This is a genomic window from Bacillus sp. FSL K6-0042 (assembly GCF_038006685.1).
Lineage (GTDB): Bacteria > Bacillota > Bacilli > Bacillales > Bacillaceae_G > Bacillus_A > Bacillus_A pseudomycoides.
The window spans coordinates 2,768,230-2,825,900 of record NZ_JBBOVS010000001.1; the positions used below are offsets into that span (position 1 = coordinate 2,768,230).

At 35.3% G+C, this 57,671-nt stretch carries 52 protein-coding genes, 3 pseudogenes, 3 riboswitches and 1 other annotated feature (2 of these 59 only partly in view); of the genes and pseudogenes, 12 read left to right on the forward strand and 43 right to left on the reverse strand.

Annotated elements, in window-relative coordinates:
- Window positions 1–366: the 5' portion of a lysoplasmalogenase gene (locus MHH45_RS14180; RefSeq protein ID WP_016112947.1), read on the reverse strand. 315 nt of this gene lie to the left of the window's left edge; the window shows 366 of its 681 coding nt (coding positions 1–366); its start codon is at window positions 364–366; the stop codon falls past the left edge of the window.
- A 143-nt stretch (window positions 367–509) separates the two neighbouring features.
- Window positions 510–1,460, reverse strand: coding sequence for a DMT family transporter (locus MHH45_RS14185; RefSeq protein WP_003194814.1), 951 nt, complete (start codon window positions 1,458–1,460; stop codon window positions 510–512).
- A gap of 269 nt (window positions 1,461–1,729) precedes the next feature.
- On the opposite strand from MHH45_RS14185, the gene MHH45_RS14190 reads away from it, so the two are divergent.
- Window positions 1,730–3,655 (forward strand): heavy metal translocating P-type ATPase, encoded by a 1,926-nt coding sequence (locus MHH45_RS14190; protein ID WP_077295036.1) that lies wholly within the window; start codon window positions 1,730–1,732, stop codon window positions 3,653–3,655.
- Window positions 3,656–3,836: 181 nt separating this feature from the next.
- On the opposite strand, the gene MHH45_RS14195 is transcribed toward MHH45_RS14190, so the two are convergent.
- Genes MHH45_RS14195 through MHH45_RS14205 form a run of 3 tightly spaced genes read right to left on the reverse strand, consistent with a single transcriptional unit; the run spans window position 3,837 to window position 5,731 of the window.
- Window positions 3,837–4,706 (reverse strand): YihY/virulence factor BrkB family protein, encoded by an 870-nt coding sequence (locus tag MHH45_RS14195; protein WP_016112944.1) that lies wholly within the window; start codon window positions 4,704–4,706, stop codon window positions 3,837–3,839.
- Between the two features lie 6 nt (window positions 4,707–4,712).
- On the reverse strand, window positions 4,713–5,213 hold the full coding sequence (locus MHH45_RS14200; protein ID WP_016112943.1) for a DUF4075 domain-containing protein: 501 nt from the start codon (window positions 5,211–5,213) through the stop codon (window positions 4,713–4,715).
- Between the two features lie 53 nt (window positions 5,214–5,266).
- A complete protein-coding gene (locus MHH45_RS14205; protein WP_016112942.1) occupies window positions 5,267–5,731 on the reverse strand; it encodes a low molecular weight protein-tyrosine-phosphatase in 465 nt (154 codons plus the stop codon).
- A 171-nt stretch (window positions 5,732–5,902) separates the two neighbouring features.
- Here MHH45_RS14205 and MHH45_RS14210 point away from each other — a divergent pair, with 171 nt between their 5' ends.
- Both MHH45_RS14210 and MHH45_RS14215 read left to right on the forward strand, forming a co-directional pair.
- Window positions 5,903–6,127, forward strand: a complete 225-nt coding sequence (locus tag MHH45_RS14210; protein ID WP_003194805.1) for a DUF1128 domain-containing protein — start codon at window positions 5,903–5,905, stop codon at window positions 6,125–6,127.
- Between the two features lie 194 nt (window positions 6,128–6,321).
- Window positions 6,322–8,988 (forward strand): cation-translocating P-type ATPase, encoded by a 2,667-nt coding sequence (locus MHH45_RS14215; RefSeq protein ID WP_016112941.1) that lies wholly within the window; start codon window positions 6,322–6,324, stop codon window positions 8,986–8,988.
- Between the two features lie 35 nt (window positions 8,989–9,023).
- Here the strand turns inward: MHH45_RS14215 and MHH45_RS14220 are convergent, their stop codons facing one another.
- The 10 genes from MHH45_RS14220 to MHH45_RS14265 form a co-directional block, all read right to left on the reverse strand.
- Window positions 9,024–10,106, reverse strand: a complete 1,083-nt coding sequence (locus MHH45_RS14220; protein WP_016112940.1) for a toxic anion resistance protein — start codon at window positions 10,104–10,106, stop codon at window positions 9,024–9,026.
- Between the two features lie 18 nt (window positions 10,107–10,124).
- Window positions 10,125–11,756: a YceG family protein gene (locus MHH45_RS14225; RefSeq protein ID WP_077295034.1), complete on the reverse strand. Its 1,632-nt coding sequence runs from the start codon at window positions 11,754–11,756 to the stop codon at window positions 10,125–10,127.
- Window positions 11,757–11,873: 117 nt separating this feature from the next.
- Window positions 11,874–12,662, reverse strand: coding sequence for a TerC family protein (locus MHH45_RS14230; RefSeq protein ID WP_088093921.1), 789 nt, complete (start codon window positions 12,660–12,662; stop codon window positions 11,874–11,876).
- A gap of 72 nt (window positions 12,663–12,734) precedes the next feature.
- A complete protein-coding gene (locus MHH45_RS14235; protein ID WP_016112937.1) occupies window positions 12,735–13,313 on the reverse strand; it encodes a TerD family protein in 579 nt (192 codons plus the stop codon).
- Between the two features lie 257 nt (window positions 13,314–13,570).
- On the reverse strand, window positions 13,571–14,155 hold the full coding sequence (locus tag MHH45_RS14240; RefSeq protein ID WP_016112936.1) for a TerD family protein: 585 nt from the start codon (window positions 14,153–14,155) through the stop codon (window positions 13,571–13,573).
- Between the two features lie 23 nt (window positions 14,156–14,178).
- Window positions 14,179–14,775, reverse strand: coding sequence for a TerD family protein (locus MHH45_RS14245; RefSeq protein WP_016112935.1), 597 nt, complete (start codon window positions 14,773–14,775; stop codon window positions 14,179–14,181).
- 128 nt (window positions 14,776–14,903) lie between these two features.
- Window positions 14,904–15,782: an ROK family protein gene (locus tag MHH45_RS14250; protein WP_016112934.1), complete on the reverse strand. Its 879-nt coding sequence runs from the start codon at window positions 15,780–15,782 to the stop codon at window positions 14,904–14,906.
- A 472-nt stretch (window positions 15,783–16,254) separates the two neighbouring features.
- Window positions 16,255–17,685, reverse strand: a complete 1,431-nt coding sequence (gene proS / locus MHH45_RS14255) for a proline--tRNA ligase (RefSeq protein WP_016112933.1) — start codon at window positions 17,683–17,685, stop codon at window positions 16,255–16,257.
- A gap of 44 nt (window positions 17,686–17,729) precedes the next feature.
- Window positions 17,730–17,939: a binding site (T-box leader), on the reverse strand.
- A 104-nt stretch (window positions 17,940–18,043) separates the two neighbouring features.
- Window positions 18,044–18,328, reverse strand: coding sequence for a YesK-like family protein (locus MHH45_RS14260; RefSeq protein ID WP_016112932.1), 285 nt, complete (start codon window positions 18,326–18,328; stop codon window positions 18,044–18,046).
- A 165-nt stretch (window positions 18,329–18,493) separates the two neighbouring features.
- Window positions 18,494–18,772, reverse strand: coding sequence for a YesK-like family protein (locus MHH45_RS14265; RefSeq protein ID WP_016112931.1), 279 nt, complete (start codon window positions 18,770–18,772; stop codon window positions 18,494–18,496).
- A gap of 147 nt (window positions 18,773–18,919) precedes the next feature.
- On the opposite strand from MHH45_RS14265, the gene MHH45_RS14270 reads away from it, so the two are divergent.
- Together MHH45_RS14270 and MHH45_RS14275 are read left to right on the forward strand one after the other, a co-directional pair.
- Window positions 18,920–20,233 carry an alkaline phosphatase family protein gene (locus MHH45_RS14270; protein ID WP_016112930.1) on the forward strand — a complete coding sequence of 438 codons (1,314 nt, stop codon included), beginning with the start codon at window positions 18,920–18,922 and terminating at the stop codon, window positions 20,231–20,233.
- A 108-nt stretch (window positions 20,234–20,341) separates the two neighbouring features.
- The gene (locus MHH45_RS14275; RefSeq protein WP_016112929.1) at window positions 20,342–21,625 is read left to right on the forward strand and encodes an MFS transporter; all 1,284 of its coding nucleotides are present in this window, start codon (window positions 20,342–20,344) and stop codon (window positions 21,623–21,625) included.
- A 268-nt stretch (window positions 21,626–21,893) separates the two neighbouring features.
- Here the strand turns inward: MHH45_RS14275 and MHH45_RS14280 are convergent, their stop codons facing one another.
- The 9 genes and pseudogenes from MHH45_RS14280 to MHH45_RS14320 form a co-directional block, all read right to left on the reverse strand.
- Window positions 21,894–22,145 (reverse strand): helix-turn-helix transcriptional regulator, encoded by a 252-nt coding sequence (locus MHH45_RS14280; RefSeq protein ID WP_077295032.1) that lies wholly within the window; start codon window positions 22,143–22,145, stop codon window positions 21,894–21,896.
- Between the two features lie 215 nt (window positions 22,146–22,360).
- The gene (locus MHH45_RS14285) at window positions 22,361–23,602 is read right to left on the reverse strand and encodes an MFS transporter (protein ID WP_016112927.1); all 1,242 of its coding nucleotides are present in this window, start codon (window positions 23,600–23,602) and stop codon (window positions 22,361–22,363) included.
- A 63-nt stretch (window positions 23,603–23,665) separates the two neighbouring features.
- Window positions 23,666–24,250: a TetR/AcrR family transcriptional regulator gene (locus MHH45_RS14290; RefSeq protein ID WP_016112926.1), complete on the reverse strand. Its 585-nt coding sequence runs from the start codon at window positions 24,248–24,250 to the stop codon at window positions 23,666–23,668.
- An 80-nt stretch (window positions 24,251–24,330) separates the two neighbouring features.
- On the reverse strand, window positions 24,331–24,474 hold the full coding sequence (locus MHH45_RS14295; protein WP_016112925.1) for a hypothetical protein: 144 nt from the start codon (window positions 24,472–24,474) through the stop codon (window positions 24,331–24,333).
- Window positions 24,475–24,621: 147 nt separating this feature from the next.
- Window positions 24,622–24,876 carry a hypothetical protein gene (locus MHH45_RS14300; protein WP_016112924.1) on the reverse strand — a complete coding sequence of 85 codons (255 nt, stop codon included), beginning with the start codon at window positions 24,874–24,876 and terminating at the stop codon, window positions 24,622–24,624.
- Window positions 24,877–24,889: 13 nt separating this feature from the next.
- Window positions 24,890–25,186 (reverse strand): annotated as a pseudogene (locus MHH45_RS14305) (thioredoxin family protein).
- Window positions 25,187–25,390: 204 nt separating this feature from the next.
- On the reverse strand, window positions 25,391–26,059 hold the full coding sequence (locus tag MHH45_RS14310) for a methionine ABC transporter permease (RefSeq protein WP_016112923.1): 669 nt from the start codon (window positions 26,057–26,059) through the stop codon (window positions 25,391–25,393).
- Window positions 26,034–27,074, reverse strand: a complete 1,041-nt coding sequence (locus MHH45_RS14315) for a methionine ABC transporter ATP-binding protein (RefSeq protein WP_088093920.1) — start codon at window positions 27,072–27,074, stop codon at window positions 26,034–26,036. Before MHH45_RS14315 ends, MHH45_RS14310 begins: the two co-directional genes overlap by 26 nt.
- Window positions 27,075–27,086: 12 nt before the next feature.
- A pseudogene (locus MHH45_RS14320) lies at window positions 27,087–27,899 on the reverse strand (MetQ/NlpA family ABC transporter substrate-binding protein).
- 84 nt (window positions 27,900–27,983) lie between these two features.
- A riboswitch (SAM riboswitch) is annotated at window positions 27,984–28,097 on the reverse strand.
- Window positions 28,098–28,336: 239 nt separating this feature from the next.
- On the opposite strand from MHH45_RS14320, the gene MHH45_RS14325 reads away from it, so the two are divergent.
- Complete coding sequence (locus MHH45_RS14325; protein ID WP_016112920.1) at window positions 28,337–28,654, forward strand: hypothetical protein; 318 nt, start codon at window positions 28,337–28,339, stop codon at window positions 28,652–28,654.
- A gap of 98 nt (window positions 28,655–28,752) precedes the next feature.
- Here MHH45_RS14325 and MHH45_RS14330 read toward each other — a convergent pair whose 3' ends face one another.
- The 5 genes from MHH45_RS14330 to MHH45_RS14350 all read right to left on the reverse strand — a co-directional run bounded on the left by MHH45_RS14330 (window position 28,753) and on the right by MHH45_RS14350 (window position 33,600).
- Complete coding sequence (locus tag MHH45_RS14330; protein WP_016112919.1) at window positions 28,753–30,294, reverse strand: ABC-F family ATP-binding cassette domain-containing protein; 1,542 nt, start codon at window positions 30,292–30,294, stop codon at window positions 28,753–28,755.
- A gap of 496 nt (window positions 30,295–30,790) precedes the next feature.
- The gene (locus MHH45_RS14335; RefSeq protein WP_016112918.1) at window positions 30,791–31,540 is read right to left on the reverse strand and encodes an ABC transporter ATP-binding protein; all 750 of its coding nucleotides are present in this window, start codon (window positions 31,538–31,540) and stop codon (window positions 30,791–30,793) included.
- The gene (locus tag MHH45_RS14340; RefSeq protein WP_088093919.1) at window positions 31,537–32,535 is read right to left on the reverse strand and encodes an ABC transporter substrate-binding protein; all 999 of its coding nucleotides are present in this window, start codon (window positions 32,533–32,535) and stop codon (window positions 31,537–31,539) included. Before MHH45_RS14340 ends, MHH45_RS14335 begins: the two co-directional genes overlap by 4 nt.
- Entirely contained in the window at window positions 32,532–33,308 is a 777-nt protein-coding gene (locus MHH45_RS14345) for an ABC transporter permease (RefSeq protein WP_140386002.1), read from the reverse strand. Before MHH45_RS14345 ends, MHH45_RS14340 begins: the two co-directional genes overlap by 4 nt.
- Entirely contained in the window at window positions 33,280–33,600 is a 321-nt protein-coding gene (locus tag MHH45_RS14350; RefSeq protein WP_006093425.1) for an MTH1187 family thiamine-binding protein, read from the reverse strand. The genes MHH45_RS14345 and MHH45_RS14350 overlap by 29 nt, the downstream gene beginning before the upstream one ends.
- Before the next feature lie 104 nt (window positions 33,601–33,704).
- A riboswitch (TPP riboswitch) is annotated at window positions 33,705–33,806 on the reverse strand.
- A 131-nt stretch (window positions 33,807–33,937) separates the two neighbouring features.
- Here MHH45_RS14350 and MHH45_RS14355 point away from each other — a divergent pair.
- Window positions 33,938–34,312 (forward strand): cytochrome-c oxidase, encoded by a 375-nt coding sequence (locus tag MHH45_RS14355; RefSeq protein WP_088093917.1) that lies wholly within the window; start codon window positions 33,938–33,940, stop codon window positions 34,310–34,312.
- Window positions 34,313–34,574: 262 nt separating this feature from the next.
- Complete coding sequence (locus tag MHH45_RS14360) at window positions 34,575–35,888, forward strand: anaerobic C4-dicarboxylate transporter family protein (protein ID WP_016112914.1); 1,314 nt, start codon at window positions 34,575–34,577, stop codon at window positions 35,886–35,888.
- A gap of 74 nt (window positions 35,889–35,962) precedes the next feature.
- Here the strand turns inward: MHH45_RS14360 and ilvA are convergent, their stop codons facing one another.
- The 3 genes from ilvA to thiM form a co-directional block, all read right to left on the reverse strand.
- Window positions 35,963–37,171 carry a threonine ammonia-lyase gene (ilvA, locus tag MHH45_RS14365; RefSeq protein WP_016112913.1) on the reverse strand — a complete coding sequence of 403 codons (1,209 nt, stop codon included), beginning with the start codon at window positions 37,169–37,171 and terminating at the stop codon, window positions 35,963–35,965.
- A 123-nt stretch (window positions 37,172–37,294) separates the two neighbouring features.
- Window positions 37,295–37,951, reverse strand: coding sequence for a thiamine phosphate synthase (thiE, locus tag MHH45_RS14370; protein WP_016112912.1), 657 nt, complete (start codon window positions 37,949–37,951; stop codon window positions 37,295–37,297).
- Window positions 37,952–37,966: 15 nt separating this feature from the next.
- Window positions 37,967–38,776, reverse strand: a complete 810-nt coding sequence (gene thiM / locus MHH45_RS14375; protein ID WP_088093916.1) for a hydroxyethylthiazole kinase — start codon at window positions 38,774–38,776, stop codon at window positions 37,967–37,969.
- A gap of 69 nt (window positions 38,777–38,845) precedes the next feature.
- Window positions 38,846–38,955: riboswitch (TPP riboswitch) on the reverse strand.
- Between the two features lie 535 nt (window positions 38,956–39,490).
- On the opposite strand from thiM, the gene MHH45_RS14380 reads away from it, so the two are divergent.
- Window positions 39,491–41,683, forward strand: coding sequence for a DNA topoisomerase III (locus MHH45_RS14380; protein ID WP_016132338.1), 2,193 nt, complete (start codon window positions 39,491–39,493; stop codon window positions 41,681–41,683).
- A gap of 34 nt (window positions 41,684–41,717) precedes the next feature.
- On the opposite strand, the gene MHH45_RS14385 is transcribed toward MHH45_RS14380, so the two are convergent.
- The 11 genes from MHH45_RS14385 to argR all read right to left on the reverse strand — a co-directional run bounded on the left by MHH45_RS14385 (window position 41,718) and on the right by argR (window position 56,823).
- A complete protein-coding gene (locus MHH45_RS14385; RefSeq protein WP_016132337.1) occupies window positions 41,718–44,576 on the reverse strand; it encodes a YhgE/Pip domain-containing protein in 2,859 nt (952 codons plus the stop codon).
- Between the two features lie 306 nt (window positions 44,577–44,882).
- On the reverse strand, window positions 44,883–45,674 hold the full coding sequence (locus tag MHH45_RS14390; RefSeq protein ID WP_016132518.1) for an endonuclease/exonuclease/phosphatase family protein: 792 nt from the start codon (window positions 45,672–45,674) through the stop codon (window positions 44,883–44,885).
- A 3-nt stretch (window positions 45,675–45,677) separates the two neighbouring features.
- Window positions 45,678–47,315 carry a PTS transporter subunit IIBC gene (locus tag MHH45_RS14395; RefSeq protein WP_016112907.1) on the reverse strand — a complete coding sequence of 546 codons (1,638 nt, stop codon included), beginning with the start codon at window positions 47,313–47,315 and terminating at the stop codon, window positions 45,678–45,680.
- A gap of 188 nt (window positions 47,316–47,503) precedes the next feature.
- The gene (locus tag MHH45_RS14400; RefSeq protein ID WP_016112906.1) at window positions 47,504–49,168 is read right to left on the reverse strand and encodes a glycoside hydrolase family 13 protein; all 1,665 of its coding nucleotides are present in this window, start codon (window positions 49,166–49,168) and stop codon (window positions 47,504–47,506) included.
- Between the two features lie 466 nt (window positions 49,169–49,634).
- Window positions 49,635–50,297 carry a hypothetical protein gene (locus MHH45_RS14405; RefSeq protein WP_016112905.1) on the reverse strand — a complete coding sequence of 221 codons (663 nt, stop codon included), beginning with the start codon at window positions 50,295–50,297 and terminating at the stop codon, window positions 49,635–49,637.
- A 138-nt stretch (window positions 50,298–50,435) separates the two neighbouring features.
- Window positions 50,436–51,125, reverse strand: coding sequence for a Crp/Fnr family transcriptional regulator (locus tag MHH45_RS14410; RefSeq protein ID WP_016112904.1), 690 nt, complete (start codon window positions 51,123–51,125; stop codon window positions 50,436–50,438).
- Window positions 51,126–51,323: 198 nt separating this feature from the next.
- Window positions 51,324–52,286: a carbamate kinase gene (gene arcC / locus MHH45_RS14415; protein ID WP_016132335.1), complete on the reverse strand. Its 963-nt coding sequence runs from the start codon at window positions 52,284–52,286 to the stop codon at window positions 51,324–51,326.
- A gap of 37 nt (window positions 52,287–52,323) precedes the next feature.
- The gene (arcD, locus tag MHH45_RS14420; RefSeq protein WP_088093915.1) at window positions 52,324–53,739 is read right to left on the reverse strand and encodes an arginine-ornithine antiporter; all 1,416 of its coding nucleotides are present in this window, start codon (window positions 53,737–53,739) and stop codon (window positions 52,324–52,326) included.
- 95 nt (window positions 53,740–53,834) lie between these two features.
- Entirely contained in the window at window positions 53,835–54,833 is a 999-nt protein-coding gene (gene argF, locus MHH45_RS14425) for an ornithine carbamoyltransferase (RefSeq protein ID WP_016112901.1), read from the reverse strand.
- Window positions 54,834–54,863: 30 nt separating this feature from the next.
- On the reverse strand, window positions 54,864–56,096 hold the full coding sequence (arcA, locus tag MHH45_RS14430; RefSeq protein WP_016112900.1) for an arginine deiminase: 1,233 nt from the start codon (window positions 56,094–56,096) through the stop codon (window positions 54,864–54,866).
- 277 nt (window positions 56,097–56,373) lie between these two features.
- Window positions 56,374–56,823: an arginine repressor gene (gene argR / locus MHH45_RS14435; protein WP_016112899.1), complete on the reverse strand. Its 450-nt coding sequence runs from the start codon at window positions 56,821–56,823 to the stop codon at window positions 56,374–56,376.
- Between the two features lie 396 nt (window positions 56,824–57,219).
- Between argR and MHH45_RS14440 the strand changes: the two are divergent.
- The 3 genes and pseudogenes from MHH45_RS14440 to MHH45_RS14450 all read left to right on the forward strand — a co-directional run.
- Window positions 57,220–57,342, forward strand: a pseudogene (locus MHH45_RS14440) (hypothetical protein); the annotation flags it as partial.
- Window positions 57,326–57,403, forward strand: a complete 78-nt coding sequence (locus tag MHH45_RS14445; protein WP_077295055.1) for a BBE domain-containing protein — start codon at window positions 57,326–57,328, stop codon at window positions 57,401–57,403. The pseudogene MHH45_RS14440 and the gene MHH45_RS14445, both read left to right, overlap by 17 nt.
- Before the next feature lie 193 nt (window positions 57,404–57,596).
- Window positions 57,597–57,671, forward strand: partial view of an amino acid ABC transporter ATP-binding protein gene (locus MHH45_RS14450; RefSeq protein ID WP_016112896.1) — the 5' portion only. The gene runs 648 nt beyond the window's last position; the window shows 75 of its 723 coding nt (coding positions 1–75); its start codon is at window positions 57,597–57,599; the stop codon falls past the right edge of the window.

Here is a 57,671-nt window from a genome sequence, read left to right on the forward strand (position 1 = left end):
CCCAATCCAGAACCCATTCCATGAGATACCTGTTTGCAAAAATGCTGTTACATAAAAACAATGCGCAATTGCAAAGGTAACCATACCGCCGATTAACCGATGTCCAAATGGAATGATTCCTGCCATAAATAAATCACCAAGCGTAGATAAAGTCATACCAATTGCAGCCCACTGACGATACTCTACAGATGGATCTTGTAACCAAATCCAGATCGCACCACCAGTTAAAGAAAAACTAAGAATAAGACGAATCAATAATGGTAAAGGCTCATTTTCTCCCGTTTGCTTTGTCTGTGCTATTGCATAAACCGCACCTACAACAAATACAATGACCTGTCCAATTAATAATATATAAATTTCATTCATAACATGTTCTCCTCAATAAATGGATATTAATATTTCTTCGTGATATAACCTATTTTCTCCTGTTTTTATCATATAAAATTTCAAAAGAAGAGGAACACTCCTATCCTTTTTTCTAAAACTAAAAGAAATTAATCCTACTCTTTTTATGCCGCTTGTTTCTCTTGCTCCGTTTTTTGCATATTTGGTGTCCGATTTACTACGATAATACCCGCTGCTACACATGCTAATCCAAATAAAACAAATGAATGAATTGCTTCCCCTAAAATCATGCTGGATAATAAGACTCCAAATACTGGTATAAAGAACATATACATCGATACTTTTCCGACCTTGTTATACTTCATAACTGTATTCCATATACAGAACCCCGCCGCTGATAAGAAGGATAAATAAAGTAACATAGATAGTGCTTTCATATTGAATACAAAAGGCATAAATCCAACTTGAAAAATACCAATACATAATAATCCGATAGATCCAAAAATCATCTGATATGCTGTCATGTACCCAACATCTAATGTTTTACTTCCTTCTTTTGCCAATATATTTCCATATGAATACATCATCGCGGCCCCAAGAAGCAATAATTCACCAATTCCAAAATGAAACGCCATACTTCCATCACTTGGAACATTCACAAGAATCACACCACAAAAACCGATAGACACGCCGATCACTTTTCGAATATTTAATGCATCATCTTTATACAAAAAATGCGCAATTAAAATTTGAAAAAAAGATGATGTACCAGAAATAATAGCACCTTCAATTCCAGAACTGTAACTCATACCAATATAAAAACATACATATTGTAGAAATGTTTGAAATAAACCAATTTGCACTAATTGCTTCCCTGTTTCTTTTTTGAAATGCATATCTTTTCCTATTGCTTTAAAAAAGAATAAGAGCATCACACCAGATAAGAAAAAGCGATAACCAGCAAATAATATTTGCTCGCCAACTTCATGTGGCTGAATTCCGAGTTCAGCATAACTTAGTTTAATAAAAGGAAATGCGCTTCCCCATAGAAATGTCGCTGCTAGCGCTGCAGCAAACACACCAATTGGATGGGTAAAAAATTTCTCTGTCTTCACTTATTGTCTTCCTCTCCGACCTTTTTACGAACAACATTCATATATACCAAAGGAAAAGAAAAAAAACAAGTTTTTCAATTTGATATATAAACAAAAACATATTCTCAAGTAAAAACATATGATATAATATAGAATAATTACAAGATAATAACTGATAAAATTTTTCAATAGAAATGCTGCTATCCGTATGGATGGCAGCTTTCGTCGTTTTATGGGGATTTCGATTTTGATTCTTTTTCTCAATAAGAATTTGGAAGGAGCGAGTAATAATGAACTCAGAAGTAAAAGCATTACCATCAAAAAAGAATATGTCTAACCCATCTTGGATTCAATCATTCCAAAAGCATTATGAACTTATCTTTGCAATCCTATCTGGTGTTTTCATTTTATCCGGTTGGTTATTCACAAAAAACGAAGCAACAACTGCTGGGATAGTTTTTTATATCCTCGCCTATATAATTGGAGGATATGCGAAAGCGAAAGAAGGCATCGAAGATACAATAGAAGAAAAAGAATTGAATGTAGAAATGTTAATGCTCTTCGCTGCCATTGGTGCCGCTATTATCGGATACTGGGCAGAAGGTGCCATCTTAATATTTATCTTTGCACTAAGCGGTGCAATGGAAGCTTATACATTAAGTAAAAGCCAAAAAGAAATTTCAGCACTGCTAGATTTACAACCTGAAGAAGCCTTGCTCATTTCACATGGAACAGAAGAACGTATTCCAGTAGCTCAGTTAGAAATTGATGACATCATTTTAATTAAGCCAGGTGAACGCGTACCTGCAGATGGTACAATTCATAGCGGTGAAACAAATATCGATGAAGCTGCTATCACTGGGGAGCCTATCCCAAATGAGAAAAAATTTGGTGATGAAGTATTCGCTGGAACCGTGAACCTACGCGGGGCTATTGAAGTTAAAATTACAAAAAGAAGCGACCAAACATTGTTTCAAAAAATTATCCGTCTCGTTCAAAACGCGCAAAGTGAAAAATCACCATCGCAACTTTTTATCGAAAAATTTGAAGGAACATATGTAAAAGGTGTACTTATCATCGTTGCTCTAATGATGTTTGTTCCTCATTTCCTACTAGATTGGAGCTGGAACGAAACATTTTATCGTGCCATGATTTTACTCGTTGTTGCTTCTCCATGTGCACTTGTCGCATCGATTACACCAGCGACATTATCTGCTATTTCTAACGGCGCACGAAGCGGTATTTTATTTAAAGGTGGTATTCATTTAGAACGCCTTGCCTCAGTGAAGGCAATTGCCTTTGATAAAACAGGAACATTAACTCAAGGAAAACCGACTGTAACAGATGTTTACGTACGTGATGAAATAACAGAAAAAGATGTGTTGTATATTACAGCTTCTATCGAAAGTCATTCCACACACCCACTCGCAGAATCTATCGTCAAGTACGCAAAACATGCATATGACATTACATTAACGAAACCCGAAAGTGTAGAAGATGTCACTGGATTTGGCTTAAAAGGAATTTTAGAAAATACAGCTTATAAGATTGGAAAGGCCGATTTTATTGGCGAAGAAACAAAAACTTTTCATAATGGTATCGCTACGACACTCGAACAAGAAGGAAAAACTGTTGTCTATATTAGTAATGAAAAAGGAATTCTTGGACTTATTGCTTTAAAAGATACACTTCGCCAGGAAACAATTGCTGCTATTCGTGATTTACAAAGCATTGGTGTTGAAGCTATCATGATCACTGGTGATAACGAACAGACGGCTAAAGCAATTGCGACTGAAAGCAACATAAAAGAATACTACGCATCATGCTTACCAGAAACAAAAGTTGAAACGGTGAAACAACTAAAAGAAAAATACGGTACAGTGGCAATGGTTGGCGACGGTATTAACGATGCTCCTGCACTCGCTACATCAAGTATTGGCGTTGCTATGGGCGAAGGGACAGATGTTGCCTTAGAAACAGCAGATGTCGTTCTAATGAAAAATGAACTCTCTCGCCTTGCACAGGCCATTCGTTTATCAAAACGAATGAACCGCATTGTAAAACAAAATGTTATTTTTTCATTAGCAGTAATCGCAATGCTCATTTGCTCTAATTTCCTACAATTTTTAGCTCTTCCATTTGGCGTTATTGGCCACGAAGGAAGTACAATCCTTGTAATTTTAAACGGCTTACGTTTATTAAAAAGAAATAACTAAACGGGTCCCCAGAGGGAACCCGTTTTTTTAATGATAGCTATTATGTCCATTGGCACTGCTACTCGTTTTATGTTTTGGATGTGAGCTACTATTTTTTTTACCTTGGTTTTTATTATTGTGATTTTTTTTATTATTACTCATTTTGAATCCCCCCTGTTCCTCTTTATTATGGAACAGAAAATTATTTTTCATCACGGAAATTATTGTCACTTGTTCGATAAAAATGTAGTAATCCATTAATTTCTCCGCCAAGTAAAATGACCCAAGCCGTTAAATAGAACCATAACATTAAAATGATAATACCACCAAGACCACCGTATGTATTCGCATAATTTGCAAATTTATCCACGTAATAGGCAAATGAGTACGATACCACAATCCACCCAACCGTTGCAAATAATGCCCCTGATATAACTTCTCTTCTCTTTAACTTTCGATCAGGTGCAAATGTGTATAAAAAGCTAAATAAGGCAAATAACACTAAGAAGCTGGCTACTAGCCGTATAATACTCCATACGAAAGAAAAGCTTTCTGATAAACCAATTGCTTTAAAAACAGCTGCTCCAATTACCTGTCCAAAAACAGGAACAATTAACGCGAAGACAATCATAAAAATCATCGCTAGTGTAAGCACAATAGACAAAGCTCTCGTCGCGATAAAAGAGCGCGTTTCCTTTACATCATAGGCTCGGTTAAATGCATTCATAACTGCGTTTACACCATTTGATGCAAACCATAACGTTGATAATAAACCAAACGATAATAAACCACCATTTTGTTCATTTACTACTTTATCTACGTTCACTTCAATTAAGTTCATTGCATCTTCTGGCACATAAGCCTCTAATAAACTGAGCACATCCTCTGTTTGAATTGGAATAAATCCAAGAAGCGTAATTAAAAAAACAAGTCCAGGAAAAATAGCAAGCAAGAAGAAATAAGCGAGCTGTGCTGCTAGGCCCGCTACGTCATCTCGCATCGTTCGGTCATATAGATCTTTCCCAAACGAATAGACACGATTTCCCCTTGCTTTCTCTAGAAATTTTTTCATATTTCTCTAAACGCTTTTCTTCTCTTCTTTATCTTGCTTTAACTCAATGTATGCTTCTGTTTTTTTTTCTTCTGCATTAGAGTCCTTCATAAATAATTCACGCGCTTCTTTCATACCACCATCTTCAGCTACTACCGGTTCTTCTTCTGCTTTTGGAGACACAGCTTGAATTTCAATTGTTTCTGGCTTTTCCTCTCGTTCAATCTTTTTCTTACTAAAGATTTCTTTTGTTTCCTTTAACGTACCAACAACAGCTGGCGTTAGCTTCTTTATTTCCGCTACCTTCGCCTTTACTACATTAAAATCTGCAAGTTCGCGTCCTTTATCTGTAACAGTTTGCACTTTTTCTTTTATTTTTGCATTCTCGCCAATTTCAATCATTTTTGATTTTGCTTTTTCTGCTGTATTTTTCACTTTTTCACGATTTTCTTTCTTAAGCATAGAAACAGCTACACCTGCTGCTACACCAATTGCAATGTTTCGAGCTATATTATTCTTCTTTGCCATATTCCTTCACCCTTTCATTTCTTATGTTAGAAAGTATTTCTTTCTAAGCTTTCTCATATTCCTTGCTCATTTCGAATGAATGCTAACAATTTTGCACACCCTTCTGTTACAAGGTCATATACTTCTTGAAAGTTCCCTGTAAAATAAGGGTCAGGAACATCCGTCCAGCCACCGTCTGGAACAAAATCGGACAGTCTACCAATATAGCCTCCAGATTTACCTAAACTTTCTAAATCTGCTATATTCTTGTTGTCCATGGCAATAATATAATCAAACTTTGTTAAGTCTTCTTTTTCTACTTGCCGTGCTTTAATTCCTTCAAAAGAGACTTCATTTTCTTTTAAAATTTTTTGTGTTCCTTCATGAGGTGGATGACCAATATGCCAATCGCCTGTTCCAGCAGAATCAATTTGAATTTTATCTTCTAATCCTTCTTGCACGACAAAATCACGAAAAATCGCTTCTGCCATCGGTGAACGACAAATGTTCCCAAGACAAACAAACAATACTTGAATCATATTTGTTTCTTCCCTTCTTGGCTCATTTCTTATATATACATATAGTATAAACAACCAATTATTAATTATAAAGGAAATCCCTACTAATTTAATAGGGTTGAAAAGTTTCATTAACGAAAATGATAAAAAATGTTAAGATATCTTTATGTTATTTCAAAGGGGGACACTTCGGTGGATTTATCCGTAAAATCGCAAGAAAATGTTGAATATATGGTAGAAGCTATTAAAGAAAAGTTACGCATGGTAAACGCAGGAGCAATGAGAGCTGAAAGCTTTAACCAAGAAATGTACGAAGATTTGCGAGACATTTACGACCATGTAATGAAACGTGAAACATTCAGCATTAGTGAAATGCAGGCTATTACTGAAGAATTAGGTACGCTAATTAAAAAATAATGAAAAGTCCCTTATACAAAGGGACTTTTTTATTTCCAACAAATTAATGACACCCTTCCACTTTTCTACATCTATTTTCCAAATGCTGTACAATAAAAGGAGAACTTCACCATAGACCTTCCTTTTCACCAAACTCTTTTTTTAATATTTATCTTATTACCATTGCTAACTGCTTTTACCGGAGGTGTTTATCTATGAGCAATTGGTACAGTAAAACGAAAGATCAAGCAATACTTGCACTTGAAACAAATGAACAACATGGTCTAACAGACGAAATGGTGCAAATTCGATTAAAAAAATATGGACGAAACGAACTCACTACAAAACAAAAACGGACTTTATGGCAACGTATTTTTTCCCAAATTAATGATGTTCTCGTCTATGTTCTTTTAATTGCCGCTCTTATTTCTGCCTTTGTTGGTGAATGGGCCGATGCGAGCATTATTGCTCTCGTTGTTGTTTTAAATGCTGTAATTGGTGTCATTCAAGAATCGAAAGCAGAACAAGCTTTAGAAGCATTAAAAAAGATGGCAACGCCAAAAGCAATTGTAAAACGGGATGGTGAACTAAAAGAAATTCCGTCCGAAGATGTTGTTCCAGGAGATATCGTTATGCTTGATGCTGGACGTTATATTCCGTGTGACTTACGGCTTATTGAAACCGCCAATTTAAAAATTGAAGAATCTGCTTTAACAGGAGAATCCGTTCCTGTTGATAAAGATTCACTTTATCATCCTTCTCTTCAAAATGAAGAACAAATACCACTCGGTGATCAAAAAAATATGGCCTTTATGTCAACACTTGTCACTTACGGACGAGGTGTTGGTGTTGCTGTTGAAACGGGAATGAAGTCTCAAATTGGAAAAATCGCAACTCTCTTACATGAAGCGGATGATGATGCAACACCACTTCAAAAAAGCTTAGCGCAAGTAGGGAAATATTTAGGCTTTGTAGCTGTAGCAATTTGCATCATTATGTTCTTCATCGGGTATTTCCAAGGCCGAGACACGTTAGAAATGTTCATGACTGCCATTAGCTTAGCGGTTGCAGCAATTCCCGAAGGATTACCAGCTATTGTCTCTATCGTTCTCGCAATTGGTGTACAGCGTATGATTAAACAAAACGTCATCATTCGTAAACTTCCAGCCGTCGAAGCACTCGGTTCTGTTACAATTATTTGTTCAGATAAAACAGGAACATTAACACAAAATAAAATGACGGTTACTCATTTCTATAGTGATCGTACATACGATAAACTAGAAAACTTAAACATAAACAATGATGCTCAGCGCTTATTATTAGAAAATATGATTTTATGCAACGATGCATCTTATAAGGCTGAATCACAAACTGGTGACCCAACAGAAATTGCCCTTCTTATTGCCGGCAGCACCTTTCATCTTCAAAAAGATACTTTAGAAGATCAACATAGACGCGTGAACGAATTACCATTTGACTCCGAACGCAAAATGATGTCAACACTGCATGAGTATGATAAAAACTATTACAGCATGACAAAAGGAGCAATTGATAAACTTTTATCTCGTTGCACTCATATTTTTATAAATGGTGCAATTCAGCCATTAACTGAAACAGATAAAAAAGAAATATTAGAAGTTGCTCAAATGATGTCTCAAAAAGCTTTACGCGTACTATCATTCGCTTTCAAACAGTATGATACACAAAACGTTACCACCGATCACATGGAAGAAAGTCTTATATTCATAGGACTTGTCGGTATGATCGATCCACCGCGAACAGAAGTAAAAGCGTCTATTGCAGAATGTAAAAAGGCGGGCATTCGTACCGTTATGATTACAGGAGATCATAAAGATACCGCTTTTGCTATTGCAAAAGAACTAGGTATTGCTGAAAAAGAATCTGAAGTCATGATTGGAACAGAATTAGATCGTATTTCGGACGAAAAACTAGCAAATGAAATTAATCATTTAAATGTATTTGCGCGTGTTTCTCCTGAACATAAAGTTAAAATTGTAGGAGCATTACGTGCAAAAGGAAATATTGTTTCGATGACTGGGGATGGTGTAAATGATGCTCCATCTTTGAAACAAGCAGATATTGGGGTCGCAATGGGGATTACAGGAACAGATGTTGCTAAAGGTGCGGCTGACATGGTTTTAACAGATGATAACTTCTCATCTATTGTAAAAGCTGTTGAGGAAGGAAGAAATATTTATCGCAACATTAAAAAATCAATTCTTTTCTTACTCTCTTGCAACTTTGGGGAGATTATTGCACTCTTCTTAGCTATTTTACTCGGCTGGGCTACCCCACTTCGTCCGATTCACATTTTGTGGGTGAATTTAATCACAGATACGCTCCCAGCTTTGTCACTTGGTGTTGATCCAGAAGACCCGGATGTGATGAAAGAAAAGCCGCGTGATGCAAAAAAAAGCTTGTTTCATGGTGGCGTTTCTTTTCTTATTTTAAACGGGATTATAATTGGATTCATCACGTTAATCGCCTTTATTGTTGGGGCAAAATTATATACAGGAGATACAAATATCTTCCCTCTTTTCCCATCTCAAATTGATGATGATGCTTTATTACATGCCCAAACGATGGCGTTTGTCGTACTCAGTTTTTCACAGCTTGTTCATTCATTCAATTTACGATCAAGTACAAAATCAATCTTTTCAATCGGAGTATTCACAAATAAATACTTAGTTTTCTCCCTACTTATCGGTGTACTCATGCAAATATGTATTATCTCAATTCCACCGATTGCTAATATATTTGGCGTACATGCTTTAACTTTAAAAGATTGGGGATTTGTTATATTACTAAGTATTATTCCACTTGTTATAAACGAAATGATAAAAGTGTTTAAGAAAAATTAAAAGGCAATGAGGGAGCTCCTCATTGCCTTTTTACATTATCCTTGTAATTCTTTTTTTATATTCTCTGTAAGTTCCGCCATACGCTTGCGGCTTTCTTCACGTTCACGTTTGTTTTGTTCTTCAATTTGCTGTGTTTCTTGCATACCTCTTGAAATAATATTCCATGTTTCTTCAAGTGTTTCCATTTTAATACTAGAAGAACCAGAAATTCTCGCTACCTCTACACTTTGCGTTGCAATATTTTGTGCATTTTTCTTAAGTAGTTCATTGGTACGACGGTCAAGCTCAGCCATAGAATCCGCAACAAGCTTTTGACGTTTTGCATTCACAGCCTGAATAATTCCATTTTTAAAGATAGGAATTGTTGTAATAAACGCTGTATTAATTTTACCGATTAATTTGTTATTACCACGCTGAATCATGCGAATTTGTGGTGCTGTTAATAACGCAACCATACGAGCCTTCTCTAAATCATCAATGCGTTGCTCTAAAATTTCGACAGAGTTTCTTAAAGATTCTAATTCAATACCTGCCAATTGATCATTGTTACGAACGCGTTCTTCATACATTGGAACTAGTTCTGTGTTTAGACGCTCTAGTAACATTTCTCCTGCTACTACATATTTCTCTAAGTCTAAATAATATTTTAAGTTTTGTTCATATAAGCCATCTAACGTACCAATTGATTTTTTCATTTCATCTTGGTATTTCGTAATTTCCACGTACACTTTGTCCATTTCACGGCCCATCGTTTGATACTTACTAAAGATTTGTTCAATCATCTTATCTGCCTTTTTGAACATACGAGAGAAAAAGCCACTTTTTTCTTCCGCGAAATCTTTACTATCAAATCTATCCATAATTTTACCAAGTTGCTTTAGCAACTCACCAGAATCCTCTATCTTAGATAAAGACATTGTATGTAAAATTTGATCTGCAAAACGGGAAATTTCCATGGATGGTTCTTTTCCAAGCTCAATTAATTCTAGCTGATCTTTAACATCCACTCCATTATAAATACGTTGCACTTCAGCATCTTGCCTTAGCTGCAAACGAACATCTTGTGCGGTTTGCTCATTTAATTCTGTTTTCGAATCTAGTACGACTGGATTATTCATGTGTTATTCTCCCTTTCCTTATAAAAATGGACGAAATAGCCCTTTTATTGTTTGAGATAAATTTTTATACGCTGACGGGCCGTGAAATTCAAGATCAAAGTTCACTTCCTCAAGCCAATGTGAATCAAATGCTGCTCCTTCAATATACGGTTCAATATCATTTCTTCCTGTTGGATTGAAGTGCAATACATCAATTCCAATTTGATTTAAAAATAATAATAAGACCGCATCAGAACGAGTTAATTCTCCACTCTTTTCATTGTTAAATATAACAATTGTCGGTACTTCTTGCGAATAATCAAATTTCTCAAGTAACTCTAAAATATGAGGTGGGATTTGAGAAAGCTGCGCAAAAACATACAGTGATACATCTTGTTTTGTTTCTTTTCCAACTGGTTTACACAGTTCACTTTCACACGTATGAATGATAGCTTCTGCAATCCCATGCTGCAAACCTTCAGGTAAGCGCTTATGTGGCCACCAATGACTATTCATAATTTGATCTGGATGCAGTTTCCCAGCACGGTCTAATGCATCTCGATAATGAAATTGAAAGTTTGCTTTTTGTTCTTTTGTAAATGGAAATGTATTAATTAATAAGCTGTTATCGAATGATGTGACAGCCTTCAAACGCTGGAAATATTCTTTATCATTTTTTGAAATACCAGATACTTTTGCAAATAAAGATGGAATATAAATATGTTTATTTTCCACAAAGAATGTCGGGCGTATAAATGCTTTTTCTTTCGTAATTATAAAGAGTTCATCGTATGTTGTCTTCAGCGTACGTGCTACAGGCGTGTACGTACGAAATTGCCACGGCTTGTATAATAATGAATTATCATGATGAAGCACCTGTTCAATTTCTTTCGATGCTTGATACGCTACCGTTGCAACACGCTCACGACGCCGATCAGGGAATGGCTCTAATGAAACGCGACCTGGATGAGAAACGACAAAAGTCCTAGCCTCATCATCAATGCTTTCAAAACCATCTTTTCCTTCTGGATGATAATAGAGAACATCACATCCGAGCATAATAAGAAAATATAAGAAATAAATCTGACTCTCTTTCGCATCACCGTACCAAACGATACGCGGCATTTGTTTCTTATAATTAATTGCAGAAAACCATTTTGCTACGTAATTTTCACTTAATTTAATGATATCAATTAAGAAACGACGAAAACCTTCTGTTTTTAAAGATTGATTATGTTGTTTCTCATACAATTTCAATACAGTGATAAATGTTGTATGTATATAGTGTTGTAAATCGGGATTATCTACTTTCGGCAACAATTGTTTTCCTGATAAATGTGCAACAAGTCTGTTTACAGTAAGCCCATTTGGTGCCTCTTGATGCAGTGTGAATATTTCTTGAATGTGACGAAGTTTTTCAGAATCAATCACTTTATTCAAATTTTGTTCATGTAGTACATGAATTCCTTTTGCTTCACTATAATCAAATAGTTCATTAAAATATTCATCTACATCATTTGGAACGCCAAGAACCCGACAAGCTATATAGCTAAATTTCATCTCATTCTCTGTTAATTCATACTGTGGGCGCTTTTCTAAAATCATTTCGAATTGTTTTAAGTCAGCTTCTTCTTTTAATGCATATGGATGAAGTGTAAAACGCGAAAACACGGCAGTTCACCTCCAGAAACATTTACTTTTTTAAAGAAATAATATCTTATCTTTTTATTATAAACTATTTTAAGTTATAAAAAATGGGCGCTCGCATAACGAGCAAACCCATTTCAATTATTTATCTTCTTTCTTAGTAGCTGCAATCTCTTCTCGGGCTTGTCCAGAATTTCGCATATAATGCAAAATGAATGTTGCACCAAATGCGATAACTAAAATCATAAAGAATAGCCAGTGTGGCACTTCAATATGAATAACAGATAGTAACATCTTCGCTGCAATAATTAAAATTAAAATATACGCCGTTGATTCAAGCTCTGGAATACGTTCTAGTAATCTTAAGAATACACCTGCAATACCACGCATCATTAAAATACCAAGCATTCCGCCCAGAAGCAGAATCCATACTTCATTGGATACACCAAACGCTGCCAGAACGCTATCTACTGAAAATGCAATATCCATTAATTCAACCATGACAACTGTTCCCCAGAATACACCAAATATTCTAAAAAGAATACCGTTTTGGTTCAGGCCATGTTCTTCTTCTTCACTATTTTCTTTTCGTTTATCAATGAAATATTTAATAGAAAGCCATGCAAGGTACAATGCTCCTAATACTTTTACCCACCATAATTTAATTAAGAACATACCGATTCCAATTGCAATAAAACGGAATGCATATGCACCAATTAGCCCATAAAATAATGCCTTTTTGCGTTTTTCTTCTGGTAAATGTTTTACCATTACCGCTAACACAAGGGCGTTATCGGCAGATAGTAAGCCTTCAAGTACAACAAGTGTACCAATTAATCCCCAAGATACAGGATCTTGTAATACTTTAATCCACATGTCCAAGTCAAAAAATTGGGCATACGTATCAAGGATTCCCTGTAAAATGCTCATCTTACTGTTTTCCCCTATTCTTTGCTAGATTTATAGAAAGGTCAAAAAAAGGAAACGAAGTTCGTTTCCTTCTTATGCATCCAAGCCATACGCTCTTACAAGCGCACCTAATCCGCCTTGGAATCCACTTCCTACTGCATTAAACTTCCACTGTCCATTATGACGGTATAATTCACAAAAGACAACTGCTGTTTCAATGGAGAAATCTTCTCCTAAATCAAAACGAAGAACTTCTTCATTTGTCTCTTCATTTGCTAAACGAACAAATGCATTTGCAACTTGTCCAAAGTTTTGATTACGCCCTTCTGCATCATAAATTGTAACTGTAATTGCAATTTTATGAACATCTGCTGGAACTTTACTTAAATCGACAACAAGTTGCTCATCGTCACCTTCGCCTTCACCTGTACGGTTATCACCTGTATGTAAAACCGATCCACATGGAGATTGTAAGTTGTTATAGAAAATAAAATCTGTTTCTTTCGTACATTTTCCATTCGCATCTAATAAAAAAGCGGATGCGTCTAAATCATAATCAGATCCGCCATCATATGATTTAATATCCCAACCAAGGCCGATAACTGCTTTTGTAAGACCTGGACTTGTCTTACCTAAATCAATCTTCTGTCCTTTTTGTAATTGAATAACCATTTATATTCACCTCTTATACTATGATTCTAAAAAGTATATACATGAGTAAAGTACATGTTCACTCATATATATACTTTTTGATGTTTCAACATTTAAGTTGCTGCTGTGAAAAAACAAAAGTGACCTGCACTTTGTTTTCACTTGGCATGAGGCAGGAAGAGAATCTGACCGCTTCTATTCATGGCCAGATGCTCTCTCCCACCTAAAAAGAAAGCTTTTATGCTGGTTTTTCAATTTGTATTTATATATTTTTCTTATTACTCTACATCTAAACCAAAGTTGCTACACAAAGCACCTAATCCGCCTTGGAATCCACTTCCGATTGCATTAAACTTCCAATCCCCAGCATGACGATATAACTCACCGACTACTACTGCTGTTTCAATAGAGAAGTCCTCACCAAGATCATAACGAATTAGCTCTGCACCTTTTTCTTCATCTACAATACGTACGAAAGAATTAGATACTTGCCCGAAGTTTTGGCTACGGCTTTCTCCATCATAAATTGTAATTGTAAAACAAATACGTTCAATATGTGCTGGGACATTCTTTAAATCTACTTTAATTGCTTCGTCATCGCCTGCGCCTTCACCAGTACGATTATCTCCTAGATGCTCTACAGAACCGTTTGCTCCCTTTGGATTATTATAAAAAACAAAGTCTTCTGAGCCTGATACTTTTCCGTTTGCACCTACTAAGAAAATACTAACGTCTAAATCAAAATCATTTTGTCCATCATAGCGGTTTGTATCCCAGCCAAGACCTACAAGAACGTTAGAAAGACCTGGATTTGTTTTTGTTAAATCTACTTTCTGTCCTTTTTTTAACGAAATCGATGCCATATATTATTCCTCCTTAAATTGTATTACTGATAACGTGATACAATCTCACTTAAATTCTTATGTTGTGTACCTTCTCCAACTGCAGAAAATTTCCATTCATTACCATCCCGGTGCATTTCGCCTACAACTAACGTTGTTTTCCCGCCGTAATTTTCCGATAAATTATAACGAGCTAATTCTTCACGCGTTTGCGGATTTTGAATACGAATATACGCATTTTGAATCATACCAAAATCTTGATGACGGTTAACACAATCATAAATATTTACAACAAATACTAAACGATTAATACGACTCGGAACTTTATGTAATTCCACGAAAATTGTTTCATCATCGCCAGAACCTTCACCTGTTAAATTATCACCTGAATGAATAATGCTTCCACAAGCAGATAGCTTATTTCCAAAGTAAACAAGGTCATTTTTATTTAAAAAACGATCCTTTTCTAGCATAACCACTGATGCATCACAATCGATGTTTGGTTTGCTTCCAAATAACGAAGATAGAAATCCGCCTGATTGTCCAATTGGATCCCATCCTAAGCCAACCTGTAATTTTGCTACTCTTGGTTGTCCCTTCGTTAAATCAATCTTCTGTCCTTTTTCTAAAATAATAGGCATGAAGTTTCTTCCTTTCTACAAGGTATTTTCCAAATGGGAAAATATTGTATTCTCCTTCTATATTGTAGCATTATTTGTCGATTGAGAAAAAGAATAAATTTTCAATTATACGAAAATATCTGTATCATTTATTCATAGGGATGTAATAAGTGGTAAATTGAACCAATCATTCCCGCATGATTGCGATTTTGCGCTAAACTAATCTCACATGTATGATAAATTTCTTGATGCAAATATTTCTGTACTTCTTCTTTCACTTCATCTAATAACTTAGTACCTCTTGCCGTAATACCACCACCAATAATAATCGTTTGTGGATTAAAGATATAAGCAAGATTACTAATTCCAATCGCTAAATGTTTAAAGAATACTTGAACTGCTTGAACAATCTCCTCATCTTTTTCATCATATAGATTAAAGATTGTTTTACCGTCCCAGTTTCCTTCTCCTTTATATTGCCTTACGAGATGAATTAATCCTGAAATAGATGCAACTTCTTCAAATGGCTTTCCTTCTATTAGCATGCTTCCCCATTCACCTGCACTAAATGAATGTCCTCTATATAGTTGCTTATTGATAACAACTGCTCCACCAATTCCTGTTCCAAGAGTAAGCATAATAAAGTTTTGTTTCTTTTTCCCCACACCTCTCCATCTCTCTCCTAGAGCTGCACAATTCACATCATTTTCAACCGTAATAGGAACCTTCAGTGCGATTTTTAATCTATCAATAATAGGAATACCGGCATAGCGTGGAATATGCTCCACGCCGCCAGTTATCATCCCTTTACTAATATCAACAATTCCTGCTGTACTAATACCAATACCAGAAATGGCATGTTGATTCATTAACTCTTGAGACAAGCAAATTAGCTTTTGAACAATTTGTTCACCACCTAAATGTGCCTCTGTAGAAACCGTTTGATGCTCTAATAATGTTCCTATTTCTGAAACAATTCCATACTTAATTTGCGTTCCACCAATATCAAATGCAATATACTTTTTCACTCTGTCACTTCCTTCTAACAGTATGACTCTATTTTGCTAAATTGATAAAATGCAAGACTTTCCTCTACTTTAATAAGAATTTACTAGATTCACTGATCCAGTCTTCACATAAACACTATTATACGCCTTATTATCTGAAACAATTTCATAATATGACCCCTGCGGAGTGTGGATCATATTTTTTTATGATTTGTTTTGTTGTTCGCTTCATCTATTCATTAGAATATAAACAAGGTTATACTCTTCAATCCTCCCTTGCCAAAATCAAATTACCATTTAATTTATTCTTAACACATCCGCCATCGTTCCTTTTCGGTATTGTTCTATTGGTTCATAGGAAACAAATGAAATAATTAAAACAAAATAACTCCATCCCCAAAATACATACTGTAAATTTAAACAAACATATAAATAGACCTTTATCTCGAATTTTATAAGTTCGAGATAAAGGTCTATTTTAAAACTTACATAATTAATACGCCTTGCCCCAATACACCATATGCTCTGCTTTCTTCCCACAGCATACACATTCTTGTACTAATTCTTCTTGCTCAAATGGTATACAACGCGATGATACTCCTGCTTCTTCTTTTAATTTTTCTTCACAAGCCAGCTCACCACACCACATTGCTTTGATAAACCCTTGCTTTTCATCAGCCGCTTGCTTCATTTCTTCAAAGGCCGTAACACTATATGTGTTTTCATCGCGAAATGCCTTTGCTTTATTGAATAGAGAATCGTGAATCTCATCAAGTAATGATGTGATACGCTCTTCTAATTGATCCATTGATACGAACTCTTTTTCCTTCGTATCGCGTCTGACAAGTACCACTTGATTCTTCTCTATATCTTTTGGACCAACTTCTAATCGAATTGGAACACCCTTCATTTCATACTCGTTAAATTTCCAACCTGGCGTTTTATTACTAGCATCTATTTTCACGCGCGCAACTTTTTGAATACGTCCTTGTAGCTGGGTTGCCTTTTCTAACACACCTTCTTTATGCTGAGCAATTGGTACAATAACAACTTGTACTGGTGCTACTTTTGGCGGCATCACTAGACCGTTATTATCACTATGAACCATAATAAGTCCACCGATCATTCTTGTTGATACGCCCCAAGATGTTTGATGTACATATTGCCATTTTCCATTACGATCTAAAAATTTAATATCAAACGCTTCAGAGAAATTAGTCCCAAAGTTATGAGATGTTCCTGTTTGAAGCGCTTTTCCATCATGCATTAAACTTTCAATGGTATATGTTGCTTTCGCCCCTGCAAATTTTTCTTTTTCCGTTTTCTGTCCTTTAATTACTGGAATTGCTAAGTAATCTTCACAGAAAGAGGCATACAGGTTTAAAATGTTTAACGTTTCTTCTTGAGATTCTTCTGCCGTTTCATGAATTGTATGACCTTCTTGCCATAAAAACTCAGTTGTACGAAGAAATGGTCTCGTCGTTTTTTCCCAACGGACAACCGAACACCACTGATTATATAATTTAGGTAAATCATTATAAGACTGGACAATTTTTGAAAAATGCTCACAAAATAAAGTTTCAGATGTCGGACGAACGCAGAGTCGTTCTGCTAACTTCTCGTTTCCTCCATGTGTAACCCATGCTACTTCAGGTGCGAATCCTTCCACATGATCCTTCTCTTTTTGTAGTAAGCTCTCTGGGATAAACATTGGCATATACACATTTTCATGACCGGATTCTTTTAATTTTCCATCCATCACTTTCTGCATATTTTCCCATAACGCGTATCCATACGGACGTAAAATCATACATCCTTTTACACTTGAATAATCAACTAACTCAGCTTTTTTCACAATATCGGTATACCACTGAGCAAAGTCTTCTTCCATTTTTGTAATGGCTTGTACTTGTTCTTTTGCCATATTCTTTTCCTCCTTTAGAAAATAAAAAAAGCCCGTGTCCCCTAAATAGGGACCGAGCTTTTGCCGGCGTTACCACCCTGATTCATGCACAAATAAATTGTACATGCTCTCTTTTTGATAACGGGAACTTCCCGCTGCATATGCAGAACGCAAAGGTAGGTTCCATATCGCCTTTTTAAGAATCTTCCAGCCAAACGGATTCTCTCTCTAGAAAAAAGGTGGGACATGTACTAATCCTTTTTCATCGTTATAACGAAATAAATTTGTTGAATATCATAATATAAATTCTATTTTAAAACAATAGCTAATTTTCTTATTTTTATATATTCTTTTCGTTTTTTTCTGTTTTATACTGAATTTACACATAATTTTTCCGAAAGAGTTTTACAAATTGATGAGTAATCATACCGATGATTGTTCCCACTAAAACAAAGAAACATGCAATACCATAACCCATTCCATCCCATCCTCCAATAGCGAAGATAGTAAAAGGAAAGAAAGCTAAACAAAGGAGAATTAAAATAAGTGCAAATATAATATCAAACGGTCTCTTTGGAAATTGCTTCTTTAATAAAAATGAACCCGCAAATACAATGAGAATTGTTACAGCTCCAATTATAAAAAACACTTCAAATCCATTCATTCCATTTCCTCCTTCCATCAATTTTCTTATAATTATTATATGTTTTAAAATTCAAAAAATAAACATTAAACCTTCCTCATGGATGATTTTTTATAATCAGATATTAATAGTGATATACAATACTAAGTATCATAAGATTTGCAGGGATCTACTAAATGTCCCTTATCAATGTTTTATTTTCGACCTAAACAATTTTACAATTTGATGAAGTAACATTCCAACAACTGTTCCAATTAGTATAAAGAAACATAAGAAACCATATGCCATACCTTCAAATCCACCAATAAAAAATAACGTGATTAGAAAACAAATTAGACAAATTATAATGATAATAAGACCAAACGTAATATCAAATGAGCGATTCGGAAAGCTTTTTCGTAACATGAACGACACAAAGAAAACAACAATTACTGCTAGGACACTAATTATTAAAAAGGTTTCCATCTTTCTTCCCCTTGATTTCTTCTTACGCACATTATACTCTTATCAGTCTGAATATATAAAAAATACTTTCTTCTCCGAAAGATATTTTTATTACCAGGTATTAATAGTAATATATAATAATAGGTTATATAACAGGAGGTATACACAATGGGCAAACCATTAACAAATCGTGTAATTGTTTTATCTTTTGACTGTTTATCAGCTTTAGATTTTCCTATATTACAAGAACTTCCTCATTTTCGGTCTTTAATCGAACAAGGTGCAATTGCAAAAAAAGTAGAAGCTATTTATCCTTCTGTAACATATCCAAGTCACGCCACTATTGTAACTGGTAACTACCCTAACAAACATGGTGTTGTAAGCAATACATTACTTCAGCCTGGCAGGGAATCACCAGATTGGCATTGGTACCGCCGTTCTATTAAAGGAACGACATTATATGACGAGGCACGAAAAGCGAATTTAACAACGGCTGCACTTCTATGGCCTGTTACAGGAAGAGCAAAAATTGACTACAACTTACCTGAAATTTTTCCAAACAGACCGTGGCAAAATCAAGTTCTTGTTTCATTATTTAGTGGAAGCCCGTTGTATCAGCTAGATTTAAATCGTCGTTTTGGCCATATTAGAAAAGGGTTGTCACAGCCCGAACTTGATGATTTTGTCCTCGCCTCAGCCGTACATACCATACAAACGAAAAAACCGAACGTCATGTTTGTTCACTTTACAGATTTAGATACACAAAGGCATTATCATGGATTTTCTTCTACAGAAACAACAGCTGCTATTCAGCGGCACGATGAGAGACTGGGGAAGATTATTAAAGCATTAAAAGAAACTGGTATATACGAATCAAGTACAATTATTGCCCTCGGTGATCATAGTGCTCTAAGTGAGAATAAGGCTATTCAATTAAATGTTCTTTTCCATCAAAAAGGACTCATTTCAGTAAATCAAGATGGAAAATTAACAAATTGGAAAGCTTATTGCCAAAGCTGTGATGGCTCTGCTTACGTACATGTAAAGGATAAAAATGATATCCAAACTATACAAGTTGTCCAACACCTTCTTGAAGAACTCCTTCAAGATAAACAAAATGGAATCGAATTTATCCTTCATGATGAAGGCGCAAAAGAGCGCGGTGCTGATGGAAACTGCCTTTTTATGCTTGAAGCAAGAGAAGGCTATTACTTCACCCAAAACTACACAGGAGAGTTTATAAAAAAAATCTCGGAAAAAGATGTAACTCCCAGTAAAAAATACACGTTCGGTACGCATGGCTATTCTCCAACAAAACCAAACTATGAGACCATCTTCATCGCCGCTGGAAAAGGCATTCGCCAAGGGGCAATTATTCCTTATATGCGTCTCATTGACGAAGGACCGACCATTGCACGTTTGCTCGGATTATACCTTGGTGAAACTGACGGAACTATAATAGAGGATTTACTTCAATTGTAAAGAAATGTGTATATATGTAAAAAATACGTAAAATTTACCTCTGTTTCTCTTTTTCCTATTTCTATTTTTGTACACTAATGTTAGAACGACTATAAGGAGGAACATTCTATGAAAAAAATGTCCAGACAAGAAAAAAGCTGGATATTGTATGACTGGGCAAACTCGGTATACTCGCTCGTCATTACAACTGCATTATTTCCTATTTATTTCAAAGCTGCTGCAAAAGAAGCAGGTCTATCTGGAGCAACTTCAACAGCTTATTGGGGATATGCAAATTCTTTCTCAACACTTTTAATTTCTATTCTCGCTCCTATTCTCGGTACAATTGCCGATTATAAAGGCTTTAAAAAACGCTTTTTCACATTCTTTTTTGGACTCGGTATTATATTTACAAGTATGCTAACTGTTGTTCCAACATCACAGTGGTATTTACTACTAGGCTGCTATATGCTCGCTTTAGTTGGATTTGCTGGAGCAAACATTTTCTATGATGCATTTTTAGTAGATATCACAACAGAAGATCGAATGACCCGAATTTCAACTCGTGGTTTTGCACTAGGCTATATCGGAAGTGCAATTCCATTTATTGGATGTCTCACTCTGATTATCCTTGCCCAAAAAGGAACAATCCCATTATCAGTTGGTATCGCCAGTCAAATTTCCTTTGCAATTACAGCTCTTTGGTGGGGATTATTTACGATTCCGATGCTCAAAAATGTGGAACAAACGCATTATATTGAACGGCACCCAAAACCGATCAAAATGAGTTTTAAGCGCTTAGCTAATACATTTAAAAATATCCGTCAATATCGCACTGTATTTTTGTTCTTGCTTGCTTATTTCTTCTACATTGATGGCGTCGATACAATTATTACAATGTCCACAGCTTATGGCACAGACCTTGGTATTAGTGCGACAAACTTACTTATTATTTTATTTGTAACACAAATTGTCGCTTGTCCATTCGCCTTGCTGTATGGGAAACTATCTGAAACGTTCAAAGACAAGAAAATGCTATATGTCGGTGTTATTATTTATATCATTATTTGTGCATACGCTTATTTCTTAAAAACAACACTCGACTTTTGGATTTTGGCAATGCTTGTTGCAACTTCTCAAGGCGGAATTCAGGCGCTCAGCCGCTCATATTTTGCAAAGTTGGTACCGAAAGAATCTGCAAATGAATTCTTCGGATTCTATAATATTTTCGGTAAGTTCGCAGCTATTATGGGACCCGTATTAGTCGGTGTAACAACTCAGCTAACAGGAAGAACAAATGCTGGTGTACTAAGCATTATCGTTTTATTTATAATCGGCGGATTCATACTAACACGAGTACCGGAAAATGCGACTTCTGTTACACCACCTGCTCCAAAATCGGAAACACTATAATAGAAAATGTCCCTTTCTGCATGCAGAAAGGGACATTTTCTATTATTCTATCGATACCTCTAACTACCATATATATCCATTTTAATTTCCCGACATCTAAGTCGTGGTTATGAAAACAAAAGAAGTTCTCCACTCGTTTTCTCCTTCTGTTTTCACATGACATGGGGTAAAAAAGACACCGACCGCTCCTACCCATGGGCGGATGCTCTCTCCCACCTAAAAGGAATGGTTTTATGTCTGTCTTTCAATCCGTATTTATATAAAAACTCTACTGCTTATACAAAAATAATTTATCAACCGTTGTCCCTAATACTTCAGCTAAACGAAATGCCAGAGCTAAACTTGGATCATATTTATTATTTTCAATTGCATTTATCGTCTGTCTCGATACTTTACATTTATCTGCTAATGCACCTTGTGAAATATTATTTTCAGTGCGCAATGTGTAAATTTGGTTTTTCACATCTTTTCTCCTAACCTGTAAAATTATTTTTACAACATCAGTATATATTTGGTACATATAGTTGTCAAAAATTCCCCATATAAAGTGAAACTTTAATCAGTGGGGGTTTTCTTCATCCCCCACTGATTATTAGTTGAACCAATCGGGCTTTTACGGGCAGTTCATCCCCCACCTAACTTCTTTGCTTTTGCCAAATTTTGAGGTGGGGGTCTTACTGCCCGTTAATGCGGGATAAAAAAGGAGCATGAATCGCTCCTGTTCTAGTAGAATTCCTACACCAAAGAATCCGTAACCCCCTTTTGATTTGCATCCTCTTTTTTATTTCTGGCTTCTTCATTTATTCTCATACGTAAAATTGGTAAAATCGCGAGTAAAATAAGTGACATCGCTATACAAAATACAATAATAAGTGAGGTTGCTTCTTTTAATCCCCCAGCTAGTGAATTTCCAATTAGCATAGTTCCCATAAAAAGCGGTAAAATTGTACCATTTACACGTCCTACCATATTCTCCGGTACAAGCTGAATCATAAGCGTTCCAACAACAATGTTCACACAAGCTAAACAAATTCCCGTTCCAAACCGCATCAAACTAGTAATCCAAAATGATGTAGACAGTCCTTCTACAAGAAAAGACATAGCCAAAACACCCATACCAAACACAAACATTTTTTTCGGATGTACTTTCGAAGCAAAAACTGCCGCAACGACACCACCAATGAGCATACCTATTCCATCAGCAGCTGCTAAATATTGAACAGCCTCCTTTTCCATTCCTAACCGTTCAATAACAAGAAATATTTCTAATGGATTTGTTAATCCTACCGCTAACCCCATAATCGCAAAAGTAATGGTAATCATACATAAATTTTTTGTTTGAAGGACATACCTCCATCCCTCTTTTATATCATTCCATAATGAGATACTCTCAGGTTTCTCTTTTTCTATCCATCTTGGTAAAAACGAAAGAGTAATAGCCGATAACACAAACAATCCAATTAAGCTATATAGTGAAATAAACAACCCAAGCTGTGTATAAACAATCGATCCTACAACTGGCCCCAAAATCATAAATAGTGACTGTAGCGTTTGGTTTACTGCAATTGCATTTGCAACATGTTTTTCTTCTACGTAGCGTTTAAATATACGTGACGATGAAGGCTGAGAAAATTGCCCAACAATTGCTGAAACAAGAGTTGCAAAAAATATAGCCTGCCAATAATCCATTTTTAACAAGAAAACAATCCCAATAATAGATAATATACTTAGCATATCTCCTACTACCATCGTTCTCTTCGGATTCCAGCGATCTGCTAGCGCACCACCAATAAATGAAAAAATAAAAATAGGTGCATATTCCATAACCGATAATAATGAAACTGAAACAGGATCATTATTTGTTCGCTCCATAACGAAATACAACAATGCCATATTTCGAATCCAAATCGCAAACTGCTGTAAAATATCAGACGCCATAACAAGCATAAATGCTCGATTTTTAAATAAAGATTTCATACTATCTCCCCCTTTATAAACCGACCGTTCAGTCTAATTTGGTATGAAAGAAAAGCTGCTGATTTAAGATTCAGCTGCCATTCCTTGTAGCAGTACATCTATTGCCTTCTTGTAAATGCGTTTCATTTCTGTAGAGTCTAGCTCATAGTAAAGTACCCCAAGCCCTGATAATAAGCCATTTACAATGTACATAAGATCCCTGGTATCTCCTTGACGGAATTCTCCAGATTTTATACCTTCTTCAATTAATTTTTCAAAAACACCATATGATGCCCTTGCTAAAACCAGCATTTCATCCAGAGTTTCTTTGCTCACAATTTGACTTGTAGAAAACTCTTCCACGGCACTAAAAATAGGCTGTTGTATATCTTCCACGTGGTACTCTGCAAGCCCATATAATTTTTCGGTACTCGTATGATAATGCTTTTCTTTTTCATTCCACTTTTCAAGCCAATCATACGTATGTTGTTTTACTACAAATAAAAATAATTCTTCCTTGCTTTTAAAATGATAATAAATGCTACCTTTACTACGTTCAGTAATTTCACAAATATCTTCCATAGATGTTGCAGCGTATCCTTTTTGTGAAAATAACTCTTCCGCTTGGTACGCTATTTCTTTTTTTATCTCTTCTGCATTCTTCCTCATGTTCACACCTCACCAAACCGACCGTTCAGTCTAATATTAACAAATATAAAACCTCTTTTACAAGAGGTCATATTCCTTATTTAGGAAAAAATATTCTCAAACCATGTTCGAAGTGTATGAATAGCTCCAACCTTCAAACCAAGTTTAAAAATAAATACTCCTCCTGCAACTAATAAAAATAAAGCTACCTTCCCTTTATTTTTAACTTTCGGCTTCTTCTCCATGTTCATTCCCCTTGTAACATCATATATTCCTTATGTATTAATACACTGCATTTAAACAAACGTTTGTTTAGCTGATTCTATACGGATTCAAACCAACTAATCAAACGTTTGTTTAAAAAGAAGTACGCCCATAAAGAGCGTATTTTTTTAATCCCCACCGCCGCCACAGCTGCCGCCATCACCACCTGAAAAACCGCTATCTCCTCCAAACGAACTTCCACAATCATGTGAATTATCGCTATCAGATCCTGCAAAGAACAATGGTGTAGAAGTAGCCGTAGTGGATGTACTATCACCAGTACCTGATTTATAAAGATTTACTTTCCGTTTATTTGATCTAATTGATTTTACAATCATTCCAATTAAAACTAAAAACAATAATGCCGCTATTACAAATCCCATATGAAATCCCCCTTTATTTTCCGAACATTTTTAATGTTCGTTCTGTATTCTCTAAGGAAATAAATCGTGACTCACGAAGTATTTCTTTTCCTTGATGAAATAATAAAACTGTTGGTGCTGTAAATACTAAATACTTCGCTGAAATTTCTTTCATATCCTCCAACGAAACGACAATATTTTCCACATTTTTATATTGCTTTAACTAACGATTTACCTTCTCTAACATCACATCACACACACCACAATTTTCGGCTTTTATGAATAAAAGTAATCGTCCTTGTTCTTCAATATATGCTATTAATTCTTCTATTACATATTTTTACTATTATTTTACATGAAAAATTTAAATGATACCACGATATGGTATCTAAAAAAATTAGGTTTCAATTTTATTTATACCTATATTCCAAAAATTGAACTCCCCCCCACCTTCACTTCGTTTAGAGGAGGGGGTCTTCTCGGTTAAAATGATAAAAAAGTGCGATACCTCTTATATTAGAGCTACCGCACTTTTTCAATCTTTCTTTAATTTTCTCGCAATCCCGTTCCCTAGAGATTGTAATCCTTGAACAAGAATAATTAGGATAAAGACTGTTGCATACATCACTTCTGGCTCATAACGCAAATGACCAAATCGATATGCTAAATCTCCAAGACCACCTGCTCCTACAAGTCCAGCCATCGCAGTTGCACCGATTAATCCAATCGTTGCGATGGTCAAGCCGAGCACAAGCGATGGACGCGCTTCTCTAACCATAACGTGCCAAATAATTTTTATAGTAGAAACTCCCATCGCTTGATACGCCTCAATTACACCACGATCCACTTCTAATAAAGCTGTTTCCATTAAACGTGCAATATAAGGAGCTGTAAATACAACAAGCGGTACAATCACACCTTTCACACCAATTGAAGTTCCCATAAGCAGTTTTGTAAACGGTAGAATGAAGAATAATAGAATAATAAATGGAATAGAACGAATGACATTAATAATTGTATTAGAAATAGGGTATACGATTTTATTCTCTAGTTGACCACCAGGCCTTGTTAAAACAAGTGTTACTCCTAGTGGCAATGCAATAATAATTGATATAAGTAGTGAAATTGATGTCATTTGAAACGTTTGAATCGTTGCTTCCCATATCACTTTACTCCATTCATCCAAAAAGGACTTGTTTCCCATACTCTTCCCTACCTCCTTCTACGATGATTCCTTGTTCCTGTAAAAATGCTAAAGCTCTATGTACCTCGTTTTCTTCACCTTGCATATGAACAACGAGTTTACCGTACGCTTCATGCTTTAATTGTGCAACATTACCAGATAAAATATTGGGATACACTTGGAATCGTTTTGTAGCAACAGCCAATGCTGGTTCTCCTGAAGAGTTCCCTATAAACGAAAGCGTTACAATCTCCCCAGTGTTTTTTAGCTCTTTCTGTACTTCTTCCGGAATTTTAGCTGCAAAAGCGCTGTTTACAAATTTTTTCGTGGTTACATGTTGCGGATTTGTAAAAACATCCTTTACTGTGCCACTCTCAACCACAGCCCCATTCTCCATTACAGCAACTCGATCACATATACGCTGGATTACATTCATTTCGTGTGTAATTAGCAAAATCGTAATACCTATTTTCTCATTGATCTCTAGTAGCAAATCTAAAATAGAATCCGTTGTTTCTGGGTCTAATGCACTTGTTGCTTCATCACTTAGCAAAACTTCTGGTTCATAGGATAGTGCACGCGCAATCGCAACACGTTGTTTTTGACCACCAGAAAGCTCACTTGGATATGCATCTTTTCTATCAAAAAGGTCAACAATACGTAAATATTTTTCTACTCTTTTTTCAATTTCAGTTTTTGGAATCCCAGCTAGACGTAAAGGTAATGCAATATTTCCATAAACATTGACTGTTTTTAATAAGTTAAATTCTTGAAAAATCATCCCGATTTTTTGTCTCGCCTTAGCTAACTCTTTTGTAGATAAAGTTGTTAAATCTTTTTCATTTACAATTATATTTCCTGTTGTTGGTTTTTCTAATAAATTTACACAACGGATTAATGTACTTTTACCAGCGCCACTATATCCGATGATTCCAAATACTTCTCCTTTTTCTATTTTAAGAGAAGTTGGTTTAAGAGCTTCAACCTTACCTTTTTTTGTTGTAAATACTTTGGATATATTTTTCAGTTCAATCATTATAGTCAGCTCCTACCAAGACGGCAAAACAGAACCATCGAATTTTTTCTCGATAAACTCTTTCACTTCTTTAGATTGATAAGCTTTCTTCAATTTTCTTACAGCTGCATCATCCTTATTTCCCGTACGAACAACCACCCAGTTTACATATGGTGAATCTTTTCCTTCACGGAAAATAGAATCTTTAGCTGGATTTAGTTTTGCACCTAATGCAAAATTCGTATTAATCGCCGCTGCTTTCACTTCATCTAGCTGCGTTGGTAATTATGACGCCTCTAATTCAACAATTTTTAAATTCTTCGGATTCTCAATCACATCTTTTGCTGTTGCTTTCTCGGTTGCTTTTGGATCAACCTTTAAAACACCTGCTTTTTCAAATAATTTTAATGCCCGAAGTTCATTCGTTGGATCATTGGGTACAGCAATTGCATCTCCATCTTTTAACTCTTTTACAGCTTTCAGTTTTTTAGAATATACTCCCATTGGGAACGTTACCGTTGAAAATACTTCTGTCAATTTCATATTGCGTTCTGCTTTAAATACATCTAAATAGGATTTCGTTTGATAGCTATTCACATCAATGTCGTTTTCGTCTAACGATACATTTGGTGCTACATAATCATTAAATACCTTTAAATCAACTTGTAGACCATCTTTTGCCGCCACTTCTTTTACTTTTTCAAAAATCTGTTCATGTGGTCCACCCGTTACACCAACTGTAATCTTTTTCTCATCTAGCGCTTTTGCTTCCTTCCCCGAATCAGCACTGCATGCGCCTAATAACAATACCGTTCCACTTACAATACTTAGCAACAACTTTTTCATATACAATTCCCCCTTATATATCTGTTCTTAAACAAAAAACACCTCTCAAATAAGAGAGGTGTCGAATAGACAAAATAGGCTCCTCTCTTATCTTCCAAAACGAAAATCGTTTTGCAGGAATTAGCACCTTAGCTTATAATTCATAAGCTCGGTTGCTGGGCATCATAGGGCCAGTCCCTCCGCCTCTCTGGATAAGAGTATTGGTATTAAATTTTTCAAAAACTATGGTACTAATAGTAAATCTTACAAAAAATTTTGTCAATAGGATTTTTCTGAATATACTTTATTTACGAATGAGGAATAGATTTCTTTCTTCTAATTATCTATTTGGTACTCTCTAGACGGAATGAGCAATAGCTATGTACAAAGTATCCCTATCGTTAATATACTAGAACAGCAAATACTTTATATAAACAAACGAAAAGAGGTTATACTGTATGCAAGATAAACATGCTATACAAACCCTACTATTATCTCAGATAGAAAAACTCTCTCAATCCTTTCATTATGATTTTTTATATGAAGAAGCACAACAAGGAACACTATGCCAAATACTTTTACGAGATGATAACGGCTCCATCGTAGCAACGCCACTTAGTTTTCATATGTTGATAAACGAAGCTGCTGGTAAAGGAGAACTTATTTTTTATAACGAACATGGTGAATTTCATCGACAAAAATTTGATATTTATATGGAAGACAGTATTGTTAAATTACTATTATTCATTCAAGAGCGACTACAAGTAAATCAATAAATAATATGAAAGCAGCTACGTAACATGTAGCTGCTTCATGATTTTCATACTAAAATATTTTATGCCTTACCCATTACACTCCTAAATAAACGGCTCTATTATTTTTTAGTAACGTTCATTTCCTCCAGATTCCAAACTCGCGTCACCCAAGATTCATAAAAAGAAGGTTCATGAGAAACAAGTAAAATTGTTCCTTGATAGTGTTCTAAAGCTTCTCTCAATGCCTCTTTCGCCTGTACATCTAAATGATTCGTCGGCTCATCTAGAATTAAAACATTACTCCGCATTAACATAAGTTCACATAAACGTACCTTCGTTTGTTCTCCACCACTTAAAATGCAAAGAGACTGCCGAATATGTTCTTCCTTTAAACCACATCTTGCTAAAGATTGACGAATTTCTTTTTGCGTCATATCCGGACGTCCTGACCATACTTGTTCAAGCGGTGTAGTTTCTGCACTAAATTCTTCTTGCGCAAAATATGCAGGTTGTACCCGCTCTCCAATATGAACTCTCCCGCTTAATGGTTCTAATTGTCCTAACAACGTTTTTAGCATTGTTGTTTTTCCAATTCCATTATGACCCACAATTGCAATCTTTTCGCGCCTTTTCACTTGTAAATTAAGGGATGGAAACAATGGCTCCACATAACCAATTTGAATTTGCTGTGCTTGTAATATGCGGCTCACAGGCTCAGTGTGAATCTGAAAATGAAAACGCGGCCGTGGTACATCGTTATGTTTTTCAATTTTTTTCATTTTCTCCAATACCTTTTCACGGCTTTTTGCCTGCTTTGCTTTTCGAATTTTATTTTTTTGAATAAAACTCTCTAAATTTGCAATTTCCTTTTGTTGTCTCGTATAAGCCACTTGTAATTGCTGTTTCTGCAAGCGATAACTTTCTAAAAACCTCTCATAATTTCCTGTATAGCGCTTAATTGTTTGCCCCTCTAAATGATAAATAACATTCGTAATATTGTTTAAAAATGATTCGTCATGTGAAACAACAATATAAGCATGCTCATACACTTGTAAATATGCTCTTAGCCAATCTATATGAACTGTGTCTAAATAGTTTGTTGGCTCATCTAATAGTAAAACATGCGGTTTCTCTAAAAGAAGCTTCCCAAGTAATAACTTTGTACGCTGGCCACCACTTAATTTTGAAACATCTTTTTTCATACCTAAGTCTAACAAACCTAAACCAGCTGCTACTTCTTCTATTTTGGTATGAATTTGATAAAAATCTGAGCCCTCTAATACATTTTGTAACTCCCCATATCGTACTAATAGCTTCTCTAAATCCGTTCCCTTTGCCATCTTTTCAGCAATAGCTATCATTTCACGTTCAATCGTATATAGATGAGAAAATGCACCTTGCAAGTATTCCTCAATTGTCATTCCTTCTTGTAAATCAATATGCTGCTCTAAAACCCCCACCTTTACATGTGGAAGCCATTCAATCATCCCCCCATCAGGCAAGACTTCTCCTATTAAAAGCCGAAGCAATGTTGACTTCCCTGCACCATTACTTCCGACAAGCCCCACATGTTCACCTTGTAATAATCGAAAACAAGCATTATATAAAATGGTTTTATCTCCATACGTATGTGTAAGATTTTCTACTGTTAATACGCTCATTTTTGTTCTCTCCTTTTCTTTATAACTAACAAGCCAAATAGAGAGAACAGCAAAATAAAGATCTTATTTAATTGTGTACAAAAAATGGGTAAGGTGAACACACCTTACCCATTACAAATTATTATTGTAAAAAAGGATCAAGGTTCTTTACCTGCTGTCTTCAATTTGGCTTAAACTTTAAAAATGGGCAGACTTCTCCCATATCAAGCTAAAACCATTTGAAGAACAGTTGATAAAGTCATCTTATCCTTTCACTCCTTTATAAATCATTATTGTCTTATAATAAGCATACACCATGCTCTTATATTTTATTCGTTATGAATCTGTTTGTTCCTCTTTTTCTTTAAAAATTTCTTTGGACATTTTCTCCATTGCATACAGACTTGTAAAATCTAAAATGAGTGAATCCACTCTTTGTTCAATCATTTAACCCACTGTTTCTCCCTCTAAAACAAAAAGCTTCTTAACAGTCACAAAAACTGTTAAGAAGCTTTCATTACTTCCGCATATAAGGAGCCAATATCCCTAAAATCTCGGCCTTATCTTCTTTTAACTCAAGAGATGTCAACATATCCATCGTACGAGGACGTGGTAAATTCACATGCACTTCACCAACAATCGTAGCTGGCCTTTGTGACATAATGAATACACGATCAGATAATAGAATTGCTTCATCCAAGTCATGCGTTACCATCACAATCGTTTGTTTCTCTTGATGCCAAGAATCCAAAAGCCAACGATGCACTTCCATTTTTGTAAATGCGTCGAGCTTCCCAAACGGTTCATCAAGCAACATAATAGGTTTTTCACATAAATAAGTACGAAGGAAGCTAATACGCTGACGCATACCACCGGATAATGCATCTGGATAATGATTTGCGTATTCAGCTAGACCAAATTGTTGTAAGGCTTCCATTCCTTCTGTAAGTCGCTCTTTCTTTGGCTTCCCATCAATTTCTAATGGAAGAACAATATTTTGTAGTGCTGAACGCCACGGGAGCAACAAATCTTGTTGCGGCATATAACTTACAATATCCTGTTTTTGAACAAGGGTATCGTTATAGATTACCTCACCACTAGTTGCCTCTTCAACACTCGCAATCAGATTTAATAACGTACTTTTTCCGCAACCACTTGGGCCTACAAACGAGACAAACTCACCTTCTTGTATAGAAGCACTAATCTTTTCTAGTACATTTTTCCCATCAAATGCTTTCACAACATCTTTTATTTGTAATCCGTTCATTTTTCGCTTGGAAGGAACTCGTTTGTAAAGGCATCTTTTACATCAATTTTCTTTTTAATAACTTTGTTATCGTGTAAGAAATTCATGTAATTTGTCCAAACCTCTTCCTTCTGTACTCCCCACGCTTTCGCATCGTCTTGATACTTCGTACTTAACCATTTTTGGCTCTCTTGTACTAACTCTTTATTAATGTCCGGTACATTTTTAATTAAAATATCAGCCGCTTCTTTTGGCTCTTTAATTGCAAAGTTATATCCTTCTGCCGTTGCGTTCATGAATTTTTTCACAAAATCTTTATCTTGCTTTGTATGCTTTTCACTTGTAATAATGACAGGGCTATAGAAATCTAGTGCTGGATCTAAATCTTTTACCATGATTGTATTTAATTCTTTTCCTTGTCGTTTCGCTTCAATGCCATCCCAGCCATAATAAATCCATTCAAAATCTGCATCTTTACCAATCGATTTAAAGAAATCTGTTTGTCCAAGAACAACCTTTTCTACTTTACTAAAATCAGCTTGATGCTTATCCATAATTGTTTTTAACGTCGCTTCTTCTGCTGGCGCTCCCCAGCCTCCATAACGTTTTCCTTCAAAATCTTTCGGAGAAGTAATATTATCTTTTTTCAACGACGCAAATGCAGATGTATTATGTTGAATAATTGCTCCAATTGAAACGACTGGGATTCCTTCAACACGAGCTGATGTTACATTTTCTTGATAACTTACACCGAAATCAGCTTTTCCTGAAGCAATCATTTGCTCTGCTGACACATTATCACCTGGTTGAATAATTTCTACATCTAAGCCTTGCTTTTTATAGTAATCTTTTGTCTTCGCTACATATAAACCAGTGTGATTTGTGTTTGGAAACCAATCTAAAACAACTTTTACTTTCTTCCCTTTATCTGTACTCTCTTCTTTCTTCGCCGCATTACAACCGACCACGCCTACCGCTAGCAACGCTGCTAGCATAACTTTTAAGCCTTTTTTCATTTTCTGTCGTCCTTTCTGTATATCCATGGTGCTGTTAGTCTTGCCATAAATTCTACGATAAAATACAAGAGCAATGTCACCATTACGATAATTGCTGCGATACCAAATACACGCGCTGTTAAAAAGGATTTTGTTGCACGCGTAAGCATAACACCTAACCCTTCACTCGCACCAAGCCATTCCCCAATAATCGCTCCCATTACGCTATATGTAACCGCAATTTTCAGCCCAGAGAAAAAGTATGGAAGCACGGCTGGGAATTTTACCTTCTGATAGATTTGCCATTTTGTCGCGCGCATTGTTTGTAATAACTTAAGCATGTTCTTATCTACTGTTTGGAAACCTTCTAAAATACTCAAGGCAATCGGAAAGAAGCAAACAAGAATCACGACCATCACTTTCGGCAGCATCCCATACCCAAACCAAATAATGAATAAAGGTGCTAGCACAACAATCGGTATCGTTTGTGATATTACGAGTAACGGATTAATTAAAATGCGAAATAACGGAATAACGTCCATAATAATTGCAATACTCGTTCCAAGTAAAATCGCAAAGAATAATCCGATGATAACTTCTTGTAGTGTTTGCATTGTATTTGGCAACAATAAATCTTTCATTCCAATGAGTTCCTGTACAATAGTAGAAGGCTTGGGTAAAATCCACGGTTCAATTCGGAATAATGAAACAGATCCTTCCCATATAGCAATGAGAAGGATAAGCCAAATCGTTGTAATTGTTATGTTAGATCGTTTCTGGTTTTTCATATTCATCACGGTACTTCCAAACTTTCTCATCAATCGTTACACCTGTACTTGGACGATAATGAATTTTAATAGAAGTAATAACCTCTTCTGCTCCAGCATCAACACAAGCTTGTTGTGCACGCTTAATGACATCAAGAAGCACGTCTAATTCTCCTTCTAGTGTTGTTTCCATCGCACCTACTTCATAACGAACACCCGATTGTTGTACGACTTCAATTGCTTTATCAACAACGGCATACACATCTTTCGTTTTTGCTTGTGGTACGACTGAAAATGAAATTGTAACTTGTTGTGACATCCGAAAATCCCCCTTGCAAAATATGTTTTGTAAAAAGAAAAGGCTTTCCTACAAACTACGCAGGAAAGCCTTGTATGCAAGTTATTATACAATAACATCTGCTTACATCACTTTAAGTAACTCCCTACGCTGGCATTATCCAGATCAGGTTGAGGGTCGATGTTTACTTACATCCTCTCAGCCAATTGGCTCCCCGGTCTTAATTCGTTTTCATTGTAGCATGATTTATTTTTTCAAACAAACAAATCCACATTTTTTTATAATATGATACTGCTCACAATCTATTGGTCATATATTTTATTGTAGCAAACATACAAGTATATTAAGGGGGCTAAAAATGGGAATTCGTTTCATTAAAATCTCTTCTATTTATTTTGTCATCGGTGTTTGTATGGGGTTATTCATGTCAATTTCAGCTAATTACAAATTGACCGCCGTTCATGTACATGTTTTATTATTAGGTTGGACTTCTATGATGTTAGCAGGTATTTTATATTATATTTTCAAAGAAGCTGGTGCCTCGAAACTTGGTAAATGGCATTTTTGGCTCTTACATATCGGGCTACCGATTATGATGATTGCACTCGCTCTTGAGATTTATGGCTACCATGCAGCTATACCTTTTGTTGCTGGCGGAAGTATTCTTGTTGTTCTTGCTATTATTATCTTTACTATTAATATTTTGGTACAAATAAAAGAAAACAATAAGTGAACCTCTTTGAAAGGAAAAAGCAGAAACGAATGGATTCGTTTCTGCTTTTTCCTTTCAAAATATTTCGTTCCCCCCTATACCCTCACTTTACATTTAATTTTCTCAAAATAATTTCACAAAATATAGTGAATGTTACTTTTTACGTGTTATATAATAAAAAAGGTTTATATAACAACTTTTCTCTTTGTTTAATTTAATAATTATCATTCAAATTAAATTATTCAAAAATATCTTACCATATGGATTTTGGAGGTAGTTTATCATGTTTTGGCTACAATTTATTACCTTATTACTCTGCATTTTTATCGGTGCACGCCTTGGTGGAGTTGGACTAGGGGTAATGGGTGGAGTTGGTATGGCAATCCTCGTATTCATATTCCATTTACAACCTACAGCTCCTCCTATTGACGTTATGCTGATGATTTTAGCAGTCATTACAGCTGCTGGTGCCCTGCAAGCTGCTGGTGGAATGGACTATCTTGTCCATCTTGCAGAAAAAGCACTACGTAAAAATCCAAAGCGTATTACATTTTTCGCTCCTATTGTAACTTATTTATTTACGTTATGTGCTGGAACTGGACATGTTGCCTATTCCGTACTTCCCGTTATTGCAGAGGTATCACGTGAATCAGGAATTAGACCTGAACGCCCGATGTCAATTGCCGTAATCGCTTCGCAACAAGCAATTACAGCAAGTCCAATCTCTGCTGCAACTGTGGCCCTGTTAGCAATGCTAGCTGATTATAAAATTACATTGTTAGATATTTTAAAAGTAAGTATTCCTTCTACTTTTATCGCTTGTATGTTAGCAGCTTTCGTTGCGAGCAAAATGGGTAAAGAGTTAAATGAAGACCCTGAATACTTAAAACGATTGAAAGAAGGCATGATTCCTAAACTTGAAGAAAAGAAAGAATTTATCGGTGCAAAAGGTGCCAAGTTATCTGTTGTTCTCTTCTTATTTGCAACTATTTTTGTTGTTCTTCTTGGTTCATTCGAAACACTTCGTCCAGGATGGATGATAGATGGAAAATTAGTTCGTCTTTCAATGCCAAATACAATTGAAATGGTCATGCTTACAATTGCTGCTCTTATTATTATCTTCTGTAAACCAAATGTAGAAAGCATTGTATCTGGAAATGTCTTCAAAGCCGGTGCTACAGCCGTTGTTGCAATCTTCGGTATCGCTTGGATGGGAGACACATTCTTTAACGGAAACTTAAGTACGATTCAAGGATCGATTCAACACTTAGTAACAAGCGCACCATGGTTATTCGCTATTGCATTATTTATTCTATCTATTTTACTGTATAGCCAGGCAGCAACAGTACGTGCGTTAGTGCCACTCGGATTATCACTTGGCATTTCACCAACACTTCTTATTGCGATGTTCCCTGCAGTAAACGGATATTTCTTCATTCCGAACTACGGAACAATTGTTGCTGCGATCAACTTTGACCGTACAGGAACAACACGTATTGGTAAATATGTATTAAATCATAGCTTTATGATTCCTGGTCTGGTCGCAACATTTGCTTCCATTGGAATTGGGATGCTCTTAATTTCCATTATGTTTTAACATACAAAAAGCACAAACTTTTTCTGAATAAAGTTTGTGCTTTTTTCATTTAATCAAACGTTTGTTTAAATTCTTTATTCAATAACTTCTACATTATATCCTTTTTTCTCTATCCCACTTAGCACTTCTTCAATATGGTTTTTATCTTTCGTTTCTAATGATAAATGGAGCTGCGCATACCCAGGAAATACTTTTGTTCCAATCCGCTCTAAATGAATATGTAATACATTTGCTTCAAAACTTGTTACAATTTCGAGTAAATGTTGCAAATGTCCTGGTTTATCTTTAATCATTGTTGCAATATGAACAAAGCGGCCGGCTTCAACCATCCCATGTTCAATAATACGAGTAATGAAGTTAACATCAACATTTCCACCACTTAAAATCGACACAACTTTTTTCTCTTTCACAGGAATTTTTTGATAGAGCAATGCGGCTAACGAACTGGCACCTGAGCCTTCTACTAATAATTTATTTCGTTCCAGTAGCATTAACATCGTTCTCGCAATTTCCATTTCATCCACACAAAAAATATCATCTACATATCGCTCTACAAGCTGAAATGTAAGTTCTCCCGGTCTTTTCACCGCAATTCCATCTGCCATAGTTGGTGAAGATTCCACAGTAATAACTTTCTTTCCCTCTAAGGATTGCTTCATCCCCGGACAAGCAAGCGCTTGTACACCATATATTTTCACCGACGGTTTTTGTTCTTTAATCGCCATCGCAACACCTGCAATTAAGCCGCCACCACCAACAGGACAAATAACTGCTTCGACGTCATCAAGCTGCTGCAATATTTCTAAACCTACCGTCCCTTGACCAGAGATTACAGCCTCATCATCAAATGGATGTACAAACTTTGCTCCTGTTTGTTCTTTCAAATCTAGCGCATACGCTAATGCATCATCAAATACATCACCTTGCAACTCTACATGTGCACCATATCGCTTAGTCGCAAGCACTTTACTAAGCGGTGCACCTTTTGGCATCACAATCGTACAGGGAATATCGAGCATATTACTAGAATAGGCGACACCTTGTGCATGATTTCCAGCAGACGCTGCAACAACCCCATTTTCTAATTCACCTTTATCAAGAGAAACCATCTTATTATAAGAACCACGTACTTTAAAAGAACCCGTCTTTTGTAAATTTTCGAGTTTCAAATATACTTCATTATGCGATAGTTCACTAAATGTACTTGAATAATCTAGTGGTGTCATATGGACAATGCCTTTCATCTTCTCATGAGCAGCTATAATATCCTGTAATGAAATCATATTGTACCTCCGAAACGATATATGTTCATACATATTAGTTTGAGCCGCACACTTTGTTTTATACGACAAAAAAACCATTTCTTCACATTAGAAATGGTTCTTCCCATATATCAACGATTTTCACTATTTAGCATTAAAAATACCTGTCAGTAAAGACGTACTTTCATAAGGCGAATCTGCTAAACTAATTGCAGAAATAACAGAAACTCCATCAGCCCCTGCCTCTATAACAGAAGCAGCATTTTTAACTGTAATTCCTCCAATACCAACAATCGGGATTGTAATTCCCTCTTCTCTAAAATAACGCAACCCTTTCGTTCCTTGCACCGCTTTTGTATCTTTCTTCGTACTCGTCGGAAAAATAGGTCCTACTCCTAAATAATCCGCCCCATTTGCAATTGCAAAACGAGCTTCCTCTATCGTATGAGCAGATACCCCGACAATTTTATCTCCCATTTTTTCACGAACGGATGTAATTCCTTCGTCATCTTGTCCGACATGAACACCATCTGCACCCAATTCAATTGCTAATTCTACATCATCATTCACGATAAAAGGTACATCATATTCTTTACAAAGCATTTGTAACCGCTTAGCAAAACGCACTCGTTCTTCCCCAGCTAAAGCTCCTTCACCTTTTTCACGAAATTGGAAAAGCGTTACTCCGCCATCTAACGCTTCTTTCATTACTTGTAATGGATCTCTTTCACAGTTATTACTTCCCATAATAAAATACACTTGCAATAACTTGGACATTTGTTGTTGATCAATACTTGCCATTTCTTTTACCCCTTCTTATTGCACCTCTTGGATATTTCCATATTGTACAATCTCATTTGCAGTAGTGTTTGCTAACTGATTCAAAAATTCAATTTGGAAACTTCCTGGTCCTTGCTCTACTGTTTTACTTGCAGCTATTTCCGCTGCTACACCATAAAACGTTAATGCAGCAACTGCCGCTTTCACATAATCTTTTTCAACCGCTGCAAATGCCCCCATTACAGAAGTTAATAGACAACCTGTACCTGTCACTTTCGTTAAAATTGGATGTCCATTGCGAATAATGATTGTTCGCTCACCATCTGTTACAACGTCTTCTTTTCCGGTAATCACCGCAACTGTATCTAATTCATCTGCTGCTTGTTTCGCAATTCCTACAACATCACCATTACCAGCACCAGCGTCAACACCTTTAATCTCCCACTTTTCATTAATAACATTAGCAATTTCCGCTGCATTCCCGCGAATCATTGCTAATTTCACTTCACTTGGAATATGTCTTGCTACTTCAGTTCGGTAAGAAGTAGCTCCAGCACCAACTGGATCAAATAATATTGGTACATGATGTGCATTCGCAGACTTCCCGGCAATTAACATCGCTTCTACTTCTTCAGGACGAAGTGTACCCATATTTAAAACAAGTGCTCCGGCAATGCTAGCCATTTCTGCCACTTCTTCTTTTGCATATGCCATAACTGGTGAAGCTCCTAATGCAAGTAAACCATTGGCCGTACAGTTTGTCACAACGACATTTGTAATATTATGCACAAGAGGATTAGCCTCTCTCACTGTCTCCACTACTTTTGCGATTTCTTGTATATTCATTCTTTTCATCTCCTAACTTTATAATGGGAGATACACAAAAAGACACTTCGCGTATGCAAAGTGCCTGAACATGTGCTGTTACACTCTCCCTACGCTGGCATTATCCAACAGGTTCTAATGGTCAACGACAGATTAGTCGTACTCTCAGTCTGCATCCGCAAACTCCCATGTGTTCTTATTCATCTAATTCAGAGTCTACTCTTATTCTCTTAAAATAACAAGTTACACGTTTTTGTCATCTTAATATATAAGTACAAATTGAAAAAACGATAAAAACCCTTTTTTAGGTGGGAGAGAGCATCCGGCCATGCATAGAAGCGGTCAGGTCCTTTTTTAGCCCCATGCCAAGTTCAAACAAAGTGAGAAAATGAGAGCAGTTCCCTTTTTTCTTTTGAACCAAATTTCAATTTTACCAAAGCTTCCGCTAACGCAGGATTACGCGGCTCATCATCTTGATTTTATTGTTTTATATACTTCGCAACATCGCGTTTTGATACTTTTTCGCCTTGTGAAATAATGGTTTGTCCTTTTAAAAAAGGACAAAGATATCCTACTATTTTGTTATATCCGAAATACTAAAATTTCCCCCTCTTAACTAGTCAAAGATATAGAGTATTTAATTAATAACAAAAGGTTAGAATCTTCGGCATAACTGAATCCGCAAAGGATCTATGCTATATTTAACTTACGGAAACTTGAAAGGATGTTTTAAATATGGCAAAAAGTGTTGTAATTGCTGAGAAACCTTCTGTTGCACGTGATATTGCACGTGTATTGAAGTGTGATAAAAAAGGAAATGGTTATCTTGAAGGTAATAAATATATCGTTACTTGGGCTTTAGGGCATCTTGTTACATTAGCAGACCCAGAAAGCTATGATATAAAATATAAAAAGTGGAATCTAGAAGATTTACCAATGCTACCTGAACGTTTGAAATTGACAGTGATTAAGCAAACTGGCAAACAGTTTAATGCCGTTAAAAGTCAACTGATTAGAAAAGATGTTACTGAAATAATAGTGGCTACAGACGCTGGAAGAGAGGGAGAATTAGTCGCGCGTTGGATTATTGATAAAGTTAGAATTAATAAACCTATTAAACGCCTATGGATCTCATCTGTTACCGATAAAGCAATCAAAGATGGCTTCGCAAACTTAAAGCCAGGTAAAGCATATGAAAATTTATACGCTTCAGCTGTCGCACGTTCGGAGGCTGACTGGTATATCGGGCTTAATGCAACACGTGCATTAACTACTCGATTTAATGCTCAACTAAACTGTGGTCGTGTACAAACACCTACTGTGGCTATCATTGCAGGTCGTGAGGACGAAATTAAAAACTTCAAAGCACAAACATACTACGGCATTGAAGCTCAAACAACAGAAAAGTTAAAATTGACTTGGCAAGACGCTAGAGGGAATGGTCGCAGTTTTGATAAAGCAAAAATCGATACCATTGTGACAAAACTGGATAAACAAAATGCAACTGTGGTAGAAATCGATAAAAAGGTGAAAAAATCATTTGCTCCTGGTCTTTATGACTTAACAGAGCTACAACGTGATGCAAATAAAATCTTTGGTTATTCTGCAAAAGAAACGTTAAATATTATGCAAAAATTGTATGAGCAACATAAAGTACTCACTTACCCTCGTACAGATTCGCGCTATATTTCATCTGATATCGTCGGAACACTTCCAGAGCGTCTAAAAGCGTGTGGAGTAGGAGAATATCGTCCTTTAGCTCATAAAATTTTAAATAAGCCTATAAAATCCACTAAAGCATTTGTTGATGATAGTAAAGTAAGCGATCATCACGCAATCATCCCAACGGAAAGCTATGTGAATTTCTCAGCTTTCACAGATAAAGAACGCAAAATTTATGATTTAGTGGTAAAACGTTTCTTAGCAGTCTTATTCCCAGCCTTTGAATATGAACAACTAACATTACGCACGAAAATTGGTGATGAAACGTTTGTTGCACGTGGCAAAACGATTTTACATTCTGGTTGGAAAGAAGTATATGAAAACCGCTTTGAAGATGACGATGCAGTTGAAGATTTAAAAGAGCAAATTTTACCTCGCATTGAAAAAGGCGATACATTAAGCGTAAAACTAATTGCTCAAACATCAGGTCAAACAAAACCACCTGCACGCTTTAATGAAGCAACGTTACTTTCAGCAATGGAAAACCCTACAAAATACATGGATACGCAAAATAAACAACTTGCTGATACGTTAAAATCAACTGGTGGATTAGGTACTGTGGCTACACGAGCTGACATTATTGACAAACTATTTAATTCATTCTTGATTGAAAAACGTGGTAAAGATATTCACATTACATCAAAAGGTCGTCAGTTACTTGATTTAGTACCGGAAGAACTAAAATCTCCTACACTAACTGCTGAATGGGAACAAAAACTTGAAGCTATCGCAAAAGGTAAATTAAAAAAAGAAATTTTCATTTCCGAGATGAAAAACTATACAAAAGAAATCGTTGCTGAAATTAAATCAAACGATAAAAAGTATAAGCATGAAAACATTTCAACAAAAACTTGTCCAGACTGTGGCAAACCGATGCTTGAAGTAAACGGCAAAAAAGGTAAAATGCTTGTATGCCAAGACCGCGAATGTGGTCATCGTAAAAATGTATCCCGTACGACAAATGCAAGATGCCCTCAATGTAAGAAAAAACTAGAACTTCGCGGTGAAGGAGATGGGCAAATCTTCGCATGTAAATGTGGATATCGCGAGAAGCTTTCTACATTCCAAGAGCGCCGCAAGAAAGAATCAGGAAATAAAGCAGATAAACGCTACGTTCAAAAATATATGAAGCAGCAACAAAAAGAAGAAGAAGAGCCATTAAATAACGCACTAGCAGAAGCATTAAAAAAGTTAAAATTTGAATAAAAAAAGTTCCTACCGCTCTCGGTAGGAACTTTTTTTAATGAATAATTTTACTTCCTTTTGCATTCTCAACAAATTTCTCACTCGACTTGTTAATCGGTGTTTTCAGTACCAATGCAAGTACAAGCATGATTACCACAAAGACACTTAACACGAGAAGATCTCTTATCACAATATCCCAAAGCATTCCGCCCACTGTTTCACGAATCACGCTAATTGCATATGTGAACGGTAAGAACGGATATATCAATTGGAAGAATTTTGGAAGCATTTGAATTGGGAATGTTCCGCCTGATCCAGCTACTTGTAGTACGAGTAAAATGATTGCCATCGATTTCCCAATGTTTCCGAAAACAGAAACGAGTGAATACACGATACAAACAAAGACTCCACCAATGAATAAGCTGAATAGAACAAACCAAAACTTATCAACTACATACGTACCAAGTAAGAAAATATCTCCCATCGATACGATAAACGCCTGTGCAAGACCTATCGTTAAGAATGTTAAAAAGCGTCCGAAGTAAATCTCATGACTCTTATAATTTGCCTCTGGCTCATGTACTTCTACTGTTAATAATGAAACCATTAAAAGTGCCCCTACCCATAATGCAAGCACTGTATAGAATGGTGACATCCCCGAACCGTAGTTTGGCATCGCAAATAATTTATTTTCTTTTAAATTTACTGGATTTGCAAAGTAATCACTTTGCTGTTCAACATCATTTTTCAATAACTTGATGACATCTTTTATATCTTCTTCCGACTCAAATTTACGAATTTTATCTGCTAATTCTTTAATCTTTTTCTCAGCAGCTGGCATTTCTGCTTTAATATCTTCCACTTTCTTTGTGCCTTCTACTAGGCCTTTAGATGAATCTTCTAGCAGTTTTTTTACATCTGGAAGCTTTTTATCTGCGTCGTTTAAGATCTTAGATGTATTTTTAGACATCTCTTTTGTACGAGCAATTGCTGCATTGAAGTTCGGAACGATTTCTGAATCGTAGCTTGCTAAGAAGTCTCCCAATTGTGCTGAACCATTTTTCGATGCTTCATTAATGCTTTCAATTACATCTTTTGTAGGTTGTTGCCCATTGTTAATAAGTGTGATTCCTTTATTGGTTGCATCGGCACCCTTTTGAAGAGCGTCTTTTGCTTTATTTAATTTTGCAATCCCATTATCAAGGTTTTTATCACTATTTACATCAGCTAAAACCTTATTCGCACTTTCTAGTACAGGAATCATATCATCAATCATACTAATACCTGCTTGGAATTGGCCATTTAAGCTGTTTAAAGCTACTTTCGTTGAATCCAAGCCATTTACACCTTTATTTTGCAGGTCTTCCATTGCTTTTTGAGCATCAGATTTAGCATTCTCAATACCATCTCTTACTTTATTATATTCAGTCTTTGCTTTCTCATAATCCTCATTTATCTTGTTTTCTGTTTGTTCTTTAAACTGAACTGCTTTTTTGTAATCTGCTACAAAAGTTTCATTATAATCTTTTTCAGCTTGATCAATTAAGCCATTCACTGCATTTAATTTTTGATTAACAGCATCTCTCACATCTTGTTTTACTTCTTGACCTGTACCAATAATATTTACAAGATCTTTAATACCATTGTTTGCATTCTCCATACCATTTTTTAAATTAGTTAAATGATCTATCCCCTTTTGGAAAAACGCTTCTCCCTTATTTGGTTCCGCTTCTTTAAGCTTAGTCAACATATCAATAAGATAAGAAACACCGTCAGTATGGCCTTGCAGATTATCGGAAGCCTGATTGAGTTCTTGCTTCGCTCTCGCTGGATCAAACTTTCCATTTTGCAAGCCATTCATAACGCCTTGTGCATATGCAGTTCCCGTACGTGCTGAACTCAACACATTGTTTACCGTTTGATTAATATTTCTGGCAATATTTTTATATCCTTCATCATTAAACTGTGGAAGTCCAGAAAGTGATGGAAACTCAGGAAGTGGAGGTATCTTAGATATATCAGGAAGATTCAAATCAATACCTGGATGCATTAAAAAATTAGTAACAGCTGTTGCCTTATCCATGCCATCTTTCACCACAGTTAAGTCGTTTCGTATCGCTCCAGGAGCGTCTTTTAACCTTTGGTCATTGTTTGCAAAGAACTTATCTAAGTTCCCCAGCGTTTCCTGCCCATCGTTAATCACACTTTCCACAACCGGTAAATCTTCTTGTGCAACTTTCACAAGATCTTGCGCTCTAGTCGCATCATCTAACGCTGTATTCACAAGTGTATACATTTCCGGGAACTGTGCTTCTAACTTGAATACAAGATCTTTTACTTTTTCGATACTTGGTAAGTTTGTTTCTAAATCGATTCCAAGATCATTAAAGATTTGAAAAATCTCACCGTTTGCTGTTTTAACAAAGTTTTTACTAATTTCTTCTGTTATACCTGATGCACCTTTTGCTGTAATTTTCGGTGCAATGGCATTGACCTTCTCATTCACAAAATAATCAAGTTCTGGCTTTTGCGGGTTATCGCTAATTACCGTTGCAATTTTTTCAGAGAAATCTTTTGGGATCGTAATACTTGCATAATAATCCCCGTGTTCTACTCCATAAATTGCTTGCTTTTCATCAACGAATTTCCATCCCATATTTTTATTCTTTTTGAGCGAATCTATAATTTCATTCCCGATGTTAATATCTTTTCCTCGTAAATTTGATCCAGCATCTTGGTTAGAAACTGCAATTGGAACATCTTTCGTGTTCCCATATGGATCCCAGGAAGCTTTAATGTTAAACCATGCATATAACGATGGCAAAATCATAAGTCCTAATACAATTACAATCGCAGCCCAATGTTTGGCTACGTTCCGTAAGTCTGTCGTATAAATACGCCATATCTGTTTCATATAAGCTATCACCTAATTATATATTTTTCCTTCTTTAGAAAATGATGCATGCATTTTGCAATTATATCATTTTCCTCATCGTGGATTAAACGAAAGTGTACTATTTTCCCAAAATCTTTTACTTACTTCATTATATAACGAAGTCGATAAAGTATTCATACAAAATGACCAAATCGGTTTTACATTCAGTAATAACAAATATATAGGAAATGTCATAAAAAATACAAGTATTTTATCTTGGAAATACTTGTATTCACAAAAAAAATCCTCATAGCGCTTACATTGCTATGAGGATTTCTTCTATTATTATATATCCAATTGAACTTCTACTCCGAAATGATCTGAAATAATATTTCGATTTATACCATTGAAAATGACTTTTGAAGAAATAACTGTTTTTGGTTTGTTACTTAAAATAAGATCAATTCGTAAATTTTGCTTATTTTCATCCCAACCAGCAATTTTTCCTTGTACAGTTGTTCCTTCATCTTTTTCCAAAGCTAGCTCATATGTGTCATAAAGCCCTTTTTGCATGAGATAATCGTATCCTTCTCCTTGTAAACGGGCATTATTATTAAAATCGCCCATTAAAATTGAAAGTTCGTTTTCATTCATATGCTTTATTAAACAATCGACTTGTCGTTGAAACGATTCTTCTTCATCATTCCACCAACCAAGATGACAAGAATAAAAGGTTATATTTTTACTTTTATAAGAGATTGTTACGCTAACAATTTTACGCGCTTTCCAATAAGAGATATCCTTACTTTCTGATACAAAGAAAGAATCTTGTTTCACAATAGAATGTTTCGTTATGATAGCTGAACCTTCTTCATATATGTCATAACCAATATGCGAGTAATCCCAAACAATGTTGTAATTTCCTAAACCTAGCTTCTCAAGCTCTGCAAGTAATACAAGGCCAAAGTTATCCTTTTTCTTGTTATCGCATACATTTTGAGCTTTTATAGACTGACTAACTTCTTGCAAGGCAATAACATCGTAATCTTCCTCTTGAATCGTTTTAGCAAGATGTCTTATTTTTTCTATTTGATTCGCTTCTTGCCAAGAATGACAGTTTAAAGTGAGTAACTTCATTTATTATGCACCTAACATATCTTGAATGTCTGATTTCAACACATCAGCTTTCGGACCATATACCGCTTGAACACCTTTGTCTTTTACAATGAGACCTAAAGCACCGTTTTGCTTCCACTGTGCCTCTGGTGCAACAGCTTCTAAATTTTTCACTGTTACACGTAAACGTGTCATACAAGCATCTACATCCGCAATATTATCTTTTCCACCTAACAAATCAATAACCTTCATTGCTAAAGAACCATCTTTTACATTTGCTGTTCCTTCTGAAGATTCATCTTCATTATCAATATAGTTACCCGCACGTCCTGGCGTTGGTAAATTGAATTTTTTAATTAAGAAATTAAATACTGTAAAGTTTAAACCGAAGAATACCGCTGACACAACAACAAAGTTAATTAAGTCTCTTGTTAATCCTGCATTAATCATCATTGGTGTACGTGTAATTAACTCAATAAAACCAAAAGCATGGACACGTAAGTGAATAAGATCCGCCAACGCAAATGCAAGTCCTGTTATAATTGCATATACAATATATAATACTGGTGCAATGAACATGAACATAAATTCAATTGGTTCCGTTACACCTGTTAAAAATACTGCTAATGCTGCAGATAAGAACATTGGTTTATATTTTGCACGTTTATCTTTATCGACATTACGGAACATCGCAAATGCAATACCAATTAATGATGCAGTTGAACCAATAACTTGCCCAACTTTGAAACGAGCTGGCACAACATTATTTAATAAATCGTTATATGCTTTGGTATCCCCTTTTGCTAACAAGTTATTTAAATCAGTAATCCATGCAAGCCATAATGGATCTTGTCCCGCAACAACCTGACCAACTTTTGCTCCAGTTAACATCGTATATGTTCCACCAAGCTCCGTATAGTTCATCGGAATCGTTAACATATGATGTAATCCGAACGGTAATAGTAAACGCTCTAATGTTCCGTATACAAATGGTGCAACAATTGGTGCACTATCTTTTGATGCTGCGATCCAGCGACCAAACTCATTTAATCCGCTTTGGATAAATGGCCATAAAAGTGATAAAGCAATCGCAGTAACTGTAGACCATACAATTACAACAAATGGTACAAATCGTTTTCCGTTAAAGAACGCTAATGCTTGTGGTAATTTATTATAATTATAGTATTTGTTATATAAGGTAGCTCCTAAGAACCCTGTAATAATCCCTACGAAAACTCCCATGTTCAATGCTGGTGCACCAAGTACTGAAGTGAAATAATCTTTAACAATTAAATCACCTGCTAATAATGAGGAAACTTTCGCTTTTGAATCCGTTAACATTTCAGCGTTAACACCAAATATAGCTCCTGTAATTCGGTTCGTTAAGACGAATGCTAACAGCGCTGCGAATGCACCACCTGCCCGATCTTTCGCCCAAGATCCCCCAATCGCTACAGCAAATAAAATATGTAAGTTTGTAATAATTGCCCAACCGATGTCTTCCATTACTCTAGCAATGGTATGTACTGCATTTACATCCCCAGCAGACATACCAATTAGCTTACCGATGGAAATCATTAAGCCAGCAGCTGGCATAACAGCTACAACAACTAGCAATGCTTTCCCGAACTTCTGCCAAAAATCAAAAGACGTAATTTTCATCTGTTTTTTCCTCCTCTTTATTTATAAAATCCCTACTAATATAGATAATAATTTCTTTTTGCCTACGAAAACGATACCTTTTTAACGCAAACGTTTTCATAAATCTATTTTAATAAAAGCGTTTTCACATTGCAATATAAATTTATTATTTTTCATAAAAAAAGATGCTACGAGAGCATCTTTTTTTATCAATAAATACGATAAACCCTTGTTTCATAAGGCTTTAAAGTAATTGTAGTACATTTATTATGTTCCACTACTTCATAGTTATTTAAAAGCAAACGTTTGCGTTCTAAAGAGAATGTATCCTCATTATACACAGCATTTTCTTTAGATATATTACTAATCACAACAACTTTTTCATCATTCAACGTACGCGTATACGCATAAATCTGCGGATCATTCTCTAAAATCAAATCATATGTGCCATAATTAAATACATCATGCTCTTTTTTAAGTGCAATCATCTTTTTATAGAAATTAAAAATAGAACTAGCCTCTACTTGCTGCTTTTGAACATTAATTTCTTTATAATTTGGGTTCATTCCAAACCACGGTTTCCCTGTTGTAAAACCAGCGTTTTCTTCATCATTCCATTGCATTGGTGTACGTGAATTATCACGACAAGATGCCCAAATAATTTCCATCATCTCTTGATGTGATACGCCTTCTTCAATTTTCTCGCGATATAAATTCTTAATTGCTACGTCATCATAATCTTCAATATTTGGGAATTGAACATTTGTCATACCAATTTCTTGTCCTTGATAAATAAACGGTGTTCCGTGCATAAAGAAGTACATTGCTCCTAAAGCTGTTGCACTTTCACGCCAATACTGTTTATCATCTCCCCACGTAGAAACAATCCGTGGTTTATCATGATTTTCAATATACAACGCATTCCATCCCTTATTTTCTAAACCTTTTTGCCACTTCGTTAACACCTTTTTCAGTTCCACAACATCAAGTTCCTTTTTCTTTTCTGCATCCCATAAACTTAAATGCTCAAACTGAAATACCATATTAAATTTACCGTTTTCTTCTCCAACCCAAAGATCAGCATCTTCAACTTTGACACCATTGGCTTCCCCAACAGTCATAATATCGTATTTTGAAAATGTATTCTCCTTCAACTCTTCTAAAAGTGGCTGAATTCCATTTACATTCATATGTTTATCAAAAGAAGGCACATACTTTAACCCTTTCGGATTTGCCATGTCTTTTAGGCCTTCTTCTTTTTTGATATGACTGATTGCATCTACACGGAAACCATCAATTCCTTTATCTAGCCACCAGTTTACAGTATCATATAAAACTTCACGGACCTGTGCATTCTCCCAGTTTAAATCTGGTTGTTTACGTGAGAATATGTGTAAGAAATATTGATCTGTTACTTCATCATATTCCCAAGCAGAACCGCTAAAAATACTTTCCCAATTATTTGGTTCTTCTCCATCCTTACCATCGCGCCAAATATACCAATCACGTTTTGGATTATCTTTAGACGAACGCGATTCAATAAACCAAGGATGTTCATCACTCGTGTGATTAATAACTAAATCAATAATGAGCTTCATACCACGTTTATGCACTTCATCTAGTAATTCATCAAAATCAGCCATCGTACCAAACTCATCCATAATGTCTTGATAATCACTAATATCATAGCCATTATCATCATTCGGCGATTTATACATTGGACAAATCCAAATTACATCTATTCCTAAATCCTTTAAATAATCAAGCTTTGCAATAATACCTTGTAAATCCCCAATACCATCACCGTTGGAATCCATAAAGCTACGCGGATAAATTTGATAAGCGACAGCTTCTTTCCACCATGTTTTATTCATAATAATTCTCTCCTTTTGCATCTATTTGAAAATTTATGCAAACGTTTTCGTAACACTATCATAACAAAATATGGAGAGTTTGCAATGAGAATTTTCATCTTATTACTAAATATCTACTTTTCTTTAAGAAACAATACCTCATTTCATTAACCTTACATATTTTTTATGGTGTACATACTTGGTGGGAATTTCTCACTCCCCTTTATCATTAATAAAGTGAAACTTTAATCAGTGGGGATTCTTCATCCCCCACTGATTATTAGCCCTCACCAATCGGGCTTTTACGGACAGTTGGTTCCCTAAATTTTGATATGTGGGTCTTAATTACAAATAAAAAATCATCCAATTTATGCCCGATTATTCGCAACATTTTGGATGACTAAAGTTTATTTTTCTTTTTCATTTCTAATTCTTTCTCTTAATAACAAACCTCATTTTCATAAACTAATTATCTGTCTTATGATTTTCATTTTAATGACCGCAATTTAATATTTGGTGCTTTATTTTTCACTACGATGTCATCATAAACAACTGGAACTTGAAACTCAAATTGCTTTGTTTCATGTCGCTGTAAGTAAAAAGGTGTTGGTACCTGATAACTCTTTAATTTTTGATTTGCATCTTGATATAAAACAAGTTGTAATGCTTGTGAATGATTGCGATAATTTTTTAAAGTGACGACGCAATTTTGTTCAAAATTATCTCCCTTTTTCTCCATCGTACATTGGCTATCCTCTTTTTTGTATTCAATTGCCTCTAGTCCTTTTTTCCCTGTGTAATGCCATGTTTTATCAAGAGTTTGAAGTATTTCATTTAAAGTAAACGGCATTATGATAATCAAGACACTCATACACACTACTTTTATGTTATTTAGCTTTTTTAACCAATTAGAATCCTTCTTTTCTAACCACTTTATAAGAAATAGAAAAGAAATTGCTTGTAATGCAAAAGAACAAATCCAGATATTCGAAATCTTATACCCCATATAAATATATGTATCTACTGGAATCCCGTATGCGTGAAATAATTTTTCTCCAATTAATTCATTATCATTTGGCATTTTTATTAATAGTAATACTCCGACACTGTAAAAAATGGCTACTAATCGATCATATTCAATCCGAATCATTCTTTCTCCCTTCTCCTTTGTTTTTTATTATCGATTTTAGCTAAAATTATCGGAATATACAATCTTTTTATAGGGAATAACATAAAAAAGTTCCTTATAAATATATAAAGAACTTTATTAATATACAATATGAAGTTTTCACATCGAAATTTCCTCAAAGTACGTTGGATCATGTATGGTAATTTTTTTACCTAGAACCGTAACAATACTATCATTTTTTAATTGTTTTAATACACCGCTAACAGTCTCTCGAGATGTTCCAGATATCTTTGAAATTTCAATTGTTGTAAGTGGACATGCGATTACAATTTCCTTACCATCTTGTTCTCCTAAATCATTCATTAAATAATTTAATGTCTGGATAACACGATCTTGTGCATTTGGGATTGTAATATTTTGCACCCGATTTTCGTTAATTTTTAATATAGAGGATAACTGCTGAACAACGTACATTAGCTGTGTCCGACTTGCTTTTACCATATCTTCAAAAATCACTGTAGGAATATAGTAAGCATCCACATCTGTCATTGCTTCCGCTGTATAATTATATGCATTGTCTGTAAACATACCACCATAAGGAAAAATAGAAAGTCGCTTTACATAGTCTTCATATAATAAATTCCCGTTTTGATTTACTCGCTCTAACTTTACAAAACCATCTAGCACAAAATAAATTCTTTCTCTTGAATCACCTTCTAAAAATAAAAACTGACCTTTCTTATAAGTTCGCCAATAAACAAACTCTGATAGGCTTTTTAATTTTGTATCTGTTACATGAGAAAATAATTCAAACTGCTTCAAGTCTTTAACTACGTTCCGTCTGTCCATAAAATTCCTTCTCTCTTGCTATATATCGGAGTGAAACATCGAGAAAGCGTATTCATTTTTATTTTATCACACTTAACCTACACAGCTTTTGCTTATCATGAATACTTTATGAACATTTTTCCTAAAAATTAACAAACAAAAAGAATGAAGTTACTAACCTCATTCTTTTTGAAATTACTAGTAATAGAAGAGCTATGTTTATACACAAACCCATACTTCCTGCTTAGAAATAATAGTACCTGCTTTTTCTTCTAATGCTTCATATACCTTCTCTAAAGAAGTAATAATTGTTTTTCGTTTTGAATCTGCATTTGCAAAACTAATAGCAGCTTCAATTTTTGGAAGCATGCTCCCTGCTGCAAATTGATTCTCCTGTATATACCCTTCTAATTCATTAACTGTAACAGCCTCTAATCTCTTTTGATTAGGTTGATTAAAATTCACATAAACATAATCAACTGCAGTTAAAATAACAAGCGTATCAGCATTTACTAATTCCGCTAACTTTTGAGCTGCGAAATCCTTATCAATGACAGCTTCAGTACCTTTTAAACCTTCCTCAGAGTCAATAACCGGGATTCCACCGCCTCCAACAGCAATTACTATATTTCCATCTTCCACTAATGAATTGATTATTTTATGTTCATGAATACTCACAGGCTTTGGTGATGGCACAACGCGTCTCCATCCTCTTCCTGCATCCTCTTTAAATACAGCTTTTGTTTCTTCCATTAACTTTCTTGCTTCTTCTTCTGTATAGAAAGGACCAATTGGTTTTGTTGGATTTTGGAATGCCTCATCCTTTTCATCCACGACAACACGTGTTATAACCGTGGCTACTTCTTTTTTTATTTTACGCTTTTTCAAAGCCTTCTCAATTGCATTTTCCATCCAATATCCGATCATCCCTTGGCTCATCGCACCACAAGTATCTAACGGCATTGCCGGTGTTTTTTCCGTATCTGCTGCTTTTTGTTGCAATAAAATATTACCTACTTGCGGGCCATTTCCATGTGCAATAACAATATCAACGTTATTTTCCATAATTTTAACAAGTTGTTCTGCTGTTCTTTCTAATGCTTCTTGCTGCGCCTCGGCAGTGGCTTTTCCAGATTGTATAGCATTTCCCCCTAGTGCAACTACGATCTTTCTTCGTTTCATATTTCAACCCTCCAATTGATTTCATTTTCACAAAATTTTATAAAGTGATACTCCCTGTAATTAATCCGTAAATCGCAAAAAATGCTAAGGCACCAATAGCTACAGAAGATGCCAGTTCCACACGTGTAAATATTTGTTTTGGATTCGTTTGCTTTTGAACATTGTAAAAGATGAAAATACCTGGTGCATATAATGTCATTGTTAGTAATAAGTAGTCTAAACCAGCTGCATAAACTAACCAAATTCCATAGATACTTGCTACCAAACCAATGATTATATTTTTTGTTCGATCCTTGTCTTCAGATTGTAAACTGTGCTTAAATTGATAGAATGCTGAAAAAGCATACGGAATTAAAATTGCAGAGGAAGCGAGAGAAAATGCAAAATGATATGCTTGATCTGAAACAACAAATGTTAATAAGAAAACTTGAATTAAACTATTTGTTATCCATAATGAATTTACAGGAGCTTTGTTCTTATTTTCTTTCGCAAACCACTTTGGAAATACTCCGTCTTTAGCAGCTAAATATGGAATTTCAGATGCGAGTAAAGTCCATCCTAACCAAGCACCTAATACAGAAATGACTAAACCTAAGTTAATAAAAATAGCGCCCCATTTTCCAACAACGCTTTCAAATAAATACGCCATAGCTGGGCTTTTCAAATTAGCAACATCAGCTTGTTGCATAAGACCAAGAGATAATAATGTAAGCAGGATATAAATGATGAGTGTGCCGATTAATCCAATGACAGTTGCTTTCCCAATATCACTTCTATTTTTTGCACGACTTGATAGAACAACAGCTCCCTCTACACCAATAAATACCCAAAGAGTTACAAGCATTGTGCTCTTAACTTGACTACCTACCGCTCCCCAAGAAAAGGAACCAGCTTGTCCCCAAAATCCATCTAAGAAAATATCGATATGAAAAGCGAAAATTCCTACAACAATAAATACAAATACAGGTACTAACTTTGCAATTGTAGTTACTAAATTTACAAGTGCAGCTGATTGTACACCGCGTAAAATTAACATGTGAACACACCACAGTAATATGCTCGCTCCAATGATCGATGCTATATTTTGTCCACCTTCAAAAACTGGGAAGAAATAGCCTAATGAAGAAAATAGCAATGTACCGTAAGCTACATTCCCAAGCCAAGCAGATAGCCAATATCCCCACGCACTATTAAACCCCATAAAATTACCAAATCCTGCTTTTGCATAACTAAAAATACCACCATCTAAATCTGGTCTTTTTACAGTTAAATTTTGAAATGATAATCCAAGAGCAATCATTCCAATTCCCGTTATAACCCAACCGATAATAATAGCCCCGGCACCAGCACCTTTTGACATGTCACTTGCTAAATTAAATGCGCCACCACCGATCATAGAGCCAACTACAAGGGCTGTTAAAGTAAGTAATCCTAATTTCTTTTCTTCACCCATTACACTCACCTCTCTTTAATTGCAATAAGAATAAAACAACAATAGTGAATGATAGTGTCTAAAGGAGGAGAAAGAAGGAGGATTAACCCCCTTCTTTATTCCATATTTCCTAAAGTAGCTGCCATAACTGCTTTAATTGTATGCATTCTATTTTCTGCTTGATCAAATACTTTTGAATGCTTACTACGGAAGACTTCGTCACTTACTTCCATTTCTTTTATTCCATATTTTTCATAAATCTCTTCCCCGTACAATGTTTCCACATCATGGAATGCAGGTAAACAATGTAAGAACATAACATTATCATTTCCAGTTCCTTTAATCATTTGCATATTTACTTGATATGGTTTCAGTAGTTCAATACGTTCAGCAAATTTATCTTCTTCTCCCATGGATACCCATACATCCGTATAAATTACATCTGCACCTGCAACAGCTTCTTCCACACTACTTGTTACCATTACCCGGTCATTGTATTTTTTCGCTAAATCAATCACTTCTTGTGCTGGCCATAATGATTCTGGTGTACAAATACGGACTTCCATTCCAACAATTGCACCGCCGACTAATAAGCTATTTGCTACATTGTTCCGCCCGTCTCCAACATAAACGAGCTTAACGTCTTTTAAACGTCCCACATGCTCTCTTATTGTTAATAAATCTGCAAGTGTTTGTGTTGGATGCCACATATCTGTTAAACCATTCCATACTGGCACACCTGAATTTTCTGCTAAAGATTCTACTGTTGCATGAGCGAAGCCACGGAACTCAATTCCATCGAACATACGCCCTAGAACTTTTGCTGTATCTTCAACAGATTCTTTTTTTCCAAGCTGAATATCACCTTTACCTAAATATTCAGGGTTTGCACCTAAATCTGTACAAGCTACTGTAAATGCACACCGTGTACGAGTTGAAGTTTTTTCGAATAAGAGTGCTACATTTTTACCTTCTAAATAATGATGCGGGATACCATTTTTCTTTTTCTCTTTTAATTCTGCTGCTAAATCTAGAAAGTATAATAATTCTTCTTCCGTAAAATCTTTTTCAGCAAGAAAACTTCTTCCTTTTAAGTTTGGTTTAGTCATTAACATGATTCATCCCTACTTTCTCCGTTATTTATACTAAATATCTTTTCGAACAATCGGCATACTCATGCAACGTGGACCCCCACGACCGCGAGATAATTCCGAACTGAGTACTTCAATAACTTCTATACCATGCTCACGTAATAAAGCATTGGAGACATAGTTGCGATCATATGTAACAACTACTCCTGGCGCAATTGCCAATGTATTAGATCCATCGTTCCATTGTTCACGAGCAGAAGCGATTACATCTCCTCCTCCGCAAGGGATAAGTACTAATTCACTTAATCCTAATACTTCTTTTAAAGCTTCAGTTAAAGATGTACGATGGGTAATTTTAAGAGTTTCTTCATCCTTTCCTTTTTCTAATATATATATATTCATATTTCCTTTTGGTCCTTGAATAGCCGGGTGAATTGTAAATTTATCGTAATCGACCATTGTAAATACTGTATCTAAATGCATAAACGCTCGACATTTTGGAATTTCTATCGCCACTACTTTCTTAATTTTATTTTGACGACTAAATAAATTTTTAGCTAAACGCTCAATCGCTTTAGCTGAAGTACGAGCAGATACGCCAATTGCAATTGTTTCCTCATTTAAAATCAGTTCGTCGCCACCTTCAATCGGAAATTTATAATCACGATCTAACCAAACTGGCACATCATGACTTGCAAATCGTGGATGATGTTTAATGATATATTCCATAAACAATGATTCACGTCTCCGTGCCGGTTCTCTCATTTTGTTAATTGTTAAACCGTCACCTATACTAGCTGCTGGATCACGAGTAAAATATAAATTTGGCATTGGATCTAAATAAAATGGATAATGATCTTCCATTAATTCATACAGATGCGTTTTTTTACTCGTTTCAATTTCGTTTTTCCGCACGCCACCCATAATTTTTTGAATCAATTCTTCATTTGAAAAGGAAAGTAAATATTCTTTTAAAGTTTGATGTGCAACATTTACGTCAGTCTGTCCTTCTTTTAAAATACGATCAACAAATTCTTCACGAAGTTTTTTATCAACTAACGCCTCAGCTGCTAGTTTTTCTAAATAAAGAACTTCAACACCCCGATTGCGTAATGTTTGTGCAAAATAATCATGTTCTTTTTGAATAATTGGTAAATATGGGATATCGTCAAATAATAATTGTTGCAAATAATCTGGCGTTAAATTTTCCACTTCTTTACCAGGACGTTTTAATAAAACCGTTTGTAATTCCCCAATTTCTGAAGTAACATGTATCGGATGTTTCATTTGTTGTACCTCCTTTTAAATTTGTTTGATGTCTACAAGTACATAATAAACGGTACGTGCTTCCTCCTTTGTGAAAACGCTAACATTATTAAGTGGAATATTTCACAAGTTATTTTTTAAAATAATATATATTTGTATTTTTATAAGTTTTTTTATCCCATATTTCACAAAACAGCTATATATTACGTATATATAATGAATAACCCTTTATTAATTCATATTAAAATTTCAAAAAAAAAATCCTATTTCTAATAAAAATTAGAAATAGGATCTTCACTTACATAATCAATTTCAATCTTTCTTCTAGAACCTTCCTATCCGATTGTGATCGAGAAATCACAAGGCACGTATCATTTCCACATATACATCCTACTTTTTCTTTCCAATCTAAAGAATCCAATAATACACCAATAACATGGGCATTTCCCGGTAATGTTTTAATGATTGTTAATTGCTCTACACAATCAATTTTCACAACAACTTCTTTTAGTTTTTTCTTTAATTTCATATCCGTTTGTAAACTGTCTTCTGAAAAAACCTTATATATTGTTAATCCACTTGCAGAGGCTACCTTTATTAAATTTAATTCACGAATATCTCGTGAAATCGTTGCTTGTGTAACTACTACACCATGTTCTTCTAACAATTCTACTAATTTCTCTTGTGTATCTATTTCACACTCTCTTATCAATTGTTTAATTAGCCGTTGTCTTTTCTCCTTTTTCATAAAAGACATCCTTTCGAATATTATAACTTTATTATATCTTGCTATAATTTCCATTCGAAAGAGATAAAGGTAAATGTTGCGGAAACGTTCATAGTTTTTAATTATCCCTCTTATATGATTTCATCCTGGACTATGTCCTGCACGTGCTTGAGAAAGGGGACTTCTGTTGGAGTACTGCTAAAAATTTCTATAGTATCTAGTATGGCAACACTAAATACATACTGCCGAATACACATCCATACGTTTCCATTTTTACTTAAATCCTCTAAAAAATATACTAACATTTTAATCACCCTATTCATTCTTCATATACATACAATTTATGATTCAAACACTCTCAAACAAGCTTTCTCATACAATAATAAGAACCAATCTCATATGGAAAGGAACAATATAATGAAAAAAACAAAATTAACAGGGCGCATTGTAACTCCAGAAGATCCTGAATATAATGTAGCTCGCATAAACTTAAATTTAAGTCTTCCAAAGCTCCCCTGCATAATTGTCTTCTGTCAAAACAGTATATGACCCTTGTAATGTTTTTCGATTCCCACAAAGCATCCCTCCCTTCCATAAATAAAATATAAATTTCTCTCACTTTTTTATTTTTTTCAAAGCCTCTTTTTATCACCTTACTAACCGTAATCATCTTCCTAATTTCACGTCCCCTAGACAATGTTTTTCGCAAAAAATAAAGGGTTTTGGCACTTTATGACTAATAACAAAAATAAGGGGAAACATTTGTAAAATACAAGTTTGACTGGGGGATTGGTATGATTCAAGTTCAAAATCTAGTAAAGTCATTTGGTTCATTAGACGTTTTAAAAGGGATCAATTTAGAAGTAAAA

Coding starts and splice junctions, on each gene's coding strand:
- MHH45_RS14300 (WP_016112924.1), bottom strand. CDS start 24,876: ATGGGATTTGTAATAGCGGCATTATTGTTTTTAGTTTTAATTGGAATG.
- MHH45_RS14245 (WP_016112935.1), bottom strand. CDS start 14,775: ATGCCTATTATTTTAGAAAAAGGACAGAAGATTGATTTAACGAAGGGA.
- argR (WP_016112899.1), bottom strand. CDS start 56,823: ATGAAAAAGGAGAAAAGACAACGGCTAATTAAACAATTGATAAGAGAG.
- MHH45_RS14400 (WP_016112906.1), bottom strand. CDS start 49,168: ATGAATAAAACATGGTGGAAAGAAGCTGTCGCTTATCAAATTTATCCG.
- MHH45_RS14280 (WP_077295032.1), bottom strand. CDS start 22,145: ATGTACCAAATATATACTGATGTTGTAAAAATAATTTTACAGGTTAGG.
- arcD (WP_088093915.1), bottom strand. CDS start 53,739: ATGGGTGAAGAAAAGAAATTAGGATTACTTACTTTAACAGCCCTTGTA.
- MHH45_RS14410 (WP_016112904.1), bottom strand. CDS start 51,125: ATGGACAGACGGAACGTAGTTAAAGACTTGAAGCAGTTTGAATTATTT.
- MHH45_RS14275 (WP_016112929.1), top strand. CDS start 20,342: ATGAAAAAAATGTCCAGACAAGAAAAAAGCTGGATATTGTATGACTGG.
- MHH45_RS14315 (WP_088093920.1), bottom strand. CDS start 27,074: ATGATTGAACTGAAAAATATATCCAAAGTATTTACAACAAAAAAAGGT.
- MHH45_RS14325 (WP_016112920.1), top strand. CDS start 28,337: ATGCAAGATAAACATGCTATACAAACCCTACTATTATCTCAGATAGAA.
- MHH45_RS14260 (WP_016112932.1), bottom strand. CDS start 18,328: ATGAATGGATTTGAAGTGTTTTTTATAATTGGAGCTGTAACAATTCTC.
- MHH45_RS14265 (WP_016112931.1), bottom strand. CDS start 18,772: ATGGAAACCTTTTTAATAATTAGTGTCCTAGCAGTAATTGTTGTTTTC.
- MHH45_RS14220 (WP_016112940.1), bottom strand. CDS start 10,106: ATGAATAATCCAGTCGTACTAGATTCGAAAACAGAATTAAATGAGCAA.
- MHH45_RS14385 (WP_016132337.1), bottom strand. CDS start 44,576: ATGAAACAGATATGGCGTATTTATACGACAGACTTACGGAACGTAGCC.
- MHH45_RS14350 (WP_006093425.1), bottom strand. CDS start 33,600: ATGTCACAACAAGTTACAATTTCATTTTCAGTCGTACCACAAGCAAAA.
- MHH45_RS14205 (WP_016112942.1), bottom strand. CDS start 5,731: ATGATTCAAGTATTGTTTGTTTGTCTTGGGAACATTTGTCGTTCACCG.
- MHH45_RS14360 (WP_016112914.1), top strand. CDS start 34,575: ATGTTTTGGCTACAATTTATTACCTTATTACTCTGCATTTTTATCGGT.
- arcC (WP_016132335.1), bottom strand. CDS start 52,286: ATGAAACGAAGAAAGATCGTAGTTGCACTAGGGGGAAATGCTATACAA.
- thiE (WP_016112912.1), bottom strand. CDS start 37,951: ATGGCAAGTATTGATCAACAACAAATGTCCAAGTTATTGCAAGTGTAT.
- MHH45_RS14355 (WP_088093917.1), top strand. CDS start 33,938: ATGGGAATTCGTTTCATTAAAATCTCTTCTATTTATTTTGTCATCGGT.
- MHH45_RS14380 (WP_016132338.1), top strand. CDS start 39,491: ATGGCAAAAAGTGTTGTAATTGCTGAGAAACCTTCTGTTGCACGTGAT.
- MHH45_RS14235 (WP_016112937.1), bottom strand. CDS start 13,313: ATGGTTATTCAATTACAAAAAGGACAGAAGATTGATTTAGGTAAGACA.
- MHH45_RS14230 (WP_088093921.1), bottom strand. CDS start 12,662: ATGAGCATTTTACAGGGAATCCTTGATACGTATGCCCAATTTTTTGAC.
- MHH45_RS14270 (WP_016112930.1), top strand. CDS start 18,920: ATGGGCAAACCATTAACAAATCGTGTAATTGTTTTATCTTTTGACTGT.
- MHH45_RS14405 (WP_016112905.1), bottom strand. CDS start 50,297: ATGATTCGGATTGAATATGATCGATTAGTAGCCATTTTTTACAGTGTC.
- MHH45_RS14390 (WP_016132518.1), bottom strand. CDS start 45,674: ATGAAGTTACTCACTTTAAACTGTCATTCTTGGCAAGAAGCGAATCAA.
- thiM (WP_088093916.1), bottom strand. CDS start 38,776: ATGAATATACAAGAAATCGCAAAAGTAGTGGAGACAGTGAGAGAGGCT.
- MHH45_RS14395 (WP_016112907.1), bottom strand. CDS start 47,315: ATGAAAATTACGTCTTTTGATTTTTGGCAGAAGTTCGGGAAAGCATTG.
- proS (WP_016112933.1), bottom strand. CDS start 17,685: ATGGCAAAAGAACAAGTACAAGCCATTACAAAAATGGAAGAAGACTTT.
- MHH45_RS14340 (WP_088093919.1), bottom strand. CDS start 32,535: ATGAAAAAAGGCTTAAAAGTTATGCTAGCAGCGTTGCTAGCGGTAGGC.
- MHH45_RS14335 (WP_016112918.1), bottom strand. CDS start 31,540: ATGAACGGATTACAAATAAAAGATGTTGTGAAAGCATTTGATGGGAAA.
- MHH45_RS14195 (WP_016112944.1), bottom strand. CDS start 4,706: ATGAAAAAATTTCTAGAGAAAGCAAGGGGAAATCGTGTCTATTCGTTT.
- MHH45_RS14310 (WP_016112923.1), bottom strand. CDS start 26,059: ATGGGAAACAAGTCCTTTTTGGATGAATGGAGTAAAGTGATATGGGAA.
- MHH45_RS14285 (WP_016112927.1), bottom strand. CDS start 23,602: ATGAAATCTTTATTTAAAAATCGAGCATTTATGCTTGTTATGGCGTCT.
- arcA (WP_016112900.1), bottom strand. CDS start 56,096: ATGAAACATCCGATACATGTTACTTCAGAAATTGGGGAATTACAAACG.
- MHH45_RS14345 (WP_140386002.1), bottom strand. CDS start 33,308: ATGAATATGAAAAACCAGAAACGATCTAACATAACAATTACAACGATT.
- argF (WP_016112901.1), bottom strand. CDS start 54,833: ATGTTAATGACTAAACCAAACTTAAAAGGAAGAAGTTTTCTTGCTGAA.
- MHH45_RS14330 (WP_016112919.1), bottom strand. CDS start 30,294: ATGAGCGTATTAACAGTAGAAAATCTTACACATACGTATGGAGATAAA.
- MHH45_RS14190 (WP_077295036.1), top strand. CDS start 1,730: ATGAACTCAGAAGTAAAAGCATTACCATCAAAAAAGAATATGTCTAAC.
- MHH45_RS14295 (WP_016112925.1), bottom strand. CDS start 24,474: ATGGAGAAGAAGCCGAAAGTTAAAAATAAAGGGAAGGTAGCTTTATTT.
- MHH45_RS14215 (WP_016112941.1), top strand. CDS start 6,322: ATGAGCAATTGGTACAGTAAAACGAAAGATCAAGCAATACTTGCACTT.
- MHH45_RS14200 (WP_016112943.1), bottom strand. CDS start 5,213: ATGGCAAAGAAGAATAATATAGCTCGAAACATTGCAATTGGTGTAGCA.
- ilvA (WP_016112913.1), bottom strand. CDS start 37,171: ATGATTTCATTACAGGATATTATAGCTGCTCATGAGAAGATGAAAGGC.
- MHH45_RS14290 (WP_016112926.1), bottom strand. CDS start 24,250: ATGAGGAAGAATGCAGAAGAGATAAAAAAAGAAATAGCGTACCAAGCG.
- MHH45_RS14240 (WP_016112936.1), bottom strand. CDS start 14,155: ATGGCATCGATTTCGTTAAAAAAAGGACAGAAAGTAGATTTAACAAAA.